Below are 41074 nucleotides of genomic sequence, written 5' to 3'. Positions count from 1 at the left end.
AAAGCGCCAGGCGTTTTCCTCAATCGCCCAACGCACCTGATCCCAACAACGTTCCGCTACCAGACATGCCGCGACCCGCGAGGCGGCGCGCGGCCTGGAGGCGTCCGGGGCGGGCAAGGCCGCCATGGATGCGCTGCGCCGGATCGCCGACGAGGCCGTGAAGGACGAGCGGGCTCTGCTGCGCACCCGGGATGAGGCCGCGCGCTGCGGGGGAATCGTCGCGCTTCGCCACCGCGCTCGGCCTCGCCACGATGCTGTTCGCCGCCGGCCTGTCCCTCCTGCTGCTGCATATCGGGATCAGCCGCCCGATCCAGAACCTCAAGGCCGTGATGGGGCGGCTCGCGGCCAAGGACCTCTCGGTGGCGGTGACGAGCCTCGGCCACCGCGACGAGATCGGCCAGATGGCCGCGGCCGTGCAGGTGTTCAAGGAGAGCCTCGTCCGGACGACGGCCCTCGAGGCCGAGGCCGAGCTGGCCCGCGCGGGCATCGACGCCCAGCGCAAGGCGGCGATGCGCGACCTCGCGGACGGGTTCGAGCAGGCGGTCGGCGGGATCGTCCAGGCCGTCACCCTGGCGGCGACCGGACTGCAGGAGACCGCGCAGGGCATGAGCGGCAATGCGAGCCGCACCGCCGAGCAATCGATCACCGTGGCGGCGGCCGCCGAGGAGGCGGCGGCGAATGTCACGATGGTCGCCTCGGCCGCCGAAGAGCTCGGCAGCTCCGTGGACGAGATCGGCCGACAGGTCCACGGCTCCGCGGCCCTCGCTTCCGCGACGGTCCAGGAAGCCGGAAAGACGGCTTCCCTTGTTCAGGCGCTGAGCGCGGGCGCCACGAAGATCGGCGATGTCGTCAGCCTGATCTCGAGCATCGCCGGCCAGACGAATCTCCTCGCCCTCAACGCCACCATCGAGGCCGCCCGGGCGGGCGAGGCGGGACGGGGCTTTGCCGTGGTGGCGGCCGAGGTGAAGGAGCTCGCGAGCCAGACGGCGCGCGCCACCGAGGAGATCTCGCGTCAGATCGCCGACATCCAGAGCTCGACGGGGGAAGCCGTCACGGCGATCGAGTCCATCACGGACCGGGTCAGCGAGATGAGCAACGTCACGGCGGCCATCGCGACCGCGGTCGAGCAGCAGGGCTCGGCGACGCAGGAGATCGTGCGCAATGTCGGCCAAGCGGCGTCGGGCACCGGCGAGGTGACGCGCAGCATCGCGAGCGTCGCGAGCGCCGCCGAGGAGACGGGCGGGGCCGCCGGCCACCTCCTCACCTCGGCCCAGGACCTCTCCGTGCAGGCCGACCATCTCGGCTCGGAGGTGCGCCGCTTCCTCGACAGCGTGCGCGCGGCCTGATCAGCGCGCGCGCCGCCAGAGGCCGACGCGCTCGGAGCGGGCCTGCTCCTCGGCCGCCAGCAGGTCCGGCGGCGCCGCGTCCGACGCGCGCGCACCGCCCGCCGCGAGGATCAGGGAGGCAAGGTCGTCCCCGTCGATCCGGCAGCGCAGGCCCTGCGCCTCCGCGGCCGGCGCGCAGGCGACCTCCCGGCGGCGGAGATAGCGGGCGAGCTGGCGCGCCAGCGTCCCGCCCTCGCCCTCCACCCCGAGGAGCCGGACGACGCGGCCCCGGAAGGCGAGGGTCCCGGTATCGATCACGTCCGGAACGCCGTGGATCTCCGGCCCCACGGCCGCCTCCTTGTTGGGGGCGGCTCCTTGCGCAGGACCAGTTCCTTGGACAGGTGCCGCGACCTGGGCGGGGGCGGGATCGGCGCGGGCGGCGGAGGGGCGCTTGGCGCGGCCCTTGGCCATCTGCACGGAGGCGCGCTGCACGAAATCCCGGAAGATCGCGGCGGGAAGGTCGCCGCCGCTGACCCGGTTCATGGAGCTGTTGTCGTCGTTGCCGACCCAGACGCCGACGACGAGGTCGGGCGTCATGCCGACGAACCAGGCGTCGCGGTAATCCTGGGTCGTGCCGGTCTTGCCGCCGACCGGGATGTTGGCGACCCGCGCGCCCTTGCCGGTCCCGCCCTCGACCACGGCCTGGAGCGAATCGAGCATCATGGTGCGGCTGTCGCCGGGCAGGACGGCACCGCCCTTCGGCTCCGGATGGACGTAGAGCGGCTGCGGGCCGCCGCCCCGGATGGCGTGGATGCCGAAGGTCTCGACCGGGATCCGATCCGCCAGCACGCCCGCATAGGCACGGGTCATCTCGAGGAGCGTCACCTCGGCGGAGCCGAGCGCCAGGCTCGGCACGTTCGGCAGGTCGGATTGCACGCCGAGGCGGCGGGCGGTCTCGATCACGGCGGGCACGCCCACCGCGTCGGCGATCTGGGCCGCGACGGTGTTGATCGAGAGCGCGAAGGCCGTCCGCAGCGGCACCGGCCCCCGGAAGCGGTTGTTGGAATTCTGCGGCTCCCAATCGCCGATCTGAATCGGCTGGTCGACCAGCACGCTCTCGGGCGCGTAGCCCCGCTCGTAGGCGCTGAGATAGACGAAGAGCTTGAACAGCGAGCCGGCCTGCCGCTTGGCCTGCGTCGCGCGGTTGAACTGGCTGTCCTCGTAGTCGCGCCCGCCCACCATGGCGAGGATCGCGCCGTCCTTCGAGAGGGCGACGAGGGCGGACTGGCCGGCCTTCTTCTTGGCGCCCTCGGCGTCGAGCCGCCGGGCGACCACGCCCTCGGCGAGGCTCTGCAGATCGAGGTTCAGGGTCGTGCGCAGGGTGACGTCGCCGCCGGTATCGGTGAGGCGCTTGGCCTCCCCCGCCACCATGTCGAGGAAGTAATTGGTGCCGGGGGGCGTCTCGGGCGGGGTCCGGAGCGTGATGGTCTGGGCCCGTGCCGCGTCGGCCGCCTCCGGGGTGATCGCTCCCGTCTCCACCATGGTCTGCAGGACCACGTCGGCCCGCTCCTTGGCGCCCCCGAAATTGCGGGTCGGGGCGAGTTGCGAGGGCGCCCGGACGAGGCCCGCCAGCATGGCGGCCTCCGGGAGGGTCAGGGCCTTGGCGCCCTTGCCGAAATAGCGCCGCGCTGCCGCATCGATGCCGTAGGCGCCGGCCCCGAAATAGGCGGTGTTGAGGTAGCCGAGCAGGATCTTGTCCTTGGTCATCTCGCTCTCGACCCGGAGCGCCAGGAGCGCCTCCTGGATCTTGCGCCGGAGGGTCTTCTCCTGCGTGAGCGAGGTCAGGCGGACATATTGCTGGGTGATCGTCGAGCCGCCCTCGCGCACGCCGCCCCCGGCCGCGTTGCGCCAGGCCGCGCGCATGAGCCCGCGCAGGTCGATGCCCCAATGGCTGTAGAAGCGGCGATCCTCGATCGCGATGATCGCCTGGGCGAGGTGGGGCGGCAGGTCCGCCGCCGTCAGGGGCTGCCCCCGGAACGCGCCCCGCGTCGCGAAGGCGCGCCCGTCATCGGCCTCGACCGTGAGGGCCCGCTGTCCGGGATCGAGAGCCGCGCCGCCGAGCGGCGGCAAGGTGAGGAAGCTCGAGATGACGAGCCCCGCCGCGAGAACGATCGGCAGCGCCAGGAGCGCGAGCCCGACGGCCAGGACGGGCCGGCGGCGCAGCCGCGCGCCCCATCCTGGCGGCGCGCTCCGCAGGGCCGGGTCGAGGGCCGGAACGCGGTCGGCGGGCGCCGTGTCGGCGGCGGGCCGCCGCAGCCGCTCGCCCAGCGTCCGGAACAGGGGCGCGCTGCCCTCGGCCGCCCGTCGGGCACGCCTGCCGGCCCCGCGCGCGGCACCGGCCGCGAGGAGCCCCAGCTGGCGCCCGAGGATCTTGGCCGCCGCGGCGGCCTCGCGGGCCGCGGCCCGCGGATCCGGCTCGCCCTCGGTCCTGGCGCGCGGGTCGCCGTCGCCGGCCTGCGGACGCTGCGGATCGGGAGGGGGCATCGACAACCATTCACCCGGCGCGAGGGCCGGCCAGGACGGACGGGAGCCGCCGTTCTAGACCGGATGAAGCCGCCAAGGCTACGGCCGCCAAGGTTACGGCCGCCAAGGCTACGCGTGCGGCTCCGTTTCCCCTCGCGGCCGTCCCGCTTCGAGGCAACCGTCCGTGAGGGGAAGTTCCCTCAGGCGACTTTGGGCGTTGGCACCGGCCGGCCCGCTTCCTCGTGCCGGCCGCGGAGGCGGAAGGCCAGGATCACCAGCATCACCCCGAAGGCGATGGCGTAGCCGCCCATCCACCAGGTCAGCACCAGGGCCGACATGCCCGGATTGATCAGCAGCGCGAGGCCGAACAGGATCGAGATGACGCCGCCGAGCACGAGCCACCAGCGCCCATAATGCAGGTGCAGCCGGAAGGCGGCCGCCAGCATCAGGCCGCCGCTGACCAGCGCCCAGAGGGCGACGAGGTAGACGAAGGCCCAGACGGCCGCCGCCGGCATCAGGAAGGCCGCGACGCCGACGAGCAGATCGAGGAGGCCTTCGAGGAGCAGCAGGCCCCAGCGCTCGTCCCGCTGCGCCGCCCGCACCGAGGCGACGATGCCGAAGACCCCGTCGACCAGCATGTAGGCCGAGAAGAACAGAACCAGGGTCAGGATCGTCGCGAGGGGCGCCACGAAGGCGACGATGCCGAACAGGATGGCGAAGACGCCTCTCAGGGCGACGAGCCACCAGTTGCGTGCCAGCACGGTGCTCATCGCATCGAGGCGCGCCGGGCCCGTCGGGGACAGGCCGGAGGGGTTCGCGCTGCCCAGGGGCGACGCGGGAAACGGGTTGCCGGTGGTGGCCATGGTGGGACTCCTCGAGCGATGAGAGTCTGCGCCGCCGCAGGACGCGAGACCTCGGCCGCTGAACGCCCTGTGCAGGTCGGCGTTCCCTGCGGCAAGTCTTCGTCTCCCCCGTACGGAACCTTGGGGCGCCTGCCGTCTTTGGAGCTGCGAGGCGGGTTATCGAGCGCTCCGGGTTGCCGAGCGGCCCAGGAGCCTTCGCGGACACTTCACCGATGCTTGATGACCAGCAGCAGGCGCCGCGCGCTCGCGCGCGCCCTCCCATGTCCGATCGCACCGGCGGGATCGAAGCCGCGACCGAGCGCGATGTCATCGACGTCAGCGCGGATAAAGCGTGGCAGCCCGAGGACGCCCGCCGGAAGCCGCAGGACGTGCCCCCGGACACGGCCGACGCGCCAGACGGCGCCGACGGGTCGCGGGCGGAGGATGCGCCGGAGGACGAGACGCGCCCGGGGCTGATCCGCAGGCACCCGGTCTGGTTCGGCCTCGGCGCGGTCGCGCTGATCCTGCTGGCGGTCGCCGGGTATTTCTACTGGCTCGTCGAACTCCACCCCTACGAATCCACGGACGACGCCTTCGTGGATGCGCGCCAGTTCACCATCGCCCCGAAGGTCTCGGGCTACGTGATCGACGTTCCGATCACCGACAACCAGCATGTCGAGACCGGCCAGACCCTGTTCCAGATCGACCGGCGCGATTACGAGGTCACCCTCGCGCAGGCGCAGGCGCAGATCGCCTCGGCGAAAGCCTCGATCCTGAACGTCGACGCGCAGATCGAGGCGCAGAGAGCGCAGGTCGACGTCGCCAAGGCGCAGGTGACGCAGACGCAGGCCGCCCTCGATTTCGCGAAGGCGGACGCCGCCCGCTACAAGGACCTCGCGACGCGGGGGGCGGGCACCGTCCAGCAATCGCAGCAATCGACCTCGAACCTCGAGCAGCAGCAGGCCTCGCTGCAGCGGGCGCAGGCGAGCGTCATCGCGGCCCAGAAGCAGATCGGCTCGCTCGAGGCACAGAAGGCCAGCGCCGAGGCGAGCCTCGCCACGGCGCTGGCCCAGGCGGCCCAGGCCGAGCTGAACCTCGGCTACACCACCGTGACGGCGGCCCAGCCCGGGCGTGTCGTCCAGCTCTCGGGCGCCAAGGGCCAGTTCGCGCAGGCCGGCCAGAGCGTCGCGACCTTCGTGCCCGACGAGAAATGGGTCACCGCCAACTACAAGGAGACGCAGATCACCGACATGCGGCCGGACCAGCCCGCCGAGATCGAGATCGACGCCTATCCGAACCGCAAGATCACCGGCCGGGTGGCCTCGGTGCAGCCCGGCTCCGGCACCGCCTTCAGCCTCCTGCCGGCCCAGAACGCCACCGGCAATTACGTGAAGGTGGTCCAGCGCATCCCGGTCAAGATCGTGGTCGATTCCTGGCCCGGCGACGTCGCGATCGGACCCGGCATGTCCATCGTCCCGACGGTGCGGGTGCGATGAGCGCAGGCGCCGCGAAGGGAGGCGCAGAGGGACTTCCCAAGGCTCCGGGCGGCCACAGCCCCTGGGCCATCGCGCTCGTGGTGTCCCTCGCGACCTTCATGGAGGTGCTCGACACCACCATCGCGAACGTCGCCCTGCGCTACATCTCGGGTGGCCTCGCGGTCGGACCGGACGAGGCCGCCTGGGTGGTGACGAGCTACCTCGTCGCCAACGCGATCGTGCTCACGGCGTCGAGCTTTCTCGCCAAGCGCTTCGGCCGCAAGGCCTTCTTCATGTGGAGCATCGCGCTCTTCACGGTCGCGTCGGTGCTGTGCGGCTTTGCCTGGAACCTGCAGTCGCTCCTGGTCTTCCGCGTGCTGCAGGGCCTCGGCGGAGGCGGCATGGCGCCGCTGGCGCAGTCGATCCTGGCCGATTCCTTCCCGCCGCAGAAGCGGGGCCAGGCCTTCGCCCTCTACGGCCTCGCGGTCGTGGTGGCGCCCGTGATCGGGCCGACGCTCGGGGGTTGGCTCTCCGACAACGTCTCCTGGCACTGGTGCTTCCTGATCAACGGCCCGATCGGGCTCGGAGCGCTCGCGCTGATGTACCTGCTCCTCGAGGATCCGGAATCCGCCGTCGAGGAGCGCCGGCGCCTGCGCAAGCAGGGCGTGCGCTTCGACATCGTCGGCTTCATCCTGGTAGCGACCTTCCTCGGCTCCCTGGAGGTCGTCCTGGACGAGGGCCAGCGCGACGATTGGTTCGGCTCGAACCTCATCATCACCTTCGCGATCCTCAGCCTCGTCGCCTTCGTGCTGATGATTCCCTGGGAGCTGCGCCACAAGAACCCCGTCGTGGACCTGCGCCTCCTCGGCAAGCGGCAATTCGGCGCCTGCTTCCTGGTGATGCTCGCCACCGGGGCGATCCTGATCGCCACGACGCAGTTCATCCCGCAGATCGTGCAGGATTATTTCGGCTACACGGCGACGCTCGCCGGGCTCGCGCTCGCGCCCGGCGGTCTCGTGACCGTGTTCATGATGCTGGTGATCGGGCGGGTCTCGGGATACGTCCAGCCGAAATACCTGATCGCCGCCGGCGCGACGATCGTCGCCCTCGCGATGTACGACCTGACCCGGATCTACGGCGACGTCACCTTCTGGTTCTTCGCCTGGTCGCGCATCTATATCGGCATCGGCCTGCCGATGATCTTCATCTCGATCACGGCGGCCTCCTACGAGGGGATCGACAAGTCGCAGACGGACCAGGCCTCGGCCCTGATCAACGTCGCCCGCAATGTCGGCGGGTCCATGGGCGTGTCGCTCGCCCAGAACATCCTGGCCTATCGCCAGCAATTCCATCAGAGCCGGCTCGTCGAGCACGTCTCGCCCTCGGCTCCCGCCTATCAGGAGACCATGCGGCAGGCGACGCAGTACTTCTCGCAGCACGGCGCGGCCGGCCTCGACGCGCAGGGGCAGGCCACCGCCTGGATCGGGCAGCAGCTCGCCCGGCAGGTGGCGTTCTGGGCCTATATCGACGTGTTCTGGGCGCTCTGCCTCGTCTCGGCCTCGGCCGTGCCTCTGGCCATGATCCTCAGCCGGGTGAAGCGGGGCGGCGATGCGCCGGCCGGCCATTGATGGGCGCGCCGCCAGTGGCCGCACGCCCGAGCCGATGCCGATCCGGGGCTCCGCCGCGCGCCGGAGAGGATCCCGGCCCGCAGGGCGCGACGCTCACGGCTGCGTCGGCAGCGAGGCATCCGTGACCTGCAGCCGGCCCTGCGCGGAGGGCGCGGGCGGCACGGGCAGCTCGGCCGGTGCCGTTCCGGCCAGGGCCGCGACGCCCCCGTACTGGCTCAGCCGCCGATCGATCATGCCGTCGATCCGCTCGTAGACCTCCGCGACCGTGAGGTTGCGGCGGCCCTTGCCGGCCTTCTCGGTGAACAGGCTGCGGTTCGCCCGGGCGGCGTTCCGGAATTCCTTCTGCGCCACCTTCTCGGGCTTCTCGGCGCTGAGCACGAGGAAGCGGCCGGCGCTCGTCGTGCCGAGGAAATGGGCGAGGTAGAGTTCGGAGGTGGTCAGGTCGCGCCCGATGCGGGCCTCGATCCGGGCCCGGTCACGCTTGATCAGCTCGGCGGCCATGAGGGCGGCCACGTAGGGGTCGCGGCGCAGGCCGAGCACGCGCTCACGCATGCCGTCCCCCGTGACCGTGATGCCGGCGCCGCGCCCCGTCACCGCGGCCGCCTCGGCCTCGTAGCCGTAGCGGCCGCCGAAATCGCGGATCATCTCCAGCCAGGTGGCGCTGACGAACTGGAACAGCCCCTCGGCGGAGGAGGTCGCGGCCCTCGCCTTGGTGGAGAAGCTCGATTCCTTGTCGGCGAGCGCCATCATGTAGACCGGGTCGACCCCCGCCTCGGCGGAGGCGCGCAGGATCGTCTCGACGATCCTGCGCGGGACGCTCATCTCGCCGAAGCGGATGATCTCGTCGCCCGGACCGTTGCGCGGCTGCGGCAGCGCCGCGAGGTCGCTCTCGATCAGGGCGGCGGTCGCCGGCTCCTGCTCAAGGAGGGGAACCCCGCCCCAATCCGCGGGTTTATCGGGACCGGTCCGGGTCGCGAGGTCGTGGGCCGCGAAGGCCCGCTCGTCGATGCGGTCATGCGCGGCTGCGGCAGGGGCAAGAGCGCTCTGCGGAAGGCAGAACCCGGCCATCAAGGCGGCCAGCAAAGTCGCGATGGTGCGGCTGCGAATATTGGCGAAGGTCCGGCCCTGTTTCGGGTGCTCGGCCCGCAATTGCCAAGTTGCGGAATTGTCCTGAAAATCTGTCCCGTTGGGCACGAGACGGCTCACGTCGTCGGCGCAGAGCGCCGGCTCCGGGAAAACCCCCATTTCTATTCCTTTGTCGTGCCGCGGCTTACTAGGGCGCGGCTTCGATCAAGTGGCGGCTATGTCGCCGCTCGCTGTGACCACAATGGGACAGCTCCGTGATCCAAGCGTGGCACCCTTAAGAGACCGTTAAGCCTCTCTATTGACGGATCTTTAACCGTTCGTTCGGGTGCGGTTCAGGGGAATGGGGGCAGGATTTTGTCGCAGCCGGGGCTTGGAACGAAGCTCGGCAGAGCCAGTTACCATGGGCCATGCGGGGCAGGCCTTTCCGGCCCGTCTGATGCCCCGGCATATCCACTGTAGGGAAGTCCTTCTCCAATGAGCATGCAGACCGGTCGCCGCGTCGGCGTTGCGTTCGTTGGCATGGGTGGCGCCGTCGCCACCACCGCCATCGCCGGCATCGAGATGATCAAATCCGGTTCCAATCGGCTCGATGGCCTGCCCCTTGCGGGCGTCCCGGTTGCCGGCATGGCAGATTACAAGGACTTGGTCTTCGGCGGCTGGGACCTGAACAGCGACGATCTCGCCGCGGCAGCGACCGGCCACGGGGTGCTGACCGCGCAGGACATCGAGAACGGCGCCAAGGTGCTGAAGGGCATCACGCCCTGGCCGGCGGTCGGCAGCGCCAAGTTCTGTAAGAACATCGATGGCGGGAACCGTATCGTCGCCAAGGATCACCGCGAGACGGTCTCGATCATCGCCAACGATCTCAAGCGCTTCCGCCAGGAGAGCAACCTCGACGAGGTCGTGGTCGTCAACCTCGCCTCGACCGAGAGCTGGCCCGACCTCAGCGATCCGGTCCTGAACTCGTCGGCCGCCTTCGAGAAGGGTCTCGATGCGAGCGACGAATCGATCAGCCCCGCGATGCTCTACGCCTACGCGGCGATCAAGAGCGGCATCCCTTACGCGAATTTCACCCCGAGCGTGGCCGCCGACGTCCCGGCGCTCCTCGATCTCGCCCGGGAGCTCAACGTTCCGGTGGCGGGCAAGGACGGCAAGACCGGCCAGACCATGATGAAGACCGTGCTGGCGCCGGCGCTCAAGGCCCGCGCGCTCCACGTCGACGGCTGGTTCTCCACGAACATTCTGGGCAACCGCGACGGCCTGGCGCTCAATGATCCGAGCTCTCTGCAATCGAAGCTCAACACCAAGGGCACGGTGCTCGATTCCATCCTCGGCTACCCGGTCGAGGACCACCTCGTGCACATCCACTATTACCGCCCCCGCGGCGACGATAAGGAAGCCTGGGACAATATCGACGTCACCGGCTTCCTGGGCCAGCGCATGCAGATCAAGGTCAACTTCCTCTGCAAGGATTCCATCCTGGCAGCGCCCCTGGTGATCGAGATCGCCCGCGTCCTCGACCTCGCCAAGAAGCGCGGCGACGGCGGCGTGCAGGAGCAGCTCTCGACCTTCTTCAAGGCCCCCATGGTCAAGAACGGCCACGGGCCCGAGCACGCGTTCGGCAAGCAGGAGAAGATGCTGCTCGATTGGCTCGGCGTGCATTGATGGCGCGCAACGAGCCGGACGCCGGGAGCGGCGGCCCCGCCGCACCCGTCGGGCTGCGTGAGCTGCTCGTCGAGTTGAACGACCTCAAGCGCGTCCGCTCGTCTGGGCGCCTCGGCTCCATCGCCGAGCGCCTGTTCGCGCAAGGGTGGGGCGCCCTCACGGGCGGCGCCGATCCGGAGGACGTCGCCCTCGCGGTGACGGCCACCACCCTCGCGGCCTGCCGCCTCTGCGATCTCGACGCGGCCTTCCTGAGCGCGGCGGGTCTGGCCGAGGCAACCGTCTCCGAGATCCTGGTCTCGGGCTTCGACGCGGTGGCGGCCGAGGTCGAGGAACCCCTGCGGACCCGCCTGCGCGATCGGCTCCGGCAGCGCGCGGGCTTGCCGGCGGGCCCATTGCCGGGCTTCGTCGCGGCCCTCGCCCATCAGCCGCGCGCCGGCGTGACCTGCCCGGGCAAGCCCCGCATACTGCTGGAGCCGCCCGAGAACCACGCCGAGCATTGCCTAATGGTGGCCGTCTACGGCGTCGTGCTGAGCCCCTTCTACCGTGCCGACCCGACGACGGTGTTCCTCGCCGCGATGGCACACCATTTCCACAATGCCGCGATGCCGGATGCCGGCTTCACGGGCGAGATGCTGCTCGGCGACCATCTCGGACCCATCATGGCGCGCACCACTCAGTGGGCCCTCGACGAGTTGGAGCCGGGGCTCCGGGAGAGTGTCGTCCGCGCGCGCGCGGTGCTCCCGGACGATGCGACCGCCGAGGGACGCGCCTTCCACGCGGCGGATGCGATCGACCGGGTCCTGCAGATCGCGCAGCACCTGCGCGCCGCCACCCTGACCATGGACACCGTGCTCGGCGAGATGGAACTCGTCCATGCGGGCCCGGTGAAGGGGTTCCATGATCGGGTGCTGGAGGCTATGCGCATCCCGTGATCGCACACGCGACGGGGGCGGGTAGCACAGTATGATCCCCTTCGGCCTCTCCTCGCCCGAAACCGGCAACGCCCTCAAATCCGATACGCCGCATTCCCGGCGGGATGCGGAGACGGGTGAGCGTTGGCCGGTGATCGACGGCATTCCCTACCTGCGGACGAACCGCCGCGACCTCGTCGCCAGAACCCTCGCGCATCTCGATGCCGACGAAGGCGAGGCGGCCTTGGTTGGCCTTCTGGCCGATCAGGACGATTGGTGGAACGGCCCGCCGGCCGATCCCGACGCGCTGCGCCGGCTGGTGCGCGAGCGCGACACCGCGACGCTGCGCGAGGCCGTGGATCTCCTCGGCTGGGGCCGCGTAGGCGATTACTTCCTGCATCGCTGGACCGATCCGACCTTCCTGGCCGGGCTCGCGCTCCTGGAGGCGCACTGGAACGATCCGTCCTGCGTGTTCGAGTTCGCCTGCGGCATCGGGCAGTACCTGCGCGAATTCCAGGCGCGCGGCGCCAAGGTGGCGGGTGCCGACGTGGTCTTCGCCAAGCTCTGGGTGGCACGGCACTGGGTGGTCGCCCCCAAGGCACAGCTGATCTGCTTCGACGCCGGCTCGCCCCATTGGCCGATCGCCGGAGCGCCGGTCGACCTCGTGGTCTGCAACGATGCCTTCTATTTCCTCGACGACAAGGCGACCCTGCTCGAATGCCTGCGCCAGAACGCGGGCGACGACGGCTGGCTCGCCCTGAGCCACATCCACAACAGCGACCAGCCCGGCTTCTCCGCCGGCCGCGCGGTCTCCGCCGAGGAGATCGAGGAGCTCTTCCCCGACGCCCTCGTGTATGACGACGCCGAACTCACGCGCGCGCTCGTCGAGTTGCGCGCCCCGGCGCCCCGCAAGCCCGGGGACCTCAGGAGCTGCGAGGCCTTCTCGGTGGTGGCCGGGCCCGGCATGCGGCCGGCCCCGCGCTCCGTGGTCGATGGCCTGACCCTGCCGCGCGAGGGCACGCAGCTGGTGCTGAACCCGCTCTACGCGGAGGAAGCGCCGGGCGCCTACGTCGTCGGCTGGCCGTCCGAGCGCTACGCGGCGGAATATGCCGACCGCGTGACCTATCCGATGCGCTCGCCCGGGCCGGCGGTGCTCGACTGGGTCGGGGAGGCCACCTCGCCGGATGCCGACCGGGTGCGGCGGCGCGAATTCGTCGATCTTCCGGAGCGCTGGTGATGGCGGATCGCGTCGGCTGGGGCATCGTCGGATACGGCTGGGTCGCGCGCGACTACATGGCCCCCGGAATCCGGGCGGCCGGGCATCGCCTCGTGGCAATCTGCGATCCGGGCGAGGCCTCGCGCCGGGCGGCCGAGGCCGAGGGCGCGCGGGCCCATGCCGATCTCGCCGGGCTCCTCGCCGAGCCGGAGGTCGAGGCGGTCTACGTGGCGACGCCGAACCACCTGCATCGCGGCGCCGTCGAGGTGCTCTCCGCCGCCGGCAAGGCCGTGCTTTGCGAGAAGCCGATGGCGGCCTCCCTGGCGGATGCCGAGGCGATGGCCGCCGCCGTGCGGGGCAGCGGGATCTTCTACGGCACGGCCTTCGACCAGCGCCACCACCCGGGCCATCGCGCCATGCGGGCCGCGATCGAGGCCGGGCGCCTCGGCACCGTGACGGCTGTCCGCATCGTCTATGCCTGCTGGCTCGACCGTGCCTGGACCTCGTTCCAGGGCCAGGACAACTGGCGCATCGACCCGGCCCAGGCCGGCGGCGGCGCGCTCATCGATCTCGCGCCCCACGGGCTCGACCTCGTCGATTTCCTCGTGGGCGACTCAGTCACCGACATCGCGGCCCTGACCCAGGCCAAGGCCCAGGATTACGCCGTCGACGACGGGGCGCTCCTGGTCGGCCGGACGGGCTCCGGCGTGCTGGCAAGCCTGCACGTCGCCTACAATTGCCCCGATATCCTGCCGCGGCGGCGCCTGGAGGTTCTCGGCACGCGCGGCCAGCTCACCGCCATCGACACGATGGGCCAGGTGGCCGGCGGCAGCGTCACCTTCACGGATGGCGTCACCGGCGCGGTCGAGGCGCTACCCTTCGACCTGCAGGCCTCGCCCTTCCTGGAGCAGGTGCGGGCCTTCGGCTCGGCCCTGCGCCGCCCGGAGGAGCGCGCGGCCTACTCGGCGGAGCGCGACCTCCACACCATGCGGCTCATCGCCCGCGCCTACGGCCATGCCGGTGCGCGGGCAGCCTGATACGACGGAAAGGAACCCCGACGTGACCGAGCACGATCAGGACGCCCGGGCGCGCCATGCCCGGATCAAGGCGCCGCGCTCCTACCGCTACGGCGCCCCGCGCCGGATCGAGGGGCTGCCGGCGAGCCTGCCCGAGCCGGTCCGCGCCTATCTCGACATCCTCCCCGAAGGCCGCATCGTCGGCTTTCCGCTGGCCCCCCTCGACCGGACCGGCGTTCCGGTCTGGTTCGTGTCCCTGTTCCTCGATGATCCCTTCTTTGTCGGCGCCATGCCGAGCGGCATCGGATACGGCGCCACGGACGACGAGGCCATCATCGGGGCGGTGGCGGAGATCGCCGAGAACCTGATGCCCTCCCTCGCCGTGATGCCGCGCCGGAAGGAACGCGCATCCTACGACGATCTGGTCAAGGTGTTCGGGGCCGGCGCCGTGGCCGATCCGCTCACCCTCTGCCTGCCCGCCGGCTCGCCTGTGGGACGCGCCACGACGCTGGAATGGACCCCCACGATCCGGCACCGGACCGGCGAGACCGTGCTGATGCCGCTCGATCTCGCGGCGACGGATTACTTCGAGCTGAGCGAGGGCTACGTGCCCTTCACCAACCTGATCACGAACGGCCTCGGCGCCGGGCCGGACATCCCCTTCGCGCTTGGGCACGGGGTGCTCGAATTGCTGCAGCGGGACGGGAACGGGCTGCTGTTCCGCGCCCTCGATCAGGGCGTGGTGCTGGACGTCTCGGACGGGATCGGGCCGGAGACCGCCGCGATGCTGGCGCGGCTGTCGGATCTCGGCATCAAGGCCCTGCCGAAATTCGCCACCGACGCGTTCGGGCTGACCAATATCTACGTCGTCGGCCACGACCGGAACCCGGCCGACGCGCCCGTCCCGATCGCGCTCTCGGCCTGCGGCGAGGCCTGCGACCCGGACCGCGAGCGCGCCCTCCGCAAGGCCCTGCTGGAGTTCCAGGCGGCGCGGGTGCGCAAGGCCTTCGGCCACGGGCCGCTGGCCTTCGCCGAGCAGGTGACCCCGCCCGGCTACGTCAACGCCTTCATCCAGAAGGCCCTGCCGAGCCTCGATCTCGAGGAGAGCCGGGCCCTCAAGGCCATGCTGGAATGGATCGTCCTGCCGCCCGAGGGGCTGCACGACGTCCTGGCGAACACGGTCTATTCCGAGAAGGCGACCAAGCCCTTCCGCGAGCTGCCGACCACGCCCGCGGCCGACGGGCACGCGCGCGGCGCCATCGCCTGCGACCGCCTGACGGAGGCCGGCTTCGACATCCTCTACGTCGATTGCTCGCCCCCGGGCGGCGCGGTCGGGGTGGTCAAGGCGATCGTGCCGGGGCTCGAGGTCGAGACCATGAGCTATTACCGGATCGGCGAGCGCAACGCCCGCAAGCTCCTGGAGCGCGACCACCCCCTGATCCGCTTCGGCGAGGCCACCGACACCCTGCTCCCGGTTCGCCTGACGCCGGAGGCGCTGGAGCGCTTCGGCGGCCGCCAGCCCCTGTTCGACACGGCCCTGGCGGAGGAGATCGTCGGAAGTCATTATCCCCTCTACCGCGAGCCGGAATCGCACCATGCGCCGTTCCGGCTGCAGGAGAGGGGGCAGGCCGCATGACGCTCCGCTTCGCCTACAACACCAACGGGGCCGCCAACCACCGGCTGGACGACGCCCTCGAGCTGATCGCCGAGGCCGGATATGACGGCGTGGCGCTCACCCTCGACATCCACCATCTCGACCCCTTCGCGGAGGAATGGGCGCGGGAGGCCGAGCGGGTGGCGAGCCGCCTGGAGCGCCTCGGCCTCGGCTCCGTGATCGAGACGGGGGCCCGCTTCCTCCTCGATCCGAAGCACAAGCACGAGCCGACCCTGGTGACGGCCGATGCCACGGCGCGCGCCCGCCGGGTCGGCTTCCTGAAGCGGGCGATCGACATCGGCGCCATCCTGAAATCCGAGGCGGTCTCGTTCTGGGCCGGGGTCCCGAAGCCGGGGGTCGACCCGGACGCGGCACGCGTCTGGCTGCGCGCAGGCCTGTCCGAGGTCGCGGCCTACGCGGCCGAGCAGGGGGTGGTGCCCTGCCTCGAGCCCGAGCCCGGCATGCTGATCGAGACCCTCGACGATTACGCCGCCCTCGCCGTGCCGGGCCTCAGCCTCGCCCTCGATACCGGGCATTGCCTCGTGACCGGGGAGCGCGAGCCGTCGGCGGCCGTCGCCGAGTTCGCCGACCGGATCGGCACCGTGGCGATCGAGGACATGGCCCGCGGCGTCCACGTCCACCTGCCCTTCGGCGAGGGCGACATGGACGTGCCGGGCGTCCTCGACGCCCTCGAGGCGATCCATTTCGACCGCCTGGTCTGCGTCGAGCTCTCCCGCGAGAGCCACCGGGCCGACGTGATGATCCCGCAGGCGCTCGCCTATCTGCGGGATTGCCGCCGTGGCGGGCCCGACCTGCCCCCCCTCGACACGACGATCCGGGAAACGCCCGTCCGATGAGGATCTGCTTCGTCAGCCGGCGCTATTTCCCGGCGATCTCCGGCATGAGCGTCTACGCGCAGAACCTCCTGCGCGAGCTCGTCGGCGCCGGCCACGACGTCACGATGATCAGCCAGTACCGGGGCGACGCCTTCGGCACCCGGGTCTATGGCGGCGGACCGCCCCCGCCGGTCCCCGGCGTCCGGGTCATCGGGCTGGAACAGGTCGGCGAGCAGACGGATGGCGACTTCGAGCGGGACATCGACACGATGGTGGAGACCATCGCGAACGAGCATGCCCGCCAGCCCTTCGATATCCTGCACGCGCAATACGGCTACCCCACCGGCTGGGCGGTGCTGCTCGCCTCCCGCCGCCTCGGCGTGCCCAACGTGGTCTCGATCCAGGGTGGCGACGGCCACTGGGTCGGCTCCTGCTGCGAGACCCACCGGGTCGCCATGTGCGAGGTCCTGGCCCACGCCAACGCGCTGCTGATCGGCGGTCGCTCCTTCGTCGCGGAAGTCTGCGACCGCCTCGGCTCCGACCCCGCCCGCTTCACCATCGTGCCGGGCGCGGTCGACACGCCCCGCTTCGCGCAACACGGGGGCAGCGGGCTGCCCGCTCCGCATGCGGGGCCGCAGCGCCTGCTCTATCACGGCCGGGTCGATCGCCGGAAAGGCGTCCTCGACTTCATCGACGCGCTGGCGCTGATGCGCGAGCAGGGCACGCCCTTCGCCGCCACCATCTCGGGCATCGGCCCGGACGTCGATCCCGCCAAGGCACGGGCGGCGGAGCTCGGCTTCGGCGAACCCGCGATCCGCTTCAGCGGCTACGCCGATTACGACAGGGTGCCGGACCTCTACCGGCAGGCCGACATCTTCGTCTCGCCGACCTATGCCGAGGGCTTCTCCAACACCATCCTGGAGGCGATGGCGGCCGGGCTCGCGGTGGTCTCGACCCACTCGGTCGGGGTCTCGGATTGCCTGCGCGACGAGGAGAACGGCCTCCTCACCGAGCCCGGCGACGTGCCGGCGCTGGCCCGGTCTCTGACCCGCGTGATCGAGGACGAGGCCCTGCGCACTCGCCTCGCCCGCGATGGGCTGGAGGAATGCCGCAGGGTCTATTCCTGGACCACGGTCGGCCGGCAGATCATGGACGTCTACGCGCGCATCGCCCCCGAGCGCCCGGCCACCGAGTTCTCGCCGAACCTCCCCGCCGACCCCTCCTGCCGCTTCCGGGCCGAGCCGCACCTCCTGTGAGGCTCGCCATCACGCGGCGGGGACGCGTGACCTTGTCCAGTCCCGGCGCCCCTCATCCTGACCCCTCGCGAACGCCAGAGGGGTCGGCGAGCCCCGCAACCAAGCCCTGATCGATGCCCCTAGCCCTGGCCCTCTCCCCCCATCTCGACGACGCCGCCTTCTCCTGCGGCGGCACCCTGGCGGTGCTGGCCGAGGCCGGCTGGACTATCGTGATGGCGACCGTGTTCACCGAGAGCGTGGCCGCGCCGACGGGCTTCGCCCTGGCCTGCCAGCTCGACAAGGGCCTGGCGCCCGAGATCGACTACATGGCTTTGCGGCGGGCCGAGGATGCGCAGGCGGCACGCGCGCTCGGGATCGGCGAGCCCCGCCACCTGGCTTTCCGGGAGGCGCCCCACCGGGGCTACGGCTCGGCCGCCGCGCTCTTCGCCGAGACCCGCCCGGACGACGCGATCGTCACCGCGCTGATCCCGGCCTTCGCCGATCTCGTGGCGGAAACGCGCCCCGACCTGATCCTGGCGCCGCAGGCGGTGGGGGGCCATGTCGATCACGTCCAGGTGGTGCGCGCCCTGCGGGCGCTCGCGCCGCCCCGGCCCGTCCTGTGGTGGCGCGACTTCCCCTACACGGTGCGCAGCCCCGACCCGAAGGAGCCTCTGCGCGACCTCGTGGCGGCGTTGCCGGCCTGGACGATTCCGGTCGGCGCCGAGGCGCGGGCGCGGAAGGAGGCGGCCTGCGCGGCCTACGCCACGCAGATCGGCTTTCAGTTCGGCGGCCGCGAGGGGCTGGCGCGCCGGCTCGCCGAGGAGGGCGGCGCCGAGCGGTTCCGCCGCGCGGGTCCGCTTCCGGCGGGGTGTCCCGGCAATGCTTCCTGAGCCGGCCGCCCCGAAGAGCCTCGCCGATCCGGCTGCGCTGGCGGCCCGACGCGCCCTGGTGGGCGCGCCCCACCTCGCGCCGGTGCGGGCGCTCGCCCGCATCATCGCGGCGGAGCGCGACGCTCCGGTGCCGGACCCGGACCCCCTCGACGGCGGGGCCGAGGCCAGGATGCTGCTCCTGCTGGAGACGCCGGGCCCGGCGATCTTCAAGACGGGCTTCGTCTCCCGCGACAATGCCACCGGCACCGCCGCGAACCTGTTCCGCTTCCTCGCCGAGGCCGGCATAGCCCGTCGCGACACGCTGATCTGGAACACGATTCCCTGGGTCATCCATCCCGAGGGCGCCCTGAACCGGGCGCCGCGCCGCGCGGAGATGACGGCGGCCATCCCGTATCTCGCACCACTCCTCGCCTGCCTGCCCCGGCTCGCCGTCGTGGCCCTGTCCGGCCGCTTCGCCGCGGGCCTGGGCCCGGCCCTGGCGGATCTCCGTCCCGGCCTGCCGGTGGTCGCGCTGCCGCATCCGAGCCCGACCTATGTCTGCACCTCGCCTGAGGTCGCCACGCGCATCCGCGCCGGCCTCGCCGAGGCGGCCCGCCTGCTGCGCGCCGTGCCGGCCGCCGACCACCGCGCCTGTCCGCAACCGGGCAAATCCGCGACGTCGACCGGCTGAGGGGCCCGCCTCATCCTCTGGTATCCCAAGGGCATCGCTGGCCTTATGCGGCGTAAGCCCCTAAATGCCTCGCCGACGGACCGCGGTCCGGCATGAGCTCGGAATCAGTCGCGCCGCCCTTCCTGGGCCGAGCGGACAACCGGCGGAGGCGGACGCCGATCGATATGAATTTTGCGGGACATGAGCAGAAGGCGCTCGACGCGGCCGAGGCCCTCGAGGCCGATCGGACGGCCGAGGCGGCCGGCGTGCCCGAGGTCGCGCGCAAGCACGGCTTCAAGGGCCGCTACGCCTGGATCGGCACGGCCGCCAGCATCGTGCTGTTCGCGGTCTCGCTCGGCGTGCTGTGGAAGCTCGTCCAGACCGTCACCTGGGCCGAGCTTCATGCCGCCTTCACGGCCGCGACCGCGGGGCAACTCGGCCTCGCCTTCCTGTTCGTCCTCGTCAGCTACCTATTCCTGACCGGATACGACGCGCTGGCGCTGCGCCAGCTCAAGCTGAAGGTCCCCTACCGCATCACCGCGCTCGCCTCCTTCACGAGCTACGCGGTGAGCTTCACCCTCGGCTTCCCGCTCCTGACGGCCGGCACGATCCGCTACTGGATCTACTCCGACAGGGGTTTGTCGGCGGCCAAGATCGCGGCCCTGACGGTGATCGCCGGCTTCACCTTCTGGCTCGGCATGGGGGTGGTGCTCGGCCTCAGCCTGATCGCCGAGGCGGGGCAGCTCGCGGGGCTGACCTTCACGTCGATCCGCCTGAACCAGGGGGCGGGGCTCGCCGCTCTGCTCGCCGTCCTCGGCTATCTCGCCTGGGTGTCGCTGAAGCGGCGCAGCGTGAAGGTGAAGGGATGGCGGCTCGAATTGCCCGGCGCTTCCGTCTCCTTGAGCCAGATGATCGTCGGGATCGGCGATGTCTGCGCCGCGGCGGCCGTGCTCTACGTGCTGCTGCCCCAGGGGCTCACCATCGGCTTCACCACCTTCCTGGCCGTCTACGTGCTGGCGGCGATGCTCGGCATCGCCTCGAATGCGCCAGGCGGCCTCGGCGTGTTCGAGGCGACCATCCTGCTGGCGCTCTCGAGCCTGCCGCGGGACCAAGTGCTCGGTTCGCTGCTGCTGTTCCGGGTCTGCTACTATCTCGTGCCCTTCATCGTGGCCCTGGCGATGCTCGGCGCCTACGAGATCACGAAGCGCGCCCGCGCGGTGCGCACCACGCCGCCGGGCGGGGCCTAGCCGCGAGAGCCTGATGCGATGCTGCCCGACGCCCGCAGATCGGCCCTTGCCGGAGCGGCCTTCGCGGCCGCGCTCCTCTGCGTCGTGGCGCTGCTGCGTGGCGGGCTCGACCTCGTCTTCCTCGCGGTCGCGCTCGCGGCGATCCCGGTCGCCGGCCTGCTCGGGCGCCGCAGCGAGCGAGCCCCCCGCTCCGAGACCGGCACGACCGGGCCGGGCCGACCGGCCATCGCGGAGGCGCTGCTTGCCAATATCCCCGACCCCGTCATCCTGATCGACCGGCGCGTCGTGGTGATCGAGGCGAACGCCGCCGCCCGCGCGCTGATGCCGAACCTCAAGCTGCGCCACCCGCTCTCCTTCGCCTTGCGCGCGCCCGACGTCCTCGACGGGATCGAGGAGGTTCTGCGCAGCGGCCAGCCCCTCAAGACCGCCTACGCCACCCGGGTGCCGACCGAGCGGGTCTTCGAGGTGCAGATCGGCGCCTTGCCGATGCCGGCCCCGAATGGCGGCCCGGCGCCGGCCGGAGCCGGCCAGCCGAACGTGGTGCTGTTCCTGCGCGATCTCACCTCGGCCCGGCGCCTGGAGACCATGCGGGTCGATTTCGTCGCCAATGCCAGCCACGAGCTGCGCACGCCGCTGGCCTCCCTCGTGGGATTCATCGAGACCCTTCAGGGACCCGCCCGCAACGACACGTCCGCCCGCGAGCGCTTCCTGGCGATCATGCTGAGCCAGGCGCAGCGGATGACCCGCCTCATCGACGACCTGCTCTCCCTCTCGCGGATCGAGCTGCGCGAGCACGTGGTGCCGACGCAGGTGGTCGATCTCGGACCGATCGCCCGGCAGATGGTGGAGACCCAGAGCGCGCTGGCCAGCGAGCGCGGCGTCCGCATCGCGTTCGAGGCGGAGGCGGGGCGCTATCCGGTGCTGGGTGAGCGGGACGAGCTGATGCGGGTCGTCGAGAACCTCGTCGAGAATGCCGTGAAGTATGGCGGCGGCACCGTGCGGGTCGGGCTCGCCCGCGCCCAGGACGACCGGCGCGGCGCGGCCCAGATCGAGCTCGTCGTGCAGGATGACGGGCCGGGCATCGCGCCCGAGCACATCCCGCGGCTGACCGAGCGCTTCTACCGGGTCGACGTGGCCTCGAGCCGGCAGCAGGGCGGCACAGGCCTCGGTCTTGCCATCGTGAAGCACACCCTCAACCGACATCGGGGGCGGCTCACGATCGAGAGCACCGTCGATGCCGGCACCACCGTGCGGGTGAGCCTGCCCGCGCAGGAAGACGGGCCGCCCTAGAGCCAGGAGGAGCGCAGGTCCGGGATTCCTCAGGGTCGAGCCCCGGAGGCCTTGACCTTCCCATCATGGGAAGCCCCACATGGGAGGGCATGGATATCTCCACCGACCGGTCCCGGACCACGCCCGTCGCCAGCCCCCCGAGCGCGACCCCGCCGGTTTCCGGCGCCGCCGAACGACGCCTGAGCTTTCCCGTCGCGGGATTGTCCTGCGCCTCCTGCGTCACCCGCGTCGAGCGGGCGCTCTCCGGCTTGCCGGGGGCGCGCGAGGTGTCGGTGAACCTCGCCACCGGCCGTGCCGCCCTGACGCGGTCCGGGTCCGGGCCGGCCGACATCGCCGGGCCGGCGGAAATCGCCGGGGCGGTGGCGGGAGCCGGCTACGCAGTCCCGGACGTCACCACCCGGCTGCGCCTCGACGGCCTGTCCTGCGCCTCCTGCGTCGTCCGGGTGGAGCGGGCACTGGCGGGGGTGGCGGGAGTCGGCGAGGTCAGCGTGAACCTCGCGACCGGCGAGGCGCAGGTGCGCCATCCGGACGGCCTCGTCACGGCCGGCGACCTCGTCGAGGCGGTGCGCGCGGCGGGCTACGGCGCGAGCCCCGCGCCGGAGGCCGGCGCCGGTGATCGCGAGGCCCGCCAGGCCCTGGAGGCGCGATCACTGCGGCGCGACCTCGTGGCGGCCGCGCTCCTGTCCCTCCCGATCGTCGTCCTCGACATGGGCGGCCATCTCGTCCCGCGCCTGCACGGCGCGGTGCCGGGCGCCGCCTACCTGCAGGCCGCGCTCGCGACCCTGGTCCTCGCCTGGCCGGGCCGGCGCTTCTTCCTGCTGGGCCTACCGGGCCTCCTGCGCGGCCATCCGGACATGAACGCGCTGGTCGCCCTCGGGTCCGGCGCGGCCTACCTCTACTCCCTGGCGGCGACCCTGGCGCCCGGCCTGCTGCCGGCCGGCACCGCGCATCTCTACTTCGAGGCGAGCGTCCTCATCGTCACCCTGATCCTGCTCGGCCGTACCCTGGAGGCGCGGGCCAAGGGCCGAACCGGGGCCGCCATCGCCCGCCTGATGAACCTTGCGCCGAAGACCGCCCGCGTGGTGCGGGACGGAGCCGAGACGGAGGTGCCCCTCGCATCGCTGAAGCGCGGCGACGTGGTACGGGTGCGCCCCGGCGAGCGGATCGCCGCCGACGGCACCGTCGTGGCGGGCACGAGCTACGTCGACGAGAGCATGGTGACCGGCGAGCCGGCCCCCGTCGCCAAGCGTGCGGGCTCCGCGACGGTCGGCGGCACCGTGAACGGCCAGGGGAGCCTCGACCTGCGGGTCGGCTCGGTCGGCGCCGAGACGGTGCTGGCCCAGATCGTCCGCATGGTCGAGACGGCACAGGGAGCGAAACTCCCGATCCAGGCGCTGGTGGACCGCGTCACAGGGCGCTTCGTGCCCGCCGTGATCGGGCTCGCGCTCGTCACCTTCCTGGCCTGGCTCGCCTTCGCGCCCGCGCCGGCCCTGGGCCATGCCCTCGTCAACGCCATCGCGGTGCTGATCATCGCCTGCCCCTGCGCCATGGGCCTCGCGACGCCCACCTCGATCATGGTCGGCACCGGCCGGGCGGCCGAGCAAGGCGTCCTGTTTCGCAACGGCACCGCCCTGCAGGCGCTGCGCGACGTGCGGGTCGTCGCCCTCGACAAAACCGGCACCCTGACGGAGGGCCGCCCCACCCTGACCGACCTCGTTCCCGCACCGGGCTTCGGGGACGAGGCCGTGCTCGCCGCAATCGCGGCCCTGGAGAGCCGATCCGAGCACCCGATCGCCCGAGCCGTCGTGGCGGCGGCGCGGGCCCGGGGCCTCGCTCTGCCCGACCCCGAGGCCTTCGAGACCGTGACGGGCTACGGCATCGCGGGCCGCGTCGCCGGCCGCGACGTGGCGATCGGCGCGCGCCGCTACATGGAACGCCTCGGCGTTGCCACGGACAGCCTCGCGGCGGAGGCCGCAGGCCTGGCGGCTTCCGGCCGCAGCCCCCTCTACGTCGCCATCGACCAGCGCCTCGCCGCGCTCGTCGCCGTGGCGGATCCGGTCAAGGCCGGCGCCGCCGAGGCGGTGACGGCGCTGCGGGCGCAGGGGCTCGTCGTCGCGATGGTGACGGGCGACGACCGGCGCACCGCCGAAGGCGTCGCGCGGGCGCTCGGCATTGCCGAGGTGGCGGCCGAGGTGCTGCCCGGCGGCAAGGTCGAGGCGGTGCAGCGCCTGCGCGCCGCCCACGGCGCGGTCGCGTTCGTGGGCGACGGCATCAACGACGCGCCGGCCTTGGCCGAGGCGGAGATCGGCCTCGCCATCGGCACCGGCACCGACATCGCGGTCGAGAGCGCCGACGTGGTCCTGATGTCGGGCGATCCCGGCGCCCTGGTCGAGGCCTTCTCCCTCTCGCGGGCGGTGATGCGCAACATCCGCCAGAACCTGTTCTGGGCCTTCGCCTACAACGTCGCGCTGATCCCGGTGGCGGCGGGCGTGCTCACCCTCGTGGGCGGGCCGGCGCTCTCGCCGGTCCTGGCCGCCGGCGCCATGGCGCTGTCGAGCTTCTTCGTGGTCGGCAACGCGCTGCGCCTGCGCCGGGCGGGCGGGCGCGGGGCGGCGGCATCCGGCGCCCGCGCGGCTCTGGTGGAGCGCCCGGCATGAGCGCCGCCCCCATCACGATCGGCGAAGCGGCGCGCCGCACCGGCGTCTCGGCCAAGATGATCCGCTACTACGAGGAGATCGGCCTGCTGCCGGCCGCCGCGCGCACCGGGACCGGGTAACGCCACTACGCCGAGTCCGACCTGCACAGCCTGCGCTTCGTGCGCCGTGCCCGCGACCTCGGATTTCCCGTGGAGGCGATCGGCGAGTTCCTGGCCCTGTGGCGCGACCGGGATCGCGCGAGCGCCCAGGTCAAGGCCATCGCGCTCGACCACGTCGCCGCCCTGGAGCGCCGCATCGCCGAACTGCAGGGCATGGCCCGCACCCTCAGCAATCTCGCCGAGCATTGCTGCGGCGATGCGCGCCCCGATTGCCCGATCCTCGACGATCTCGCCACCACGGCGCCCGGGACGCGTGACACCAGGTCGAACGCGTGACACCAAGTCGGGCGCGTGACGCGCGGCCGGGCCGCGCGCCGGGCAAGCCTGGCCGTTGACCCCGCCCTTGGCCTCCTGTTTGCTCCGTCGGGGCCAAGCCCTGTCGCCCGGTTCCTGCCGCGAGCCCGATCCATGTCCGTCATCGACCGCATCGCCGCCTTCGCGGACGAGATCGCCGCGTGGCGGCACGATCTCCACGCCCATCCGGAACTGCTCTACGACGTGGAGCGTACGGCCGGCTTCGTGGCCGACAAGCTCCGGGCCTTCGGCTGCGACGCGGTTGCCACCGGCATCGGGCGCACCGGCGTCGTCGGCGTCATCCGCGGACGCGGGCATGCCTCGAACCGGGCGATCGGCCTGCGTGCGGACATGGATGCCCTGCCGATTCAGGAGGTGCGGGACCTGGCCTACCGCTCGACCGTGCCGGGCAGGATGCATGCCTGCGGGCATGACGGGCATACCGCGATGCTGCTCGGCGCCGCCAAGTACCTCGCCGAGACCCGCGATTTCGACGGCACCGCCGTGCTGATCTTCCAGCCGGCGGAGGAAGGCGGCGGCGGCGGCGAGGCGATGGTCAAGGACGGGCTGATGGAGCGCTTCGGCGTCGAGAGCGTCTATGGGCTCCACAACATCCCGGGGATGGCGCTCGGCCGCTTCGCCATCCGCTCCGGGCCGATCATGGCCTCGACCGACCGCTTCACCATCACGATCCGGGGCAAGGGCGGCCACGCCGCCATCCCGCAGCTCGCCGTCGACAGCGTCCTGGTCGCGAGCCACGTCATCGTGGCCCTGCAATCGATCGTCGCGCGCTCGGTCGACCCCCTCCAATCGGCGGTGGTCTCGGTCTGCGCGCTGGAAGCCGGCGAGGCCTTCAACGTGCTGCCGGACAGCGTCACCCTGCGGGGGACCATGCGGGCCCTGTCGCAGGCCGTGCGCGACGCCATGAAGGCGCGCATCGATGCCATCGTCGGCCACGTCGCCGACGGTTTCGGCGCGCACGGCGCCATCGCGTATAGCGGCAGCTACCCGGTGACCGAGAACCACCCGGCGGAGGCGCGCTTCATGGCCGACGTGGCCACGGAGATCGTCGGGGAGGCGGCCGTCGACCGCGACGTCGCGCCCCTGATGGCGGCGGAGGATTTCTCCTACATGCTGGCCCACCGGCCCGGCGCCTACATCTTCATGGGCAACGGCGACAGCGCCGGCCTCCACCATCCGGAATACGATTTCAACGACGCGGCCGCCCCCTACGGCGCCTCCCTCTGGGCCCGACTGATCGAGACGGGGCTGCCGCTCTCGGGGTGAGGCGGCGCCTCAGCCCGCCGCCTCCCCGATGATCTTTTGAAGGCAGAGCGTGCGGGTGTCCTGGTAGCCCCGGTGCTCGTAGAAGTGCCGGGTCGCGGCATTGTCCGCGCGCACGAGGAGCTGGACCTTCCAGATGCCGCGGCGGCGCAGCCAGCCCTCCGCGGCCTCCATCACGGCCGCGCCGAGGCCGGTGCCCTGATGCGCCGGATCGACCGCCACGTAGTAGACCCAGTCCCGGTGGCCATCCTCACCCACCATGGCGGTGGCGAGGATCCGGCGATGGTCGGCTGCCACCAGCACCGTCGCGTGCGGGCTCCGCCGCGCGAAGGCGAGATCCGTCACCGGGTCGTTCCAGGGCCGCGACACCCCGGCCGCGTGCCAGAGCGCCACGACCGCATCGGTGTCCGCGTCGCGCATCTCGCGGATCAGAGGTTCGTCCATCGGGCCCCTCGGGCAGCGGGAGATCGAGACGTCGGGAGATCGAGACATCGGGAGGACGACGCGGCGGAGAACGGAGCGCGGTGGCCCGGCCCGAGAAGCCGCGCCACCGCACCGATCTCGGCCGGCCGGGCGGCCTCAGCCGTAGCGGCGCTTCAGCAGCGCGTAGACGAGCCGCGCGGTCTGGACCTCGCCGCCCTCGGGACGGCCCGGCTTCGAGGAAGGGTTCCAGCCGTAGAGGTCGAAATGCACGTGGGCGCGGGTCTCGGGCGCGAAGCGGCGCAGGAACAGGGCGGCCGTGATCGCCCCCGCGAAGGGCCCGCCCGAGACGTTGTTGAGATCCGCGACCTTGGACTCGAGCAGGCTTGCGTAGGGGATGTGGAGAGGCATGCGCCAGACCGGGTCGATCGCGGAGCGCCCGGCCTCCGCGATCTCGCCCGCGAGCGCGTCGTCCTCGGTGAAGAAGGCCGGCAGGTCCGGCCCGAGGGCGACGCGGGCGGCGCCCGTCAGCGTGGCGAAGTCGATCAGAAGGTCGGGCCGGGCGGCATCGGCGAGCGCCAGCGCATCGGCCAGGATCAGGCGTCCTTCCGCGTCGGTGTTGCCGATCTCGACGCTGAGGCCGGCGCGGCTCGCCAGGACGTCGCCGGGCCGGAAGGCATTGCCCGACACCGCGTTCTCGACGGCCGGGATCAGGACCCGCAGGCGCAGGGCGAGCCCCGCGCCCATCACCATGTCGGCGGCCGCGAGGGCGGCGGCCGCGCCCCCCATGTCCTTCTTCATCAGCAGCATGCCCGCCGAGGGCTTGATGTCGAGGCCCCCGGTGTCGAAGGCGACGCCCTTGCCGACCAGGATGACGGCGGGCGCGCCCTCGGGCCCCCAGGCGAGCTCGATCAGGCGCGGGGCCCGGGGGGAGGCCGCCCCGACCGCGTGGACGAGGGGGAAATCGCGGGCGAGGGCCTCGCCCGACGTCACCGTGATGGCGGCGCCGTGGCGCTCCGCGAGGGCGCGGGCGGCAGCCTCGATCTCGGCGGGCCCGAGATCGTTCGCCGGCGTGTTGACGAGGTCGCGCCCGAGGCTGACCGCGGCGGCGATCCGGCCGATCTCGGCCCCGTCGACGCCCTCCGGCGCCACGAGGCGCGGGCGCTCGGGGGCGGCGGTCCGGTAGCGCCCGAAGCGGTAGCTGCCGAGGAGCCAGGCCAGGGCGGCGTCGGCCGGGTCGATGCCCTCGACCACGATCCGGTAGGTGCCGGGCGGAAGCAGCCCCGGGAGCCGGCCCGGCAGCAGCCGGTCGTAGCCGGGCGCCGCGACGTCGCCGAGGCCGAACAGCGCGCCGGCGAGGCGGCCGTCGGCTGCGGGCAGCAGCGCGAGGCGCCCGGCTTTCGGGGCGAAATCGATCGCCCGCGCGTAGGCGGCCTGCGCCGGCGGGAGCGACGCCTCGGCCTCCGGCCAATCCGCGATGCCGACGCAGCGGACCGGAATGGCATCCGGGCCCGCGGGCAAGAGGTCGGGATGCGACGGGGCAGGGGAGGAAGAGGTCATGCGCGGGATGCCGGGAGGGTGGGGCAACGCGGGTCTCGCGCCCTCCCACAACGGACGCGGTCCGGTTCGGGCGGGAAGGCTCTTAACCCTGGGTTAGGGTTAACGTTCTATCACCGCAGGGTCGGACCCGGGAAGCGTGGGTCCACCTCCGGAGCGGAACATGATCACGGCGCGATCGACGGCCACCGCGGGATCGGCGCGAGCCTCGGCCGGCGGGTCCGGCGCCCGGCGCGCCGCTCGGCTCGGGGCGGCCGCATTCCTGGTTGTCCTCGCGGCCGGGTGCCAGTCGCGCTCGCCCGAGACCACGGGCTCGATCGGCTCAGCCCCCCCGTCGGGATTCGCGTCGGGGCTGCCCTCGGTTCTCGGCTTCGGCTCGGGCGGGGGCGATGCCCGGCGGATCAGCCGGCGCGACGTCGACGCGCTCGGGACGAAATACGCCGAGGCGCCGAACGATCTCGGCATCGCGATGCGCTACGCGCAGGGTCTGCGGGCCACCGGCCAGCTCACCCAGGCGGTGGCCGTGCTGCAGCAGGCCGCTCTGCGCAACGCCCGGAACACCGCGGTTCTGGCCGCCTACGGCAAGGCGCTCGCCGAAGTCGGACGGCTGCAGGAAGCCGCCGAGGTGCTGCAGAACGCCCACACCCCGGCCCAGCCGGATTGGCGCGTGCTCTCGGCCCAGGGCTCGGTCGCCGACCAGCTCGGCGACCACGCCCGTGCCCAGGGCTTCTACGACGCGGCCCTGAAGATCCGCCCGAACGAGCCCACCGTCCTGTCCAATCTCGGGCTCTCCTACGCGCTGGCCCGCCAACTCGATCAGGCCGAGGCCACCCTGCAGCTGGCCGCCGGGCAGCCCGGGGCGGATGCCCGGGTGCACCAGAACCTCGCCCTCGTGCTCGGCCTCAAGGGCAATCTCCCCGAGGCCGAGGCCACGCTCCGCCGGGTCCTGCCGCCCGAGGAGGCCGCCGCCAACGTGGCCTCGCTCCGGGCCTTCCTGGCTCGGAAGTCCGGTCAGGCCGCCGACAAGACCGCCCGCAAGCCCGCTCCGCGCGGCTGAGGACCGGAACCGGCGCCGAGACAGCTCGGCGACGGGCTCCGTCCCGGGGTCAGCGGGTGATCTGGATGATCGCCGGCGTCAGGATGGCGACGAACAGGACCGGCAGGAAGAACAGGATCATCGGGACGGTGAGCTTGGGCGGCAGCGCCGCCGCCTTCTTCTCGGCCTCGTTCATGCGCTGGTCGCGGCTCTCCTGCGACAGGACGCGCAGGGCCGAGCCCACCGGCGTGCCGTAGCGCTCCGCCTGGATCAGGGCCGTGGTCACGGCCTTCACGGCGTCGAGCCCGATGCGGTTGGAGAGGTTCTCGTAGGCGGCCCGCCGGTCGGGAAGGTAGGACAGCTCGGCCGTCATCAGGGCGAGCTCCTCGGCGAGCACCACCGACTGGGCGGCGATCTCGGTGGAGACCCGCCGGAACGCGTTCTCGACGGCCATGCCGGACTCGACGCAGATGAGCGTCAGGTCGAGGGCATCGGGCCAGGCGAGCCGCACCTCGGATTGGCGCTTCTTCGACTTGTTGATCAGGAACAGCTCGGGCGCCTTGATGCCCAGATACGTCGCCAGGATCACCAGGCCGAGGCGGACCATGAGGGATTGGTCGAGGACCTCGAGCACGAAGAGGTAGAACACGGCGCCGAGCGTCAGGACGATCGGCATGATCAGGCGGAAGAACAGGAAGCCCGTCTCGGCCCCCGCGCCGCGATAGCCCGCCATCATCAATTGCCGCTTGGCCGCCTCGGTCCCGAGCCAGCGGTTGAGGTCGAACTGCTCGACGACCCGCTTCATGTAGGCCTTGGGCTCGACCCGCAGGGTGACCTTCTTGGCGAGGCGCTCCCGCTCCCGCCGGCGCATCGCCTCGCGCTCGTCGCTGACGAGCTTCATCCGCTGGGCGAGTCGGTCGGGCTCCATCAGGGGCTGGAGCACCGCGAAGGCCGTCGCCGCCACGGCGACGCCCGTCAGCACCACGCCGATGAAGCGGGGATCTAGCAGCGTCTCGATCATCATTCCGAACAAGGCTCCCGGATCCGGCCGTCAGATGTCGAAGTTGATCATCTTCTTCATGGTGAAGACCCCGATCGACATCCAGAGCGCGGAGCCGGCCAGCGCCATCTTGCCGATGTCGGTGGTCCAGAGCAGCGAGATGTAGTCCGGGCTCGTCAGGTAGGTGATCGAGGTCACCACGAAGGGAAGGGCGGCGATGATGCCCCCCGAGGCCTTGGCCTCCATGCTCATCGCCTGCACCTTGCCGGCCATCTTGCGGCGCTCGCGCAGGATCCTGGACAGGTTGCCGAGCGCCTCCGACAGGTTGCCGCCCGACTGCGCCTGGATGTTGATGACGATGACGAAGAAGTTCACCTCCGGCACCGGCACGCGCTCGAACAGGCGTCCGACCGCCTCGTTCAGGGAGAGGCCGAGCGCCTGGGTCTCGACCACGTTCTTGAACTCGCCGCGGACGGGCTCCTCGGCCTCGCGGGAGACGATGCGGAAGCAATCGCCCACCGGGATGCCGGAGCGGATGCCGCGCACGATCACGTCGACCGCGTTCGGCAACTCCTTGATGAACTTCGCGATCCGGCGCTTGCGCAGCCAGCTGAGGAGATAGATCGGCAGGCCGACGCCGCCCGCGAAGAGACCGCCGAGCGCCGCGAACGGGTTCTCCGTCAGGGTGAACACGGCGAGCCCGAGGGCGGCGCCCAGGATGGCCGAGACCACGTAGTAGGTGCGCGTCGACCAGGTCAGGCCCGCGCGGGTGATCTTCAGATCGAGGGAGACCTTCTTGCCCTTGGACTTCGCCTCGATCTCGTTGAGGGTCTTGGCCACCTGCTCGCGGCGGTTGACCGTGACGCCGCGCGTGGCCGAGGCCGAGGCGGAGGCGCTCACCGTCTTGAGGCGCTGGGCGGCGCGGCGCTCGCCCGAGAAGAGCGGCAGCACGAACGCGTAGGCCACCGCGCCCGCGGCGACGGCCGCGAGGCCGGCGGCGAGCGGGACGTTCAGGGCGCTCATCAGGCGTCCACCCCGGTGAGGACGGCCGCGGCATCGAGGGCGGCCGCGAGGGCGCGATCCTCGCCGTAATAGCGGGCGCGCTCCCAGAATTTCGGCCGGCCGACCCCGGTGGAGCGGTGACGCCCGATCAGCTTGCCCTGCGCATCCTCGCCGAGGACGTCGTAGAGCAGCAGGTCCTGCGTGGTGATGACGTCGCCCTCCATCCCGAGCACCTCGGTGACGTGGGTGATGCGGCGCGAGCCGTCGCGCAGGCGGGTCGCCTGGATGATCACGTCGATCGAGCCGCAGATCATCTCCCGGAGCGTCTTCGACGGCAGCGTGAAACCGCCCATCGTGATCATCGATTCGATACGCGACAGGCATTCGCGGGGCGAGTTGGCGTGGAGCGTGCCCATCGAGCCGTCGTGGCCGGTATTCATGGCCTGGAGGAGATCGAACGCCTCCGGGCCGCGCACCTCGCCGACGATGATGCGCTCGGGCCGCATGCGCAGGCAGTTCTTGACGAGGTCGCGCATGGTGACCTGGCCCTGGCCCTCCATGTTGGGCGGCCGCGTCTCCAGGCGCACCACGTGGGGCTGCTGCAATTGCAGCTCGGCCGCGTCCTCGCAGGTGATGACGCGCTCGTCGTGCTCGATGAAGGCCGTGAGGCAGTTGAGCAATGTGGTCTTGCCCGAGCCCGTTCCGCCCGAGATCACCACGTTGCAGCGGACCTTGCCGATGATCTTCAGGATCTCGGCGCCCTCGGGCGAGATCGCGCCGAAGCGCACGAGCTGGTCGAGAGTGAGCTTGTCCTTCTTGAACTTGCGGATCGTCAGCGCCGGGCCGTCGATGGCGAGGGGCGGCGCGATGACGTTGACGCGGGAGCCGTCGGGCAGGCGCGCGTCGCAGATGGGCGAGGCCTCGTCCACGCGCCGGCCGACCTGGCTCACGATGCGCTGGCAGATGTTCATCAATTGCTGGTTGTCGCGGAACCGCACATTGGTGAGCTGGATCTTGCCGTTCACCTCGATGAAGGCCCGGCTGGCGCCGTTCACCATCACGTCGGCGATGTCGTCGCGGGCAAGGAGCGGCTCGAGCGGCCCGTAGCCGAGAACGTCGTTGCAGATGTCGTCGAGCAGTTCCTCCTGCTCGGCGATCGACAGGACGATGTTCTTGAGGGCGATGATCTCCGAGACGATGTCGCGGATCTCCTCGCGGGCGGTATCGCCGTCGAGGCGGGCGAGCTGCGCGAGGTCGATGGCCTCGATCAGGGCGCCGAAGATCATGCTCTTCGTGCGGTAGTAATCCTCGGAGCGCTGGTTCTCCTGGGCGATCGCCATCGGCTCGACCCGCCGGGCGGGCGCGCTCTCCTGCACAAGCACCGGCGCGGCCGATCTCGCCGGCGCCTGCGCGGCGGTCGGTGCGGGCGCCTGGAGCGGGGCGGGCGCGGACGCCGCCGATGCGCCTTGCCGTCTACCGAACATGGGGGCGATCCTCGGCTCTGCGGGCGGGTTCGGTCACCGGCGTGCCTCAGGAGGCCTTCCGGCGCGCCAACTTGGCGAGCAGGGGCTCCAGCAGGCTGCCGCGACCCTTGCGGATCTCGGTCCGGCCGAGCAGGGCGGCGGCGAGGTCGCTGAAGATCTCGGAGGATCGCGCGCCGGGCTGAAGCTCGGCGATCATCTGGCCGTTATTCGCCGCCGCCCCGAACAGGGCCGGCTCGAACGGGATGCTGGCGAAGAGCGGCGCCTCGAGGGCCTTGGCGAATTCCGCCGCCCCGATCTCGGGGCGCTTGGGCATGCCGACGCAGTTGAGCACGATCCGGGGGCGCCGGTCGTTCGGGCGGCCGGCCTGGAGCGCCGCGAACAGGTTCTTGGCGTTGCGCAGCGACGCGAGGTCGGGGCCCGCCACGATCACGATCTCGTCGGCCGCCACGAGGACGCGCTTGTTCCAGGCCGACCATTGGTGCGGCATGTCGAGGACGATGCACGGCACCGCGGCGCGCAGGTGGTCGATCAGCCCGTCGAAGGCCGATTCCGAGAGATCGATGGTCCGGTCGAGGCTCGCCGGGGCCGAGAGCAGGGACAGGTTGTCGCTGCATTTCGAGAGCAGGCGCTCGACCAGCGCCGCATCGAGGCGCTCGGGGGCGAAGACCGCCTCGGCGATCCCCTGGGGCGGGTCCTGGTTGAAGTTCAGGCTCGCGGTTCCGTGGGCGATGTCGAGATCCGCGATCACGGTGGACATGTCCTGGCCGCGGGCGATCGACCAGGCGAGGTTGTGCGCCACCGTCGAGGCGCCGATGCCGCCCTTGGCGCCGAACACCGCGATGGTGCGCCCGACCGGCTTCACGCCGGGGGCGCTGAACAGGTCCGAGATCGCGACGATCAGGCTCAGGGAATCGAGGGGCGCCATCAGGTAGTCGCTGACGCCGCGCTGGATGAACTGGCGGTAGAGCGACACGTCGTTGACGTGGCCGACCACCACCACCTTGGTGCCGGGGTCGCAGACCTCCGCGAGGGCGTCGAGGCATTCGAGGGGCTTCGCCTTCGCGCCCTGCGTCTCGATGATGATCACGTTGGGGGTCGGCGCGTGCCGGTAGGCCTCCACGGCCGCGGGGGCGCCGCCCATCTGGACCTTGATATGGGCCTTCTGCATCCGCCGGTCCTGGCCGGCCGCCTCGATCGTCCCGGCCGTGTCCGCGGTCTCGCAGAACGCCTGGATCGTGATCCGCGGCACCGGGGCGATGATGCGCTCTGGCGTCTCGGGATGGTCCGGCATGGCGGGCTTTCTGGCTCGAGGCCTGATCAATCGATTGCGGCGGTCAGATCGGGCGGGCGGATCGGGGGAGGGCGGCGCGGGGGAGAGGCTCAGCCGCCGCCGCCAACCTGGCTCTTGACGCTCGTCTGCCCATCCTGCCGCCATTGGGTTGACGGATCCTTGCCTTCCCGCAGCTTGCCGATGTCCTGGGTGCGGCGCACGGTGTCGATGCGGCCCTCGGGGCGGCCGCGAATGAGGTCGATCGGATCGGCGACCGAGGCGGCGAGGTTCGCCTGCGTGGCGCAGCCGAGATTCCAGGCCGGCTCGTTGCTGAACGTGTAGGCGGGGTCGCTGACGCCGAGGTCGCGCGGCCAGAGCCCGCATTGGCTGGTGACCTTCGCCTCCATCCGCTGGAAGCTGAGACGGATCGGCGAGGCCAAGGCCGGATTGGCCACCGCGTAGCCCGTGGCGATCACGTCCCGGGGCGAGACGCCGCTCTCCGCGCTTAAGCCGCGGATCGCCGCGGCGGTGCGCTCGACGGCGACGCCGATGGCGGGCGAGACCCCGCGCGGCAGGTCGATCACGAGGCCGCCGCGGCCGTAGCGGCGGTATTCGAGGAGAAAGGCGTCGAGGTCGGCGGCCTGGCGCGGGTCGAGATGGCCGCGGCCGGTCGCGAACACGTCGAGGCTGCGGGTGCCGTCCAGCAGGACGATCGGGTGGCGGGCCCGGTAATCGACCGGCGCGATCGAACCGGTGGTGGCGACCCGGTTGGTGTTGCAGGCCCCAACGAAGGCGGCCAGCACCGTCGCGGCAACCAGCGCCAGCGGCGGACGGAAGGAAGCGGACGGGGTCATCGTGCGGGGCATCCTGTGCGGCACGCGCTCGGCATCGGGCGGCTGGCCGGGCGGCGGGATCTCGGCGGTTTCGGGAAGGCTCGGGGCGGGGCTCGGCGTCCCTAGTCGGTGATGAAGCCGACCCGGCCGCGATAGGCGGAACCGAGGGGCGCCGCACCGGCGACGCCGTAGAGGCGGTTGATGCGGCCGAGGAGGACGGCCTGGCCGTCCTGCGCATCGACGAAGCCGTCATCGGGCCGGGTGGTCTGGCGCGCCTCCATCGCCTTGGCGATGTAGGGGGTGACCATGATCATCAGCTCCGTCTCCTGGCGCTGGTAGTCGCGGGAGCGGAACAGGGCGCCGAGGATCGGCAGGTTGAGGAGACCGGGCAGGCCGCTGATGGCCGCCTTGCTCTTCTGCTGGATCAGGCCCGCCGTCATCATGGTGGCGCCCGAGGCGAGCTCCACCGTGGTCTCGGAGCGGCGCACCGTGAGCCCCGGAACCGCGGTGCTCTGGCCACTGCTGCCGACGAAGTTGAACGAGTTCTGGGGGTCGATCTCGCTGACCTCGGTGCCGACCCGGACCGAGATCCGGTTCTCGGCCAGCACCACCGGCGTGAAGTTGAGGCTGACGCCGTAGGACTTGAAGGTGATGCCGACGACGCAGACCGGCTGGGTCAGGCCCGAGGCCTGCGAGCAGCTCTGGCTCGACGGGACCGGGATCTCGCCGCCGGCCGTGAATTTCGCCGATTCGCCGGAGATCGCCGTCAGCGTCGGCTCGGCCAGCACCCGCGACACGCCGGCCTGCTCGAAGGCCCGCAGGGTCGCGGTCAGGCTGGCGCCGCCGCTGCCCGTCACGGTCCCGGAGATCAGGTTGCCGCTCGGGAACTGACCGCCCGAGAGGGAAAGGGGTGCGGCGTTGACGAGGTTGAGGTTCGACCAGCTGCCGCTGAGATTGACCCCGAACTGCTTGAGCACCGTGCGGGCCACCTCGACGACGGTGACGCGCAGCATCACCTGGTCCTTGTCGCGGATCGTCAGGTTGTTGATGACGGTGCCGCGCGTGGTCCCGGCCGTGCCGTTGAGGCCCACGAAGGCGTTGGCGATGTCGACCGCCTGCGCGGCTTCCGAGGCGGAGTTCACGGTGCCCGAGAGCAGCACGGAATCGCCGTTCGACCGGATATCGAATCGTCCGTTCGGGATCGTCTGCACCAGGGTCTGGCGCAGGATGTTCAGGTTGAGGTCGCGCGCGACCGTGACGTCGAGGGCGGCGATCTGGTTGCCGGCCGCGTCCAGGATGAAGATCGACGTGGTGCCGTTCTCCATGCCGATCACGAAGACCTTGCGGGTGGAGCGCACCACCGCGTTGGCGACCTTCGGGTTGGCGACGAAGACTTCCTTGGCATCCGTCGGCAGGTCGACGATGACCGAGCGGCCGGCGGTGAGTTCGAGTTTGCGCGAGGCCGAGGCCTCGGCCGGGCCCACCGTCAGGACGGGAGCGGCGGTGAGCGTGGGATCGGCCCGCCCGCGCGCCGGGGCGGCGAGCGCCGTCGGCACGCTGCTCATGAGGGCGGCCGTGAGGGCGAGGGCCGCCGCGGCGTTGCGCTGGGTCGAAGTCATGGCGGAAGCCTTTTCGGGGCCGGCGGAACGGGGGCGCATCACCGTGTCTGCTGCTTGGAGACGCCGAAGCGCACAACGGTGAGGCCGGCCTCGACCGGCTGCGGAGTCTCGTCCGGCTTGGGCTCGCGACCGGAATCGGCGAGGCTGCGCAGGGCGAGCGACAGGGCGCCGACCTTCTGGGCGAGGGTGATGGTCTCGGCCTGGGAGGGCGAGAGGGCGAGCGTCGCCGTCTCGCCGGTGACGACGTTGGTGCCGTTCTTCTCCTGGATGAGCTGGCCCACCGCCAGCACCCGCACGTCGCGCAGGATGGTCTGCGAAACCTGCACGTCGGTGCCCGAGGCGCGGGAATTCTCCTCGTCGCGGTAGGTCCGGATCACGTCGACATGGTCGTTGGGCAGGATGAAGCCGCCGGCCGAGTTGGTGCCGCGGCTGTCGGTGACGATCGCGACGGCGCGCTGGCCCGACGGCAGGATCGCCGACATGAAGCCCGCACCGGGGCGCGCGAGCTTCTGCGCCCGGATCGGCTCGCCCGGCAGGAACGAGGCGCGGATCACCGATCCGGCGGTCTCCTCGACGCCCTTGGGCGCCGTGCTCCGGGTGATGTAGCCCGCCGCCACCGCGTCGACCGGCCATTTCTGCCAGCGCAGGTCCGCGGCCTGCAGCGTCTGCCCCATCGGCAGCTCTGCCGCGGCGACCAGCACCTCGGCGACCGGCACGGGGGGAGGCGGCGGCTCGGCCTTGGCGACGGGCGCCGGCGGCGGCGCCTCGCCGCTCATCAGGAATGCGGCCCCGCCGCCCGCAACGAGGGCGATGGCGAGGACGGCAAGACGCGCTGGTTTCATCGTCGGGCCGGGAGAGGCGACGGCAGGATTGCCGTCTGTCCGGTCAGACTTGCAGGAGAATCGTCAAATTACGGTTAAGGAGACCTGACTATCGCCCCGGCCGCGGCGGGCCAGGAACGACACAGGCATCGCAGCCCCTCAGGCGGCGAGCGCCCGCGACCAAAGGAGCGTGTCCGGCAGCACGATCAGCGCGCCCGCAGCGAGCGCGATGCCGTAGGGAATTCCGGTCTTGCGGTCGTGGAGATGGGCCGCGAAGGGCAGCCGCGCCACCGTGAAGGGCAGGGGCTGCGAACGAGCGGCGAGAAGCGCCAGGGTGAGCGCCCCTCCGATCATGCTGGAGACGACCGCGTAATCGAGGAGCTGGTCGAAGCCGAGCCAGAGGGCGGTGGCCGCCGCGAGCTTCGCGTCCCCGCCGCCGATGACCCCGGAGGCGAACAGCCCGAAGGTCAGCGCGAGGACGAGGGCGCCCGCGCCCAGATGCGCGCCGATCTCGGCGGGACTGAGGATGCCGGTGGCGGCGAGCGCCGCGAAGGCGGCCGTGAGCGCGAGAGAGATCCGGTTGGGGATCAGCATCGTCAGAAGGTCGTTGGCCGCCGCGTAGGCCATCAGGAAGGGGAAGACGATCAGGAGACCCAGGGTTGCCATGACGTCGTGCCCGCACCAGCGCTGCCAAGGAGAAGCCCGGCCGAACCGGCCGGGTCTGGCCGCCTCACGGGGAAGGCGGGAGAAGGAGGCATCCGGCGCGCGAGGGGCCGGGATGCGGCACGAGGTGGGCGGCGCGTTCCGCCGCCCGCCTCGTGCGAGCCCGCGTTCGCGGACGATCAGTTCAGGTTGTTAGAGATCGCGATGAACTTCGCGTTGAGCTTGGTGCCGAGCTGCGAGACGCCGGCGATGATCACGACGGCGATCAGCGCAGCGATCAGGCCGTACTCGATCGCGGTGGCGCCGGACTCATCGGAAGCAAAACGCTTGAAGACGTTCTTCATGGTGGTGATCCTTGATCTAACGACTTGAGTAGTGACCGTCGAAGATCCGAGATGTTTCGATCGGCGACACGCTGGAGATTGCCCCGATGCGCCTTGAAATTGCGTTAAATCGAACCGGGAAATCCAGGACCGGCCGACCGGATTGGATCATGGTGAAAGAAGTGTAAGAACGCGGACATAGCGAGGCGGCGTCAGGCATCCCTTTCCGGAGACTTCGCTGATTTAGCGGTTCCTTCACCAATCTGGTGTTGTCTGTGGAGACAGGAGTGGCGCGGATGCGTCGCGCCCTCGTCCCAGAGCGCGGGCCCGCAGGCGCGGCATCCGCGGGGACGCCCTCAAGCGTCCGAGTCACCGTCCGATGCGTCGCAAGATCCGCCTCACGCTCACAGCCGCTCTCCTGGCCCTCGGCCTCGCCGGCACGGGCAGCGCCCGAGCGCAGCCGGAGGTCGCCATCGTGACGGTGCTGGTCGACAACGCCAAGGTGATGCGGCTGCCCGAGCGCACGCAGACGGTGATTGTCGGCAACCCGCTCATCGCCGACGTCACGCTGCAGAAGAACGGCGTCCTGGTCCTCACGGGCAAGAGCTTCGGCTCGACCAACCTCATCGCCCTCGATGCCGGCGGCGTGATGCTCGCCGAATCGATGATCCGGGTCGAGGCCCCCCAGGCGGCGGTCATCACGGTCCAGCGCGGCCTCGACCGGGAATCCTATTCCTGCACGCCGAACTGCCAGCCCTCGGTCCAGCTCGGCGACGCGCAGAAATATTTCGGCGAGGTCAGCGGACAGGCCGATTCGCGCCGCAAGCTCGCCACCGGGAGCGGGCCCGAGCGCTGAGGCGCTCCCGCTGGCGAAGCGCCGCCGAAGCTCGGCCCGACTCGCGAGCCTCCCGGGCCGATCGGCCCTTGGTTAGTCAGCTCTTGGCTCGTCGGCTTTTGGCTAGATCGTCTGGTTGTAGGCGCCGACTTCCGAATTCTCGCGCAACACGCCGTCCACCGCCTTGAACATCGCGTGCAGGCGCTCCTCCGAGACGGGGCTCTCGATCACCACCACGAGTTCCGGCTTGTTCGAGGAGGCCCGCACCAGCCCCCAGGTGCCGTCCTCCGTCGCGATGCGCACGCCGTTGACCGTGATAAGATCGGTGATCTGCGCGCCCGCCACCGGCTCGCCGGCCTCCTTCATGGCCCGGAATCGCTCCGTCACCCGCTCCACCACGCCGTATTTCACCTCGTCGGCACAATGGGGCGACATGGTCGGCGAGCCCCAGGTCTTGGGCAGCGCCCGGTAGAGATCGGCCATCGTGCGGTCCGGATTGCGGTCCAGCATCTCGATCACCGCGATGGCCGTGAGGAGGCCGTCGTCGTAGCCGCGCCCGATCGGCTCGTTGAAGAAGAAATGGCCCGACTTCTCGAACCCCGCCAGCGCCCCGAGTTCGTTGACGCGGCGCTTGATGTAGGAATGCCCGGTCTTCCAGTAATCGGTCCGGATCGCCTGGGCCTGCAGGTCGGGATCGGTGTGGTAGAGGCCGGTCGACTTCACGTCGACCACGAAGGTCGCGCCCGGATGCAGCTTGCCGAGGTCGCGGGCCAGCATCACCCCGATCTTGTCGGCGAAGATCTCCTCGCCCTCGTTGTCGACCACGCCGCAGCGGTCGCCGTCGCCGTCGAAGCCGAGGCCGACATCGGCGCCCGTCTGCTTCACCTTGGCGGCGATCGCGTGGAGCATCTCCATGTCCTCGGGGTTCGGATTGTAGCGCGGGAAGGTGTAGTCGGGATCGACGTCGAGCGGGATCACCTCGACGCCCAGGCTCTCGAGGAGCTTGGGCGCGAAGGCGCCGGCGGTGCCGTTGCCGCAGGCCGCCACCACCTTGAGCTTGCGGGTGATGGGCTTTGCCCGGGACTTCAGGTCCGCCAGGTAGGTCTGGGCGAAGCCCTCGACGAATTCGTAATTGCCGCCGTCCCGGTACTGGTAGGTGCCACCGAGCACGATCTCGCGCAGGCGCCCCATCTCGTCGGGACCGAAGGTCATGGGCCGGTTCGCGCCCATCTTCACGCCGGTCCAGCCATTGTCGTTATGCGAGGCGGTAACCATCGCGACGCAGGGGCAATCGAGGGCGAACTGGCCGAAATAGGCCATCGGGGACAGGGCCAGCCCGACATCCTTCACCCGCAGGCCGCCGGCCATCATGCCGGCGATCAGGGCAAGCTTGATCGACGAGGAATAGGCGCGGAAATCGTGGCCCGTCACGATGTCGGGACGCACGCCGAGATCGTGCACCAGCGTGGCGATCCCGAGCCCGAGGGCCTGCACGCCCATCAGGTTGATCTCCTGCGGGAACAGCCAGCGCGCGTCGTACTCGCGAAAGCCCGTCGGCTTGACCAGCGGCAGCTCCTCGAACGCGAAGGTGTTCGGCGTCAGCGAGGCGTGCGGCTTGGGAAACATCGCGGATCCTTCGATGAGGAGCTGGGTGGCGAGGGGCTTAGCCGAAGGGCCGCAAAAGGAAAAGTAGCAGCCAGCGTCAAAGCAGCCTGGAGATTCTCAGGTCACAATATAGCGGAACACCGTCTAAGATCCGAAGAAAATCAAGCTGATAAAGCCGAGACTCTCAGGACCAGAGCAGAAACGCCCCAAAAGATCTCGAGTGGCCCCAAGTGAACGCAAGACGGAGCGACGCGACGACCGGGCTCCTGGCGAAGGGAGACGCTAACGCAAGCTGCGACTGAAACGAATGAGATTGTTCTTCCAGGAGACTGGAAACGATCAGCGCGAGCCGGCTTAGAAAGCCAAAAAATGACAAATGGGTTCGTTCTGCCAAAAACCTTGGCTTCAGCGCGTGGCTCTGCGTTGCGCCACTGAAAGCTACCGTAACCGAGCACCGGCAGATTCCGCAAGACGAAGCGCAACAAGTCCCACTGGAATAACTTCAATATAAACAAGTGAATTCAATCAATATCTGTAGATTTGCGCTAAATAACACATTTTAGGCGCCCAGATTCAACCCATGACTTCTAATAATTTCAGTATATTCGTCAGCGACGAGCTATCCCAAACGACGCTCGACGGGCTTGGCGCCATTTCAAGTAGGCCTGATAGACCTGCTCCCGGTCGGCGACGCGGCCCGGCGGCTGTTCGTCGAGGAAGCGATC

At 70.9% G+C, this 41074-nt stretch carries 32 protein-coding genes and 2 pseudogenes; 19 read left to right on the top strand and 15 right to left on the bottom strand.

Translation table 11 applies throughout. The features are described from left to right. Positions 1–61 precede the first annotated feature (61 nt). A pseudogene (locus F6X53_RS27450) lies at positions 62–1346 on the top strand (methyl-accepting chemotaxis protein); the annotation flags it as partial. Here the strand turns inward: F6X53_RS27450 and F6X53_RS27445 are convergent. Then, positions 1347–3869, bottom strand: coding sequence for a PBP1A family penicillin-binding protein (locus F6X53_RS27445; protein WP_151004366.1), 2523 nt, complete (start codon positions 3867–3869; stop codon positions 1347–1349). A 179-nt stretch (positions 3870–4048) separates the two neighbouring features. Continuing rightward, entirely contained in the window at positions 4049–4711 is a 663-nt protein-coding gene (locus F6X53_RS27440; RefSeq protein WP_151004364.1) for an HdeD family acid-resistance protein, read from the bottom strand. Positions 4712–4971: 260 nt separating this feature from the next. Here F6X53_RS27440 and F6X53_RS27435 point away from each other — a divergent pair, with 260 nt between their 5' ends. After that, positions 4972–6186, top strand: coding sequence for an HlyD family secretion protein (locus tag F6X53_RS27435; RefSeq protein WP_238296191.1), 1215 nt, complete (start codon positions 4972–4974; stop codon positions 6184–6186). Beyond that, positions 6183–7793 carry a DHA2 family efflux MFS transporter permease subunit gene (locus tag F6X53_RS27430; protein WP_151004360.1) on the top strand — a complete coding sequence of 537 codons (1611 nt, stop codon included), beginning with the start codon at positions 6183–6185 and terminating at the stop codon, positions 7791–7793. The genes F6X53_RS27435 and F6X53_RS27430 overlap by 4 nt, the downstream gene beginning before the upstream one ends. A 93-nt stretch (positions 7794–7886) precedes the next feature. Here F6X53_RS27430 and F6X53_RS27425 read toward each other — a convergent pair whose 3' ends face one another. After that, entirely contained in the window at positions 7887–9038 is a 1152-nt protein-coding gene (locus F6X53_RS27425; protein WP_151004358.1) for a transglycosylase SLT domain-containing protein, read from the bottom strand. Positions 9039–9353: 315 nt separating this feature from the next. On the opposite strand from F6X53_RS27425, the gene F6X53_RS27420 reads away from it, so the two are divergent. From F6X53_RS27420 to F6X53_RS27355, 14 genes and pseudogenes are all read left to right on the top strand, one after another. After that, positions 9354–10544 (top strand): inositol-3-phosphate synthase, encoded by a 1191-nt coding sequence (locus F6X53_RS27420; protein WP_151004356.1) that lies wholly within the window; start codon positions 9354–9356, stop codon positions 10542–10544. Further along, the gene (locus F6X53_RS27415; RefSeq protein ID WP_151004354.1) at positions 10544–11476 is read left to right on the top strand and encodes an HD domain-containing protein; all 933 of its coding nucleotides are present in this window, start codon (positions 10544–10546) and stop codon (positions 11474–11476) included. The genes F6X53_RS27420 and F6X53_RS27415 overlap by 1 nt, the downstream gene beginning before the upstream one ends. Positions 11477–11507: 31 nt before the next feature. Continuing rightward, the gene (locus F6X53_RS27410) at positions 11508–12692 is read left to right on the top strand and encodes a class I SAM-dependent methyltransferase (RefSeq protein ID WP_151004353.1); all 1185 of its coding nucleotides are present in this window, start codon (positions 11508–11510) and stop codon (positions 12690–12692) included. Further along, complete coding sequence (locus tag F6X53_RS27405; RefSeq protein WP_151004351.1) at positions 12692–13708, top strand: Gfo/Idh/MocA family protein; 1017 nt, start codon at positions 12692–12694, stop codon at positions 13706–13708. Before F6X53_RS27410 ends, F6X53_RS27405 begins: the two co-directional genes overlap by 1 nt. 22 nt (positions 13709–13730) lie before the next feature. Continuing rightward, positions 13731–15323, top strand: coding sequence for a YcaO-like family protein (locus F6X53_RS27400; protein WP_373875878.1), 1593 nt, complete (start codon positions 13731–13733; stop codon positions 15321–15323). Then, positions 15320–16198, top strand: a complete 879-nt coding sequence (locus tag F6X53_RS27395; protein ID WP_151004347.1) for a sugar phosphate isomerase/epimerase family protein — start codon at positions 15320–15322, stop codon at positions 16196–16198. Before F6X53_RS27400 ends, F6X53_RS27395 begins: the two co-directional genes overlap by 4 nt. Then, positions 16195–17433: a glycosyltransferase family 4 protein gene (locus F6X53_RS27390; protein ID WP_151004345.1), complete on the top strand. Its 1239-nt coding sequence runs from the start codon at positions 16195–16197 to the stop codon at positions 17431–17433. The genes F6X53_RS27395 and F6X53_RS27390 overlap by 4 nt, the downstream gene beginning before the upstream one ends. 113 nt (positions 17434–17546) lie before the next feature. Further along, positions 17547–18302: a PIG-L deacetylase family protein gene (locus tag F6X53_RS27385; protein WP_151004343.1), complete on the top strand. Its 756-nt coding sequence runs from the start codon at positions 17547–17549 to the stop codon at positions 18300–18302. Beyond that, on the top strand, positions 18292–18972 hold the full coding sequence (locus tag F6X53_RS27380) for a uracil-DNA glycosylase (protein WP_151004341.1): 681 nt from the start codon (positions 18292–18294) through the stop codon (positions 18970–18972). Before F6X53_RS27385 ends, F6X53_RS27380 begins: the two co-directional genes overlap by 11 nt. A gap of 164 nt (positions 18973–19136) precedes the next feature. Continuing rightward, positions 19137–20198, top strand: coding sequence for a lysylphosphatidylglycerol synthase domain-containing protein (locus F6X53_RS27375; protein WP_151004339.1), 1062 nt, complete (start codon positions 19137–19139; stop codon positions 20196–20198). Between the two features lie 18 nt (positions 20199–20216). After that, positions 20217–21488, top strand: coding sequence for an ATP-binding protein (locus F6X53_RS27370; RefSeq protein ID WP_151004337.1), 1272 nt, complete (start codon positions 20217–20219; stop codon positions 21486–21488). Between the two features lie 89 nt (positions 21489–21577). Then, positions 21578–24145 carry a heavy metal translocating P-type ATPase gene (locus F6X53_RS27365; RefSeq protein ID WP_151004335.1) on the top strand — a complete coding sequence of 856 codons (2568 nt, stop codon included), beginning with the start codon at positions 21578–21580 and terminating at the stop codon, positions 24143–24145. Then, positions 24142–24579, top strand: a pseudogene (gene cueR / locus F6X53_RS27360) (Cu(I)-responsive transcriptional regulator). The gene F6X53_RS27365 and the pseudogene cueR overlap by 4 nt, the downstream one beginning before the upstream one ends. 132 nt (positions 24580–24711) lie before the next feature. After that, positions 24712–25884 carry a M20 aminoacylase family protein gene (locus F6X53_RS27355; protein ID WP_151004333.1) on the top strand — a complete coding sequence of 391 codons (1173 nt, stop codon included), beginning with the start codon at positions 24712–24714 and terminating at the stop codon, positions 25882–25884. Positions 25885–25893: 9 nt separating this feature from the next. On the opposite strand, the gene F6X53_RS27350 is transcribed toward F6X53_RS27355, so the two are convergent. Both F6X53_RS27350 and F6X53_RS27345 read right to left on the bottom strand, forming a co-directional pair. Beyond that, positions 25894–26325: a GNAT family acetyltransferase gene (locus F6X53_RS27350; protein ID WP_210386420.1), complete on the bottom strand. Its 432-nt coding sequence runs from the start codon at positions 26323–26325 to the stop codon at positions 25894–25896. Between the two features lie 135 nt (positions 26326–26460). After that, positions 26461–27861: a leucyl aminopeptidase family protein gene (locus tag F6X53_RS27345; RefSeq protein WP_151004331.1), complete on the bottom strand. Its 1401-nt coding sequence runs from the start codon at positions 27859–27861 to the stop codon at positions 26461–26463. Between the two features lie 160 nt (positions 27862–28021). Here F6X53_RS27345 and F6X53_RS27340 point away from each other — a divergent pair, with 160 nt between their 5' ends. Beyond that, entirely contained in the window at positions 28022–28915 is an 894-nt protein-coding gene (locus tag F6X53_RS27340) for a tetratricopeptide repeat protein (protein WP_151004329.1), read from the top strand. A gap of 49 nt (positions 28916–28964) precedes the next feature. Here the strand turns inward: F6X53_RS27340 and F6X53_RS27335 are convergent, their stop codons facing one another. From F6X53_RS27335 to F6X53_RS27295, 9 genes are all read right to left on the bottom strand, one after another. Beyond that, the gene (locus F6X53_RS27335; protein WP_151004327.1) at positions 28965–29918 is read right to left on the bottom strand and encodes a type II secretion system F family protein; all 954 of its coding nucleotides are present in this window, start codon (positions 29916–29918) and stop codon (positions 28965–28967) included. A gap of 27 nt (positions 29919–29945) precedes the next feature. Continuing rightward, positions 29946–30917, bottom strand: a complete 972-nt coding sequence (locus F6X53_RS27330; RefSeq protein ID WP_151004325.1) for a type II secretion system F family protein — start codon at positions 30915–30917, stop codon at positions 29946–29948. Next, a complete protein-coding gene (locus F6X53_RS27325; RefSeq protein ID WP_151004323.1) occupies positions 30917–32380 on the bottom strand; it encodes a TadA family conjugal transfer-associated ATPase in 1464 nt (487 codons plus the stop codon). Before F6X53_RS27325 ends, F6X53_RS27330 begins: the two co-directional genes overlap by 1 nt. Before the next feature lie 46 nt (positions 32381–32426). Further along, positions 32427–33671, bottom strand: a complete 1245-nt coding sequence (locus F6X53_RS27320) for a CpaE/TadZ family protein (RefSeq protein WP_151004321.1) — start codon at positions 33669–33671, stop codon at positions 32427–32429. Positions 33672–33760: 89 nt separating this feature from the next. After that, positions 33761–34504, bottom strand: a complete 744-nt coding sequence (locus F6X53_RS27315) for a CpaD family pilus assembly protein (protein WP_151004319.1) — start codon at positions 34502–34504, stop codon at positions 33761–33763. 101 nt (positions 34505–34605) lie between these two features. Then, complete coding sequence (locus F6X53_RS27310) at positions 34606–36102, bottom strand: type II and III secretion system protein family protein (RefSeq protein WP_151004317.1); 1497 nt, start codon at positions 36100–36102, stop codon at positions 34606–34608. 38 nt (positions 36103–36140) lie between these two features. After that, positions 36141–36944 carry a Flp pilus assembly protein CpaB gene (gene cpaB, locus F6X53_RS27305; protein ID WP_151004315.1) on the bottom strand — a complete coding sequence of 268 codons (804 nt, stop codon included), beginning with the start codon at positions 36942–36944 and terminating at the stop codon, positions 36141–36143. A gap of 138 nt (positions 36945–37082) precedes the next feature. After that, the gene (locus tag F6X53_RS27300) at positions 37083–37589 is read right to left on the bottom strand and encodes an A24 family peptidase (RefSeq protein ID WP_151004313.1); all 507 of its coding nucleotides are present in this window, start codon (positions 37587–37589) and stop codon (positions 37083–37085) included. A 176-nt stretch (positions 37590–37765) separates the two neighbouring features. Next, positions 37766–37930 carry a Flp family type IVb pilin gene (locus tag F6X53_RS27295; RefSeq protein ID WP_151004311.1) on the bottom strand — a complete coding sequence of 55 codons (165 nt, stop codon included), beginning with the start codon at positions 37928–37930 and terminating at the stop codon, positions 37766–37768. A 358-nt stretch (positions 37931–38288) separates the two neighbouring features. Here F6X53_RS27295 and F6X53_RS27290 point away from each other — a divergent pair, with 358 nt between their 5' ends. Next, the gene (locus F6X53_RS27290) at positions 38289–38765 is read left to right on the top strand and encodes a pilus assembly protein N-terminal domain-containing protein (protein ID WP_151004309.1); all 477 of its coding nucleotides are present in this window, start codon (positions 38289–38291) and stop codon (positions 38763–38765) included. A gap of 102 nt (positions 38766–38867) precedes the next feature. Here the strand turns inward: F6X53_RS27290 and F6X53_RS27285 are convergent, their stop codons facing one another. Next, positions 38868–40370, bottom strand: coding sequence for a phosphomannomutase/phosphoglucomutase (locus F6X53_RS27285; RefSeq protein ID WP_151004307.1), 1503 nt, complete (start codon positions 40368–40370; stop codon positions 38868–38870). Positions 40371–41074 lie beyond the last annotated feature (704 nt).

It is taken from the genome of Methylobacterium soli (assembly GCF_008806385.1).
Classification (GTDB): Bacteria; Pseudomonadota; Alphaproteobacteria; order Rhizobiales; family Beijerinckiaceae; genus Methylobacterium; species Methylobacterium soli.
This window is presented reverse-complemented; position numbering and strand designations above follow the sequence as displayed.

What these genes read in the sequence shown, in the direction of transcription:
- F6X53_RS27445 (WP_151004366.1), bottom strand. Translation starts at nt 3,869, where the DNA reads ATGCCCCCTCCCGATCCGCAGCGTCCGCAGGCCGGCGACGGCGACCCG.
- F6X53_RS27440 (WP_151004364.1), bottom strand. Translation starts at nt 4,711, where the DNA reads ATGGCCACCACCGGCAACCCGTTTCCCGCGTCGCCCCTGGGCAGCGCG.
- F6X53_RS27435 (WP_238296191.1), top strand. Translation starts at nt 4,972, where the DNA reads ATGTCCGATCGCACCGGCGGGATCGAAGCCGCGACCGAGCGCGATGTC.
- F6X53_RS27430 (WP_151004360.1), top strand. Translation starts at nt 6,183, where the DNA reads ATGAGCGCAGGCGCCGCGAAGGGAGGCGCAGAGGGACTTCCCAAGGCT.
- F6X53_RS27425 (WP_151004358.1), bottom strand. Translation starts at nt 9,038, where the DNA reads ATGGGGGTTTTCCCGGAGCCGGCGCTCTGCGCCGACGACGTGAGCCGT.
- F6X53_RS27420 (WP_151004356.1), top strand. Translation starts at nt 9,354, where the DNA reads ATGAGCATGCAGACCGGTCGCCGCGTCGGCGTTGCGTTCGTTGGCATG.
- F6X53_RS27415 (WP_151004354.1), top strand. Translation starts at nt 10,544, where the DNA reads ATGGCGCGCAACGAGCCGGACGCCGGGAGCGGCGGCCCCGCCGCACCC.
- F6X53_RS27410 (WP_151004353.1), top strand. Translation starts at nt 11,508, where the DNA reads ATGATCCCCTTCGGCCTCTCCTCGCCCGAAACCGGCAACGCCCTCAAA.
- F6X53_RS27405 (WP_151004351.1), top strand. Translation starts at nt 12,692, where the DNA reads ATGGCGGATCGCGTCGGCTGGGGCATCGTCGGATACGGCTGGGTCGCG.
- F6X53_RS27395 (WP_151004347.1), top strand. Translation starts at nt 15,320, where the DNA reads ATGACGCTCCGCTTCGCCTACAACACCAACGGGGCCGCCAACCACCGG.
- F6X53_RS27390 (WP_151004345.1), top strand. Translation starts at nt 16,195, where the DNA reads ATGAGGATCTGCTTCGTCAGCCGGCGCTATTTCCCGGCGATCTCCGGC.
- F6X53_RS27385 (WP_151004343.1), top strand. Translation starts at nt 17,547, where the DNA reads ATGCCCCTAGCCCTGGCCCTCTCCCCCCATCTCGACGACGCCGCCTTC.
- F6X53_RS27380 (WP_151004341.1), top strand. Translation starts at nt 18,292, where the DNA reads ATGCTTCCTGAGCCGGCCGCCCCGAAGAGCCTCGCCGATCCGGCTGCG.
- F6X53_RS27375 (WP_151004339.1), top strand. Translation starts at nt 19,137, where the DNA reads ATGAATTTTGCGGGACATGAGCAGAAGGCGCTCGACGCGGCCGAGGCC.
- F6X53_RS27370 (WP_151004337.1), top strand. Translation starts at nt 20,217, where the DNA reads ATGCTGCCCGACGCCCGCAGATCGGCCCTTGCCGGAGCGGCCTTCGCG.
- F6X53_RS27365 (WP_151004335.1), top strand. Translation starts at nt 21,578, where the DNA reads ATGGATATCTCCACCGACCGGTCCCGGACCACGCCCGTCGCCAGCCCC.
- F6X53_RS27355 (WP_151004333.1), top strand. Translation starts at nt 24,712, where the DNA reads ATGTCCGTCATCGACCGCATCGCCGCCTTCGCGGACGAGATCGCCGCG.
- F6X53_RS27350 (WP_210386420.1), bottom strand. Translation starts at nt 26,325, where the DNA reads ATGGACGAACCTCTGATCCGCGAGATGCGCGACGCGGACACCGATGCG.
- F6X53_RS27345 (WP_151004331.1), bottom strand. Translation starts at nt 27,861, where the DNA reads ATGACCTCTTCCTCCCCTGCCCCGTCGCATCCCGACCTCTTGCCCGCG.
- F6X53_RS27340 (WP_151004329.1), top strand. Translation starts at nt 28,022, where the DNA reads ATGATCACGGCGCGATCGACGGCCACCGCGGGATCGGCGCGAGCCTCG.
- F6X53_RS27335 (WP_151004327.1), bottom strand. Translation starts at nt 29,918, where the DNA reads ATGATGATCGAGACGCTGCTAGATCCCCGCTTCATCGGCGTGGTGCTG.
- F6X53_RS27330 (WP_151004325.1), bottom strand. Translation starts at nt 30,917, where the DNA reads ATGAGCGCCCTGAACGTCCCGCTCGCCGCCGGCCTCGCGGCCGTCGCC.
- F6X53_RS27325 (WP_151004323.1), bottom strand. Translation starts at nt 32,380, where the DNA reads ATGTTCGGTAGACGGCAAGGCGCATCGGCGGCGTCCGCGCCCGCCCCG.
- F6X53_RS27320 (WP_151004321.1), bottom strand. Translation starts at nt 33,671, where the DNA reads ATGCCGGACCATCCCGAGACGCCAGAGCGCATCATCGCCCCGGTGCCG.
- F6X53_RS27315 (WP_151004319.1), bottom strand. Translation starts at nt 34,504, where the DNA reads ATGACCCCGTCCGCTTCCTTCCGTCCGCCGCTGGCGCTGGTTGCCGCG.
- F6X53_RS27310 (WP_151004317.1), bottom strand. Translation starts at nt 36,102, where the DNA reads ATGACTTCGACCCAGCGCAACGCCGCGGCGGCCCTCGCCCTCACGGCC.
- cpaB (WP_151004315.1), bottom strand. Translation starts at nt 36,944, where the DNA reads ATGAAACCAGCGCGTCTTGCCGTCCTCGCCATCGCCCTCGTTGCGGGC.
- F6X53_RS27300 (WP_151004313.1), bottom strand. Translation starts at nt 37,589, where the DNA reads ATGGCAACCCTGGGTCTCCTGATCGTCTTCCCCTTCCTGATGGCCTAC.
- F6X53_RS27295 (WP_151004311.1), bottom strand. Translation starts at nt 37,930, where the DNA reads ATGAAGAACGTCTTCAAGCGTTTTGCTTCCGATGAGTCCGGCGCCACC.
- F6X53_RS27290 (WP_151004309.1), top strand. Translation starts at nt 38,289, where the DNA reads ATGCGTCGCAAGATCCGCCTCACGCTCACAGCCGCTCTCCTGGCCCTC.
- F6X53_RS27285 (WP_151004307.1), bottom strand. Translation starts at nt 40,370, where the DNA reads ATGTTTCCCAAGCCGCACGCCTCGCTGACGCCGAACACCTTCGCGTTC.